Raw genomic sequence first — 57671 nt, forward strand, 5'->3', positions numbered from 1 at the left:
TGCTTCCATTGCGGCGATCCTGTACCGCAGCCACCGTTTCATGCTGAGATATTAGGTAAGTCGCGTGAGATGTGCTGTATGGGCTGTCAGCTAGCAGCGCAGAGTATCGTAGAGGCAGGTCTTGAACAATACTATCTTGACCGTTCGGAGATCAATCGTACAGCAAGCTTGCCCACTCAGTTAACGCGTCTTGAGGTATACGATCATGATGAAATAAAGTCGCAGTTCGTCTATGCGCAAGATGAACTGTCAGTTGCCGAGTTGTCTGTTAATAACTTGCGCTGTGCTGCCTGTACGTGGCTCATTGAGTCGCGTCTCGATGAGCTACAGGGTATCAGTAAGTGTCAGGTAAATCTGACCAATCAGCGTATGCGCGTCGTCTGGAATGAGGACATGCTGCCAATCAGTCGCATTCTGGCGGTCATTAATGAGATCGGCTACGAAGCCAAGCCTTACCGGCAAGATACTCATGAAGCCATGCTGGCACGTCATAACAACCAGATGCTCTTACGTCTCGGTATTGCGGCACTAGGCTCGATGCAGGCGATGATGTACGCTGTTGCGCTTTACTTTGGTGAATATAGTGACATGCTGATATTCCAGCGCGACTTTTTGCGTTGGGTATCGTTATTTGTGAGCACGCCTGTGTTCTTTTATGCGGGTATTCCGTTCTTTACCTCAGCGTGGTCGGCGATTCGGGCACGCCAAGTAAATATGGATGTACCCGTCAGTCTGGCGCTGATTATCACTTTTTTTGCCAGCCTCTATGCCACCGTTACTGGACAAGGGGAGACGTATTACGACTCAGTCAGTATGTTTATATTCTTTTTATTAGCAGGGCGTTATATCGAGCACAATGCACGTCTAAAAGCTGCCACTATGGCTAATGATTTGGTCGTGGTCGAGCCTGTATTGGTCCAAAAAGTGGCTGAAGACAAAACAGCGGCAGCGCGTATCTTGCAGCAGCTTAGGGGCAATAGCGCTCAGCAAGATGACAGTATCGAAAATGAGTCTCATGAGGTGGCAGTCTCTGCAACTGACGTGATGCCTAACTTTATGCAGAGGATGGATGCGAATGTCCATCAGCTCACATCAGATATTGCGCAAGAGTGGCAGCACTCTCGTAATCAAAAAAATGCAATCTCACAGTTAGAAGGTGATGTATCGTCAAAGCAAATGGTGACGGCTCACAGCTTGCAAGTGGGTGATGTTATTTTGGTTGAGGCAGGTTCTGAGATTATCAGTGACGGTATCTTGCTGAGCTCGACGGCAACCGTATCACAGAGCCTACTGACGGGCGAGGGTGACTTAATCATCAAGACCCAAGGCGATTACATTGTCGGTGGCGCACAAAACGATAGCCAACCGTTTGAGATGTTAGTCACAGCGCTACCACAGGACAGTCAGATAGGTCTCATCGATAGGCTAATGAACCGAGCGATGAGTGAAAAGCCCAAACTGGCACAGCAAGCGGATAAGCTGGCACGTTGGTTTGTCGCACGTATTTTAGTGTTATCAGTCTTGGTATTTGTCGGTTGGTATATCGTCGATCCAAGTCAGGCTATTTGGGCAACGGTCGCAGTATTGGTCGCCACCTGTCCTTGTGCCTTGTCCTTGGCGACGCCAATAGCGTTGACTGTTTCGACCAATCGCCTAGCCAGCTATGGTTTTTTGACGACGCGCGGACATACGCTACAGACACTAGCTGAAATCACTCATATTGCTTTTGATAAAACAGGAACGCTGACCTACGGTAAGCCAAACCTGTTACATATTGAACTGGTGGCACTAATAGATCAAACAGAAACGGATGATGGGTCATCAATAGCGCAAAAAGATAGGCTATTGGCAATTGCAGCAGCTTTAGAGGTGGGCAGTCGTCATCCGATTGCACACGCTCTGCTAACTGCTGCTTATCAATTACATCTACCAACGACGCGGGCTGTACAGCACTATCCGGCAGGCGGTGTGGAAGCAATGATTGATGGTATGAAATATCGCATCGGTCATGAAGGTTTCGCTTTGAACAGTGATATAAATAGTATTGAAAAAAACAATGATTTGACCATCGATTTACTAACTCATCGCGCGAGCTCAGCTGTTGTTTTGTCTTGCCAAAAAGCAAATACCAATGGCTGGCAGGCGCTGGCATGCTTTTATTTTAATGATAAAGTGCGAGATAGTGCTCAAACGATGCTTAATACTATAAAAGGGCTAGGTATCGAGTCTGTAATGCTAACAGGAGATCCAAGCCCGCAAGCGCTGACGATGGCTGATAGCTTAGGAATGCAGGCTGCCTATAATGGTCTATCTCCGACGGACAAGGTCAATCATATTCAGCAGCTGCAAGCCAAAGGCGCGGTCGTATTGATGGTTGGTGATGGCATCAATGATGCGCCAGTATTGGCAGCAGCAGACGTGTCCACCTCAATTGCTGGTGCGGCAGATCTGGCACAAGTATCTAGTGATAGTATTATCCTAAACGGTCAAATAGAGGCCATCACTGCTGCTAAACGTATTTCTGATAAAACAGAGCGCATCATTAAGCAAAATTTTCGCTGGGCGCTCGCTTACAACAGTATTGTCCTGATACCAGCGGCTTTAGGTTATGTACCACCATGGCTTGCTGCTATTGGTATGTCGCTTAGCTCATTGTTTGTCGTGTTAAATGCGCTGCGTCTGAAACGTGCCTAGTCACTTCAGAACGCACTGACGTTAAACGAGTGTGCTCTAGAATGCACTGACGTTAAGACAGTCTGCAACATTCAGCCATAAAAAAACCGCCTTCAACTATAAGTAGTTAAGGCGGTTTTTATACAGAGTTGCTATCAGACAGTGTATCGAATTAGTCTTGTAAATAGCTCAATAGACGCATGAATTCGATATACATCCAGACTAGAGTCGCAAGAATCCCAATACTGAATAACCATTCATAGTCTTCTGAGATACCCATTGCAACGCCGCGATCGATATTGTCAAAGTCTAATAATAGCGTAAAAGAAGCGATAACAATCACAAACAAGCTAAAGCCGATAGCGATAGCACCGCCTTCAAACAAGAACGGTAGTGTTGAACCAAATGCTAGAGAAAGCACCCATTGTGCGACGTATACAAGCATAATGGCAATAACGGCTGAGGTCACAATAGAGCGGAATTTTTCAGTGACCTTAACCAAACCTGAGCGATATAGGCCTAGCATGACTGCCGCTGTGACGAACGTTGCACACATTGCAGTTACTGGTACGGTCGGATACATTCTCATAAAAAATAATGAGATACCGCCCAAAAAGATACCTTCTAACAATGCGTAAGGCACCGCCAACGTCTTGGCTTTTTGTGGCTTAAAAGTGATAAAAAGGGCAAGAACAAACGCAGCAATCATGCTACCGAAGGCTGCCATGGTAATAAAACCTTGCGATAAACCTGCCATAAGCGCATAAAAGAAAAAGCCCACACCAGTAATAGCTGATAAACCAAGTAATAGGCTGGTCTTTTGAATAACACCCTTGACCGTCATTGGATTACCGCCGATCGCAAGTTCTGCGCGACTGACAATAGGATTGGCCATACATAAATCCTTAATAATAAAATATGAAAATAGAGATGTTAGCTACTTTAGCAAAACCGCCATTATTGTCAACTGTGTTTGCGTGACAGCCATGGTGACTGCTGTACTTGCTGACCGTTAGCGCCAGTTGCGCCTGTATCAGGCGACTATAGCATCAAGTGGTTGGTCAGATAATGAGCAAGACCGGGCGAGACTGAATAAGGCGTTTGATGCTTTTTATATGGGGTCAGTTACGACAGTTAACAACGATAATTGAGAAACATGCTAGTCTAAGCGCGCATTTATCGCTATCATTGCCCTGTACTTCACCGTTATACCGAGTCGTTTTATGGAAAACTCAGCGCAGTCAGCAAGATTGCCACACTTACATGAATCAGAGCTATTCCACGCTATCAAGAACCCTGCTTTTAGGCGCATTGGGCTGATGGGCCGCGCTGGTAAACGCAGCGTCACTCAAAGTCTGGTGCAGATCGCCCAAACCATCAATGACATGAATTTGACATTGATCATGGATGTACAAACTGCCAATTTGCCCACACTGGATCTTATAGACATAGAAAAAGTCAAAATCGTAAAGCGCGGCTTAATTGGTGAGATTTGCGACTTGGTTATTGTGGTCGGTGGTGACGGCTCGATACTACATGCTGCTGAAGCATTAGCACGTTACCGTGTGCCTGTATTGGGAGTTAACCGTGGTCGCTTAGGGTTTTTGGCAGATGTAAAGCCTGATGAAGCGGCGTTTAAACTGCGTCAGGTGTTGATGGGAGACTATCAGCTGGACCATCGGTTTTTGCTTACGATGGAAATACGAGAAGGGCGCAAAATAATTCATGAAGATATGGCGCTCAATGATATCGTGTTGCATGCTGGCAAGTCGGTACATATGATTGATTTTCAGATGAAAATCGACGGACATGATGTATATAGGCAGCATAGTGACGGGCTAATAGCAGCAACACCGACAGGCTCGACTGCTTATGCACTATCCGGTGGTGGTCCTATCATACATCCGAGTATGGATGCCATTTGTCTCGTGCCTATGCATCCTCATACCTTGTCTAGTCGTCCGATTGTGGTCAGCGGTAATAGTGAAGTCTGTATTCGTATCCATGAAGACAACCGTACGCAGCCAATGGTTAGTGCAGACGGCAAACCCAGTGTACCGCTCGAACAAGAGCAACGCTTACATATTCGTAAGCACCCTGACAAACTGACTTTGTTGCACCCACCTGGGTTTGATTTTTATGAAGCGTGCCGGACAAAGTTACACTGGAATGTCCACGCTGAAGAATTCAGTCTTGATGTCGATGATGATATTATGGACGATGAATAAGTCAGTCTTTTATGTAGAAGTATGATCCAAAAATCGCAGTGGAGTAGGCAAAATGGATAAACAAACAATACTAGCAAGTCTAACGCCTGAGGTAGTCGATAAATTCCGTATGGCGATTGAGCTGGGCAAATGGCCTGATGGTCGCAAAATTACTGCTGAGCAGCGCGACACTTGTATGCAAGCGGTAATGGTATGGGAGCATGAGCATCTACCGCCTGCTGAACGTACTGGCTATATCCACAAACCAGTAAAAGACAACGGTTCAGTGGTTGGTGCTGAATGTGATGTCGAGCATGAACATCATTATCCTAATATGCCGAACCCTAAAGGTGCCGTGCAGCCTGTCAAATTTCGTGATAAATAAGTTTTGTGATAAATAGACCTACAAATAGGGAGGTCTGTAATAGCCGTAAATACAGACATCACAAAAAAGCCACGCTCATTAGCGTGGCTTTTTTACTTTATAGTGTTCTAATCACAACACATGCTTAAATTGCAGTCGTATCGACACTAGGACGAACCGTTAGTGGGTTTTTCTGCATCAAAAATCCCTGCCAGCCCCAATGCAAAAAGTTACGAATGTTGGCGTGATCAGTACCATTAGGCGTTGCTTGCACTTTGGCATAGTGTTCGCCAAATAGTTTTAGCGTGTCCAGCTGGTTCAAACCGTGGTGCTTAGCAAAACCAAAAATTTTTGCACTACCTTCGTTTTCACCAGCTGCATTATGTACCATCCCATTCACAAATGGGGCAGGCGCATAGCGATAAAAATCATCAATAAAGCTGATGACATCATTGAATCCAATGGCTTTTTTGTTCAAACCATTAAGTAGTGCCGATATATCTGATTGGCGGATACTCATAAATAAATGACCTCAGAGCAGATTAAAAAAACAATATAATACTTATTGATACCCGAGAGCAGTTAGCAACTGAGCATCAAGTATTATAGATTAGCGATTGAAATAGTCTTCGTCATCGAATGAAGGCGAAAAGTTGCCTTGCTCAAGATGCTGCATTTGCGACTGTACAGAGCGCTCATGCTGAATACGTTGATAAATCTCTTCGCGATGTACGGCAATATCTTTTGGTGCGTTTACACCGATACGTACTTGATTGCCTTTGACGCCCAAAACCGTCACACTGACTTCATCGCCAATCATTAGCGTTTCGCCCACGCGGCGTGTCAAAATTAACATGCGTCACACTCCTTATGTCGCATCAACAAATTATTACTCATCAGATTACTTCTCAATTGCAGAACATTACCGTAGCACTAAGCAAGCAATGTATCAATAATTACAATGCTCGACATCGTGCTCATAACGGTAACGATAGGTAGATTCATTTAGCCCAAATGAAAGCCCCATTATAGGTGGCATAACAGATACTGTCACGGTTTTTTCACAAAACTATTAGGTAAGTGCTCATTTCAGCTAGGACAAAAAATAAAAATAGGACCTAAAGAGATCCTATTTTATTTGAGTATTATATCAATATATCAGTAGCACTGGACAAATTACCGACAATGCTCAGACGGTATTTTAACAGTTTTTGAGGGTTATAGCCCAGCGATTTTGCTTTCGCCGTCTTCACGGTCAAGACCAAATGCAGTATGCAGTGACTTGACAGCTTTTTCTAAGTGCTGGTCTTGAATCAGTACAGACACTTTGATTTCGCTGGTCGATATCATTTGGATATTGATGTTGTTTTCAGCCAATGTCTGGAACATGAGGCTAGCAACCCCTGCGTGTGAACGCATACCAACACCTACTAATGAGACTTTAACAACTTCGCTATTGCCTGAGATTTCTTTGGCACCAATCTCGTCTTTGACTTCTTCATTGAGCACTTTTAGGGTCTTGTCTAAGTCAGTGCGGTTGACAGTGAAGGTAAAGTCAGTGGTGCCATTGTCTGATAGATTTTGGACAATCATATCGATTTCGATATTGGCGCGACCAATGGGGCTCAAGATAGCAGAGGCGATACCAGGATGATCGGGCACACCGCGTACTAAGATTTTTGCTTCGTCTCGATTAAACGCGATACCTGAGATGATTGCCTGTTCCATATTGTCTCCTTCGTCTATCGTAATTAGGGTGCCCACATTGTCTTGAAATTCTTGGTCAAAGCTGCCGTCTGTGTTTTCATCAAAGCTAGACAGTACGCGTAGAGGTACACCGTACTTGCCAGCAAACTCTACTGAACGAATCTGTAGAATCTTTGAACCAAGGCTCGCCATCTCTAGCATTTCTTCAAAGGTAATTTTTTCAAGTTTTTTGGCTTTTGAGGTCACACGAGGATCAGTGGTATAGACGCCATCGACATCAGTATAGATCTGACACTCATCAGCACCCAAAGCTGCTGCAATCGCCACACCTGTCGTATCAGAGCCACCGCGTCCGAGTGTGGTCGCGTTGCCTGCTTCATCAATACCTTGAAAGCCTGCAACGATAACGATATTGCCAGCATCTAGTTGCTCGCGTATGTTTTTATCATCGATGCTTTCGATACGTGCTTTATTATGGGCGTTGTCAGTTTTGATAGCGACTTGACGACCAGTAAATGAGCGAGCACCAATACCAAGCTCTTTAATCGCCATAGCGAGTAGAGAGATAGAGACTTGCTCACCCGTTGAGACCATTTGGTCGTATTCACGGGCGTCAGGATTGTTGCTAATTTGGCGTGCTAAATCAATTAAGCGGTTGGTTTCGCCGCTCATAGCTGAAACCACAACGACCACTTGGTGACCATTGTCATGCCAGCGTTTGACTCGTTTGGCGACGTTTTTGATGCGGTCGATACTGCCCATCGAGGTGCCGCCGTATTTTTGTACTATTAACGCCATAAAAATCTACCTATTATTCAATAATGACTTTTTATGATCAGTGATGAGTGTCAATGTGAGACCTATCAATGCTTGTATACATAAAGCCAGATTATAAAAGTGATGCCCTAGGTTTTTGTTCATCTGGTTGTGTCTACTACCTTTAATGAACGAAAAACATGCCCAAACGTTGACCTTTATACCATATCTACAGCACAACTTTAAGTCTCAGTAACGCCTAGATATATGGCGATTGGTTATAGTGGTCATAACCAATCGCGTATTTGGTGCGTAGTAGAGTAAAGCTATGCGATAAATATAAGGTATATTATGACGCGCTATAGCAATATACTCGCTGGTCTAATATTCAGTAGCTTAGCTAAGCTGGGTTTCAATCCAAGCAGGTAGAGCGCTGATAACCGCTGCACTGTTGCCAGACTTCGGCGCGCCACCTTGGGCGTAGTCAGGCTTACCGCCGCCTTTACCACCAAGCTCACTCGCCAAATGACGTATGATATCACCAGCTTTTATCTTAGCAGTGACAGACTTCGCTACGCTCGCTGCTAATGCCAACTGATCGTCTTTATCACCGACGAGTACAATCACGCTATCAGGTAGTTTTGATTTGATATCGTCCATCAGCGTACGGATAGATTTACCATCGATGCCGCTTAGGGTGCTGATAAGAACTGGTGTACCTGCGATAGTCTGCACATCATCAAGTAAGTTAGCTGCTTGAGCACTGGCCATCTTTTGTTGCAGACGCTCTAGTTGTTTTTCAAGATCGCGCTGCTTATCTGCCATGGTGCGTACACGCTGCGCCACTTCAGGACGTTTTACTTTGAGCTGACTTGCCAATTCACCCAGTTGCTGCTCGCTTTGCTGCATGTTTTTGACCGCGTTCATGCCAGTAACGGCTTCAACTCGGCGAATACCAGCAGCGATACCTGATTCACTGATGATTTTTAGCACGCCGATATCGCCCGTGCGCTGCACATGTAAGCCGCCGCATAGTTCGATAGAGAACGGCTTGCGCTGACCATCTACGATACTGTCTGTACCCATGGTTAGGACTCGAACGTCACTACCGTATTTTTCGCCAAACAGTGCCATAGCGCCTTGGTTCATGGCCTCATCAATCGACATGTGCTCGATGCGTGCAGGGGTGTTGGCTTGGATTTGTTCATTGACGAGACGTTCTACTCGCGTAATTTCAGCGACACTGACAGGCTTGTCGTAGGCAAAATCAAAACGTAGTACTTCGCTTGAGACCAATGAGCCTTTTTGCGTAACCGCATCACCTAATACTTCTCTTAGCGCTGCATGTAATAGGTGAGTAGCAGAATGGTTTTTTGCACTAGCGGCACGGATGCTTGAGAGTACATGAGCGTCAGCCGTCTGCTTAGGGCTAATCTCACCCATAGTCACGACACCATAATGAATAATCGCCTGCCCAGACTTTTTGGTGTCTTGCACTTCAAAAACGCCTGATTCGGTACGAATTTCACCAAGCTCACCAACTTGACCGCCGCCTTCTGCATAGAATGGGGTGCGATCGAGTACGACAACGCCTTCCATGCCTTCTGTTAAGCTGTCTGCTGGGTTACCATCTTGGTAAAGTGCGTCAATAGTGACACCTTCTTCTTCAAGCTGCTCATAGCCGATAAATGTCGTTGGCGTTTCTACTTGGATGACGCTGCTGTAATCAACGTCGAATTTGCCAGCATCACGGGCACGCTCACGCTGCGCTTGCATATGCTCATCGAATTCTGCTTCGTCAATGACAATACCGCGCTCACGAGTGATATCGGCAGTCAAATCGAGTGGGAAGCCGTAAGTATCGTAAAGCTTAAAGGCAGCTTCACCAGATAGCGTATCGCCATCTTGTAAGCCTTCAAGTTCGCTGGCAAGCAAACGCAAACCTTGGGCTAATGTTTTAGCAAACTGTGCTTCTTCTTTTTGAATGGCACTTTCGATGGCAGTTTGTTTTTCTTTTAGATCTGGATAAGCGCTGCCCATTTCTGCGACGAGCGGCGCCACCATTTTGTAGAAAAACTCATTATCAGCGCCAAGTTTGTTGCCATGACGTACGGCACGGCGAATGACGCGGCGTAGGACATAGCCACGACCTTCATTGCTTGGCGTAACACCATCAGCAATCAAAAACGCTACGGCACGAATATGGTCGGCAATGACTTTTAGTGATGACTGCTGTTCATTATCAATCTCTAGGATTTCAGCCGCCGCATCCATCAAATGGACAAATAGGTCGATCTCATAGTTGCCATGGACGCCTTGCATGATGGCGCTAATACGCTCAAGTCCCATGCCTGTATCGACACTGGGTGCTGGTAGCGGTAATAGAGTGCCGTCTTTTTGACGATTAAACTGCATGAAGACACAGTTCCAAATCTCAATAAAGCGGTCGCCATCTTCTTCAGGAGTACCTGGCAAGCCGCCTTCGATATCGGCGCCGTGGTCATAAAAGACTTCGGTACAAGGACCACAAGGACCGGTATCACCCATGGTCCAAAAATTATCAGAAGCGTAAGGCGCGCCTTTGTTATCGCCAATACGAATGATGCGATCGCTTGGAATACCAATGTTTTTATTCCAAATCTCAAAGGCTTCATCATCGGTTTCATAAATGGTGACGTACAGACGATCCTTATCAATGGCTAGCCACTCTTTTGACGTCAAAAACTCCCAGATATACTCGATACCCGCTTGCTTGAAGTAATCGCCAAATGAGAAATTACCAAGCATTTCAAAGAACGTATGATGGCGGGCAGTGTAGCCGACATTATCTAGATCGTTATGCTTGCCGCCAGCACGGACGCACTTTTGAGAAGTTACAGCACGTGTGTAGTCACGTGGCTCCATACCCAAAAAGGTTTCTTTGAACTGATTCATACCGGCATTGGTAAATAGTAATGTCGGATCATTATGCGGAATCAAGCTAGACGATGAAACTTGGGTGTGCTGCTTGCTTATGAAAAAATCGATAAAGGCTTGGCGAATATCGGCTGAGCGAAATGGCTGGCTCACAGCGGCTCCTTACTGACGGATAGAATTGAGTAAATAACATAAAATAATTTTGCAAGCGATTTTAGCACAAACGCCCAAGCTCTTGGTACAAGAGTTATAACTGCTAGGTGATTGTGCCTCTGTAGTTTGCAGATTCATATAGTAAAGTTAGGGCGAGCTGGTCAGAATTGCGGCATCGGTCTCATCAAGCTTGTCTTTTATCAGTGGATCGGACTCAATGACCTGAACTGGCAAGTAGCGCAATTGCAGCTTGATAGGCAAGTATTTTGGGAAATTTTCTGCCATGTCTTTGGTAATCACATCCTCTATTTGCTGCACATCTTGTGAGCTTGGGCTGGTCTCACCGCGAATCACAGCACGAATGATCTGAAACTCGTTATTCTGATCAAACTGAGTGTTGGTCAGTACGTTGCCTTGATCGATAAAATGGTCATTAATGGCTTCTTTAACATTATTTTCAAAGGTTTGCTGCTTGGCATTGCTGTTGAGGTTTAGGGTCAGGTAAATACCTAAGCCGACCAGTAATAGCAGTGTGACGGCATTTCGGCGGAAAAATATCAAATAGGTGCCCGATTTATAATCATCATCTACCAAACGCCTGAACCCTAAAAACCACAGTACCATGGCATTGGTAAACTGAATAGCAATGATGTTGGTCAGTGCCAATAAGGCAGCACCAAACCCCATCTGTATCTCACCATTGGCAAATAAAATCCCACTAGCCGCCAATGGTGGCACCAAGGCTGTGGCTACAGCGACCCCAACAACGGCAACGGACAGGTGCGGAGACACCATCGCATATGCACCAGCCGTACCGCCGGCCAGTGCAATCATCAAATCCATAGACGTGGGCTGGGTGCGAGACAAAATCTCATTGGTTAATGGCTGACCTTGATGCAGTAGACCTACCATAAATCCGACCAAAATAACCAAAGACACGCCCGCTAACACGGTGAGTAAAGATTTACGCAACAGCGGCATACGGTAGTCAATGATTGCTAGGGCGACACCCGTAATCGGGCCTAGCATCATGGCGACCAACATCGCGCCGATAACCACCGCTGCCGAATTGGTCACCAAGCCATAACTGGCAATGATGGCTGAGAGGATGTTCATTACAAAGTACATTTTACTTGGTAGGGCATTGGCTTCGATGGTGACACGCACTTCAGGATAGTCTATCTTTTGATCGCTAAACTGCTCAGCCACAAACTGTTTATAAGATTCCAGCTTGGCTTCTTTTTTTTCTTGAATGGCTTCTTCTTCTGCGGTTTTTTCGTCGTCATCTATAGTCTTGTCTTTAGCCTCTGTAGATGTGGACGCTGTTTCTAGATTAGGAGTAGCCGCATCGTCAATAGCAGGGTCATTTTCATGGATACTATGATCAATCGAAATAGGTTCAACAGGTGGGCTGACGTGATTATTGGGTGCTTCAGGTTCAGAAACTGTTTCTAGATCTACTGGCTCTTTATCAGGTAGAGTTTGTAGGCCGTCAGTCTCGTCTTCTGATGAGTCGATGGCTGCCGTTTCTGACGTAGAGTCATCTGATTCAGCTTCAGCTGCTTCATGGTTATGTAACTCTGTATCCGGTGTCTCTACGGTCGCGATGACAACATCAGGCTCTGGTGACGTCATGACGATTTTTGGTTCAGAGAGTGGCTTTTCTTCACTGTCTTCCGTTGCATACTCCTGCTCAGTGGTCTGTTCTGGTTCAGGAGCGTCAGCGATCAAACTCTCAGATGTCTCTTTTGTCATATCAGATGAAATCTGAGAACCGGTGACTGGTTTTTTTTGTTGTGATGTATTATCAGAAGCGGTCATAGCGATTGGGCTTTATTAGTCAGATGAAATAAAACCATTATTGTAATGAAAAATTAGCGATAAGCTGTCTTTTTTTTGCAAAAGCAATGATCTAGATATTAGATTAAGAAAAAATAGAGACGTGCAGCAGGGGGTGCGGAATTTAAAGCAAAGGTAGGAGCGTATGATATAAACAGATTGTATATCTGGAAAGCATGATTATTAATGGAAATATTAAAATGACATTAAATCCCCTTATATTAACATGGGTTTTTCTGAAAGTCAGTTAATATGTATGTATCTGTCGTCTATATTAAATACTTACTTTTAGTAAGGATATAACGTATAAAGTAGTTATACCCACAAAAAAAGTAAGGATTAAATCATGAATTGGTCATTATTTGCTGTTATTTACATCATAGCAGGCACGGTCACCACAGGCGTTGTCATCATTGGTACGCTCATTATGGGGTTTGATGAGATCGCTCATATGCAAATAGCGATCGTAGTGGGCGCCTTGGCTTCTATTCCTGTAACGATGCTCTTTGCCAAAAAAATTGGCAGCATTACGGGTGATGAGGAGGGCTACGAGGCGTAGTTAATAAGACCTACGTTTTGTAAGTGAGAAGCTGTGCTAAAACGCTTTGATGCTAAGGCAGCTCTACAACAAAGTGATTCTATAAAGGTCGCTATATATAAGGCGACTATATGGAAAGTGATGTTATAAATAAGCAGAAAAAACAAGTAGGCATAAAAAAGACCTCACGATGGAGGTCTTTTTGTCATGATTTTTATGATAGATTGGGGTAGTCAATCAGACTTACTGAAGTTCGACAACCGCGCCATTTTCGACATTGGCATAAACCTCTAACACATCCCAGTTGGTCAAACGAACACAACCTGCTGATCCTTGGCGACTGATACCTTCAGGTACTGGTGAACCATGTAACCCATAAGAAGGCTTAGATAAGCCCATCCATACCACACCCACTGGATTGTTCGGTCCTGGTGCTATCATATGGACTTTCTTTTGAGCGCCTTCACCGACAGTTGACTTATACCAAGGCATTTTTACTTTGTTGATGATCTTAAACGACCCTTTTGGTGACGGTGTGGCATCACTACCGACGGTCGTTGGGTAGGTAGCAACTAGCTTGTCACCGTTGTATGCATAGAGTGTCTTATCTGCTTTGTTGGCAACGATACGGTTGATACGTTGGTTGAGCTTGCCACGGTTGTTCAGTACGGTGATCGTCTCACCAACTTTATACTCTTTATTCTTATTCAACTTATCGAGGTAGCGTACGTCCATATGGAAACGTTCGCCTAACATCTCTTTGATGTCTTGATAATACAAGCCTTTCATTTTTGACTTGGCTTCTGAACCAGAAGGGGTGGTTGCAAAATTGGTATTAAGGTCATCTTCAGTCAGGGTGTAAGTGACCAATACAGGTTTGGTTGCAGGAATATTTTTTACTAAGGCATCCCACGTTTTTTGGTCCATTTTACCTGTCTTTGGCAAGCCTCTCATCGCTTGAAAGTTGACCAAGGCTTTTTTGCTGTTCATGCCCCAACCGCCATCGATAGGACCAGGAGACGCATGGTTCCAATCAAGTAGTGCCTGTATTTTGATGGTCATTGCTGAGTTGACGTTCATGTTTGGTGACCAGACAGCACTATTCACTTGCTTAGCATAGTTTGATAAGTTTAGTGTGGTGTACCTTTTACCATCTTTGTCTTCAATGCTTTTGATGGTTGGATCATCACTGAAGTCTTGACGCTTTTCACTCTCTGGCAGCTCAAAAGCAAGTGGGTCAGATGAATTGATAGATGACAAATCGCTAGGAGCAGCAACAGCTTGGCCTTCAGTTATATCATCATCACGGTCAGCTTGCTCATCTTTACGTGTCAATTCTGCAGCGCTCATGTTATCTGCAGCCTTTGGCTCACTCTTTGAATCAATAAGCTGAGTCATACGGTCAGCTGGCAAGCGACTGTCTAACGAGCTGCTACGATTTTCTTGTACATCCAAGCTCACCTTTTGGGCAAGGCTCGGCATCGTATCTGATGTGCGTACTGGCAATGTGCGAGTAGCATCAGCAGGCGCAGCTAGCGCGGCAACGCTAGCACTTATGGTGGCAATAGATATAGCAGTAATAATAGGCTTTATTTTCATCATGTTGAATCACTTGTGGTTGCTACTAATGCGGCTATTATGCGCATAATTTGTCGCCATCGCAAACTTTTGACACATGTTTTTGTATTTAACGGTTGCCAAACGTCAGCTGCTGACGTATTCGCTACAGTTGGGTAATAATTTAACGAATATATGTATGGCATGGTGCACGCTTCTTACGCAAATGATCTGATACTAACCCTGTTTTTTGTTGCAGTAATAGTGACACTGATTGGCGCTATTAGGTGTTTACGTCTATAATGTAGGATTAAATTTTTGGTTAATAAACCGACTTTTAGCAAAAAGCAGTTTTTAGCAAAAAGCAATTTAATCCGCTATGTAGTTAATCCATAAGGTGCGATATGTCAGAAGACCAAACAATGAGTGCAGAAGAGTTTCAAAACCAATACTTTAACGATGAGTCTGAGGGCTTAGACGGTGAGATGGAGTATGATTTAGAGACTGGACTTCTTGGTGAGCACGATGAATTTGCCAACCTACAAGCAGAGCTGAATGAAGCGCGTGAGCAACTGGTAAGTATCCGCGACTTTATTCGTTTTTCGGTCACACAACTGCGTAACTATGATGTGGTCGTCGCGCAAGGCACTACAGATGAGTTTGCAGAAGCCTCAGCCATCGTATTGCATTCGCTATCGTTGGACTGGTCAGCCAATGAGCAGATTTTAGACTGCCGTTTGACCACGTCAGAGAAGCAGGCAGTACTTGGATTATTAGAAGAGCGTATCGCTGAACGTAAGCCATTGAGCTATTTGATTAACTTATCTTATTTCTGTGATTTGCCTTTTTATGTGGATGAGCGTGTCCTTATCCCTCGCTCGCCAATCGCAGAGTTGATTCGCCAGCAGTTCCATCCATACTTTGATGTGACTGAACTTGCCAAGCCTCTAGGCGTTAGTCCAAACGAGCAGTCAGCGGTGTTTTATGACCATGGTTTGGATGTGAAACAGTTGTCACAGCCTGAGCGTATCTTGGATCTGTGTACCGGTTCTGCTTGTATTGCGATTGCGCTTGCGACCCGTTTCGTCGATGCATTGGTTGATGCAGTCGATATCGATAAGGGCGCATTAGAAGTGGCCATGGTCAATGTCGATCATCATGACCTTGGACATCAAGTCAACGTAATTGAGTCAGATCTGTTTGCTAAGATACCTGCTGAGAACCAGTATGAGCTTATCGTCACCAATCCGCCATACGTCGATGCCGCTATCATGGCAGATTTGCCCCCTGAGTTTTTGTATGAGCCTGAGCACGCGCTAGCCGCGGGTCAAGATGGTTTGGACTTGGTGCATCGCATCTTGTTTGAAGCGCCAGATTATCTGAGTCCAGAAGGATTATTGATCTGTGAGGTGGGTGACAGCGAATGGGCACTAAAACAAGCTTATCCTGAAATCCAGTTCGATTGGTTAAAGTTCGCTCATGGCGGACATGGGGTGTTTGCTATCACTTATGATGAGCTGGTATCACATCGTCAACTGTTTGCCTCTTTTGTTCAACTATTGGACAGTATCCAATAGTCAGCCATTAGGTTGCATGGATATCGGTTGTATGAGTGAATGCGCTAAACAATAACAGCTGATATCCGTAACCGACATCTGTACTCGAGAATTATAAGCACTAATCATAAAAGATGGATCAAATAGTCATCAGTAACGTTTACTTGTTTAAGGATAATTATGGCAGGCAATAGTATTGGGCAGGTTTTTACGGTTACCACTTGCGGTGAGTCGCATGGCGCAGGCCTTATGGCGATTGTTGACGGTGTGCCACCAGGTTTGGCGTTATCTGCAGAAGATTTGCAAGTAGACTTGGATCGCCGCAAGCCAGGATCGTCTAAGTACTCAACCCAGCGCCGCGAGTCTGATGAAGTCGAAATCATCTCTGGTGTTTTCGAGGGCAAAACCACAGGGACGTCTATCGGTCTATTGATTCGTAATACCAATCAAAAATCAAAAGACTATAGCGATATCAAAGATACCTTCCGTCCTGGGCATGCTGATTATACTTATAGCATGAAATATGGCTTCCGTGATTATCGTGGCGGTGGTCGTTCATCCGCCCGTGAGACTTCCATGCGTGTGGCAGCGGGTGCTATTGCAAAGAAATACTTGCAGGAGCGCCTGGGCGTACAAATTCGTGGTCACGTGACCCAAATCGGTAGTGAGCACAGTAATGTCCTAGAGCCCAGCCAAATCGATTGGGCGTTCGTAAATAGCAATCCATTCTTTTGTGCTGATAAAGAAGCGATTGGCCGTTTTGAGACTCTGATTGATAGCCTGCGCCGCGAAGGGACCAGTTGCGGCGCCCGTCTTGAAGTTATCGCAAGCGGTGTACCCGTAGGTTTGGGCGAACCAGTGTTCGATCGTTTGGATGCCGATATCGCGCATGCGATGATGAGTATTAATGCGGTCAAAGGGGTTGAGATTGGTGATGGTATGGACGTGGCTGGGCAGTTCGGACATAGTGCTCGTGATGAGCTGACGCCAGATGGGTTTGCTGCCAATCATGCAGGTGGTATCTTGGGCGGTATCTCATCAGGGCAAGATATCCGTGTGAGTATTGCGCTAAAACCAACGTCTAGTATTACCACGGCTGGTAAGAGTATCAATACGCAAGGCGAGGCAGTCGATATGCTGACTAAAGGTCGCCATGACCCATGCGTTGGTGTACGTGCCACACCTATCGCAGAGGCGATGCTAGCGATTGTCGTACTCGATCACTATCTGCGTCACCGCGGTCAAAACGCGGACGTGAAACCACCAGTGCAAGCAATCACTTAGTATTTTTGTTGTAGAGTAATCAGCCCTTTATCGCTTTCAGTATCCAATTACTAGAGGTGATAAAGGGCTTTTTTATGGCTCGTTATAATATTGATTATATCTAAATATAATAAACGTTTTGAACTGTCAAAGTATTAGGCTGCCAATTGATACGTATCAATAGCCACACATTGTTGATGCCGAAAGATCAGTAATAACCGCTGACTGGGAATTGCTAACCAGTGCCCAAAATTAATGCTACTCAGCCCTTGGTTCGATAATATCTCTATACAATGATAACGGCTATGACCTACTAAATTTCTAATAGTAAGGCTGTCAGTGAGTAATTTTGCCATTTGCTATCTTCTCCTAATTTGCTTTACGAATTTGGCTGTTCAACAGCCTATAGCGCTATCGTAAAGTAAAGAGATAAAAGTCATATGCAGTCATGATGGAAAGTTGATGAACTGCCGTACATGTTTATTTTTAAGCCAATGGCAGGGTGATGCTAACGATAACGCCATAACGTTGCTTTTGATGGGTGCTGAGTTTACTAGCACTAGCTTTACTCTTGTCGGCATGGGTGTTGTTAATAGTGACTTGACCACCATGATGTTCGATGACTTGTTTTACCAAAGTCAGTCCAAGCCCCGTACCTTTTTTGAGCGTACTACCAGCGTTAGTAGCCGGTTTTGATTCAGCGGTTTGGTAAGAGGGTTGGCTCTGATGCGATAAGCTAAAATAACGCTCGAAAGCCTTTGCGATAGCGTATTCAGGCAGCAGCTTGCCATCATTAAATATATCGATAGTTACCGTCCGCGCTGTACTATACAAAGAAATCTCAACAATGCTGTCAGCAAAATGAATGGCATTATCTAGTACGTTCTGTAGCACTTGTATCAACCAAAACTCATCAGCGAACACGCTAGTAGACGCTAAGATATCTGCTGGCAAGTCTATGTTGTTGGTCACTTGCTCATTATCAATATAGATATCAATAGGTTTAAGGTTCTGCTGCTGCTGTTTAGCTGTATTGTCTTTTATCAGGCTCTGCAATAATGGCAGTAGGGACGTTGGCTGACGATTGAGCTTAAAGGTAGGCTGCTCCACTTTAGCAAGTAATAGCAGTCGATCGATAAGCTGCTGCATTTTTATACTTTGTTCACCTATCGTTTCGATAAGCATCTGCCGATCATCATGATCAAGGGCATTTCCATCCATGCCATCATCCTCTAATAGCTCACCACTGGCGCGTATCGCAGTCAGCGGGCTTTTAAGCTCGTGCGTCAACGTATGCACATAGTCAGTGACGTAAGCACGATTCTCCAAGCGATGTTTCATGGACTCGATTGTGTCTGTCAGGCTGTTTAGTTCATGACCGAGATAAAAATAGGGCTTTTTGGTGTCTTCTGCCAGTGCGCTAGTATATTGGGTGACTAAGGTGATGCTTTGTTTGAGCCACCATGCTACTAGCCCTGCTAGAATAAGGGCTGCGATGCTCATAAATAGCGCGGTGATTAGCATGCGATTACGCGTATCGTCTAAGTAGGGCAATATGCTAGCGACAGGCTTGCCGACACTGACCACGCCCATAATGTCACCAGATGCGTTTTTTATGGGTTGTGCCACATACATGACCGAACCATCACGCTGTTGGTAATTTTTTAGTGTACTTCTTGCGCCGTACTGACCTCTTAGTGTGAGATAGACATCGTTCCAGCGACCGTAGTTCTGTCCTTCGTTATTATCAGGTTTGGGGAGCGAATCGTAAATAACCTTGCCGCTACTGTCTGTCACATATACTCGAAAGCTGGTATGGTTCTTGGTCTGGTAGACAGGGCCCAGACTGCCGTTAGTCGTTGACATACCAACAAACGCAGCATCAAGCTGCGCCTGATAAGCCGCTTCATAGAGCTGACCTGTAGATAGAGGCACCTGTAGACTGGCCGCAAGTAATTTACTGGTATCTAGTAGTGTATCTTCGATGACTTGCTGTGCAGTGGGCTTGACGTAGCCAAATAATTGAGTAAAGACGACCACACCGCAGACAATGAGTACCAAAGCGACCGCCAACCAAATCCTAAAGAATATACTCAGATTGAGCAGTCGTTTGCGTTTAGGAACTTGCTGCGCTGTACCTATAGGGTGCAGTTTGGCATACCAATTGCTTTGATCATCGTTGATGTTGTGATCGCGATTGATGTCACTATTACTATCACTACGGTTATCGGCTTTGTGATTCATAGGTTCAAAGCCATTATCAAGCAGGACATAGTGCGTAACCCAGTCCGCGATGTGTGTGAATCACATCGATACTCGCATCGACGGTCGCCAACTGCTTACGAATCGACTTAACATGACTGTCTATGGTTCGCGCCAAGCGATGATCGGGATAGTCGCTTACTGCATTAAGCAGTTGCTCACGACTAAAGACTTGGTTCGGTGCTTGTAATAATGACAGTAAGATTTTGCGCTCGGTGTTACTAAGCTCAAGCTTTTGTCCTTGCCATCTCAATGAGTAATTAAGCGGCTGATAGTGCCAAACACCAGATTGATTCTCGAACGTCAGTGCCTGCCCAGATAGGTTACTTGAGGGTGTGTTTTCAACTTTGTCATTAGTTGTATAAGATTCAGACTGCTGAACCAGTAACTGCTCACGTCGCCAAATAGCTTTTAAGCGTGCGACTAGTTCACGTGGACTAAAGGGCTTGGCACAATAGTCATCACCGCCCATCTCCAACCCCAAAATACGATCGACCTCATCGCTACGAGCAGTCAAAAAAACGATAGGTAAATCTTTTAGCGTATCGATATCAGTTGCATGGCGTATTTGTTGGCACAGACTCAGACCATCACCATCTGGCAGACCGACATCCATAATAATCGCCGATAGGTCGCGAGCCTTATCACTGTGCAGCATGGGTAACACACTACTGGCATTATCTAACCATGTCATATCCCAGCCTTCACGCTTGCAAGTCACTTTGAGTGACATGGCAATAGCAGGATCATCTTCTACTAGTAAAATATGGGTCATAGTCTCTACATCGTCTTATAAGCTTATTAAATTATCGTAGCACAAAAGCGTATATTGCTATTGCTGCCATGAGTCAAATGATGTGAAAAGTTAATGGAAAAGGGAGGTGCTAAGTAAACCGTTTATGACGTTACTCCCTTAATGCATTTAATAAAAAAGGTCAGCTCAATGAACCAGCTGACCTTGGTAATACAAACTAAGCATGATTATCTATCAATAAACTAAGCGAAAATCTATTTAAGACCTTTGCAGTTGGCATAGTAGCTCACCGTAGCGGGCCAATCTGAAAAAATGCCTTGGACACCGACGTCCTGCGCTAGTACGTCAATATAATTCATCATATCACCATCATTGTTGATAGCATCACCAAGACCGCTATAGTACCAATCGCCACCATCGGTTAATGGTCCTGAACGCTCTATCGACCAGGTAATGATTTTTAGACCATTGGCTTTGGCTTGTTTTGCGTATTCTGATGGTTGCATATTTCCCTTATCATCAGTAGTGACTAATAGCCAAAGTGCTGGGGCAATGGTGTTGATACCACGTGCTTTGATATCAGCCAATGAGTGCTTCCAAGTGGTTGCGTCATTTTTATCAAATGTTTTATCCTCAGCGGTCTCATTACTGTCATCAATAAGATAGACGGCATTAGCCCCATAAGCGGGCTCATTTTTGATCCAGTAATCAAGATCTTCTATATTAAATGACTGGGCAAATACATCGCTTGCAGGTACATCTGCTGCCTTATAAGTATCTATCAGCTGTTGACGGTAGTCGTTCAAACGATAGCCATTAAACGGCATGGTTACGGCGGGTGCTTTTAGCTCAGGTGTGTGCTTCATACCCAGCTTGCGAGCCAACGCGATATGCTCTTTCAAGGTTAACACTTTGCCGTTTTGCGAGTATAAGTCCGTTCGCCAAGGCGCGGTTGCATTCATATAGTCACTAATACTGGTTGCTTTTTTATTGGCAGCATCCATCTTACCCGTCAAGGCTTTAAACTCAGCACCGCTAATATCTGAGGTTCGGCACTCGATACTGCCGGCATTGGTAAGTTTGCCTTTAGCATCTAAGATGGGCGGTACGGTACATTGGTTGGCTAGCGGCGTGGTCAAAATATTAGTAGTGGTGTGCAAATCGTTTTGGGCATGACGACAGACAAGCTCCCCATCATTGGTAAACGCCACATCACATTCCAAGATGCCAGCACCCATTTGCGCTGACGCCACATAGCTATCATAGGTATGTTCAGGCAGTTGTAATGGCGCACCTCGATGGGCAATAGAGAAGTCAGTCTTACTTGGCAGTTGCCCTCTGCACGCCTGTAACTCTTCTTTTAGTGGTCCCTCGTCCATATCATTGATCAGATAAAACGGACGTACCCCATAAGTATACGCGAGAGGTGAAGACGACTGTGGTTGCAGTTGTGCAGTTGATGAAGATGCTTTTGATGTGAGCATTGAGTGGCTATCGGCAGTGCAACCTACTATCAATAATGAGCTGATCAGCGTTAAAGGTAAGGCGAGATTAATCTTATTAACCTTGGCCGGCGTCTGCTTACTCAGCTCAAGCGCTGATTTATTAGAAATTGTCATGTAAAATGTTCCTGCAAAATTATAAAAATCCCATCAGCTATCTTTATGGGAATTAAAAAATTAACGTTTTGCTAAAAAGCACTGAAGGCCATCTTCTTGTAAGAACTTAACCGTGTAAGAATTTAGCATTAATGCGGACACTATTGTAAGCACATGTACTAAAGAATAGACAGTTAACAGTATTCAAGCTTGATAGTATTGAAACTATCGGTCTTAAGATCATACGTGTCTTTTTATAGGGTTCACATTTTTGCTATGGTCTGTTTCATGCTGCACTATTGACCATACTCTCAAACTAACAGATGATATTGACCATATAATGACACACACATTATTTTGGCAAACAACATAGAAATGCTTAAGGCATATCTCACTACATTATTAAGGATAACTATGAGTAACTATTTAGACGCAGTTGTCGTTGAGCACAATCCCTCTCAAAAAAAGATAGATCGCGCAGTGATTTGGCTACATGGCCTAGGTGCTAGCGGTCATGATTTTGAGCCAGTGGTACCGCAGCTTGGGTTGGCTGATGATATGGCAGTACGTTTTATCTTCCCACATGCACCTAAACGCCCGGTCACGGTAAACGGCGGCATGGTGATGCCAGCATGGTACGACATCATAGAGATGAGTCTGGAGCGTAAAGTAGATGTGGCTCAAATTGAAGAGTCTGCTCAGCAGATACAAGATTTGATCAGTCGTGAGATAGAGCGTGGTGTGTTACCAGAGCATATCGTTATTGCAGGGTTTTCGCAGGGCGGGGCAGTGGCATATCACGTAGCACTCGGCTATCCAGAACGTTTGGCTGGCTTGATGACGCTTTCTACCTACTTAGCAACCAACGACAATATCGAGTATAGTGCTGCCAACAAAGACATGCCCATTTTGATTGAGCATGGTTCACATGATCCAGTCGTGCCTGTCATCCTAGGTGAGCAAGCACAGCAGTTACTATTAGCAAAGGACTATAATGTGTCTTACAATACGTATCCGATGGCACATCAAGTCTGTATGCTGCAGATCCAAAATATTGGTCAGTGGTTAAATACTGTTTTGGCGTAAATTATTAAGCTGTAACGTAATGTAATGCAAGTCTACTATAGGTTGAAAACTTGCCTGATATTCCTATATAATAAGCGACCTTATTGGGGATGTTCTGGCTTCGACGCTGGTGATGAAACTCAATGATGCATGTCGAGAGTGTATGTCCTCTCGTTAATCAAACATATATTGTTATAGTCGCAAACGACGAAACTTACGCTCTAGCAGCATAAACCCTGCTTACTTAGTTGCTGATCACCTACAGTTGGTTAACTAAGTTGAAGCGTCCGCATGTAGGCTCGCCACAAGGGATTGTCTCAATCGCTTGGGTTCAAAAGTAGAGAATCGTCCAATCCATCCTGACTGTCGGATCGGTGCGGATTAAATTTAAAGACAGAAACTAAACATGTAGATTCATGAGCGTAATGCTGGCGGACGCGGGTTCAACTCCCGCCATCTCCACCAAACATTGATAAAGGGCTGACCGTCATAGACTGTTAGCCCTTTATTTTTGGCGTTTTTTGGGTTTTAAGTTCTATCTTGTCCTATGGCGCTCCATATAGAATGTTGGTATTACTAGTGGTACCAAATATTATAAACCTGCTCAATATCAACAAAAATAGTTCGACCCTCCCACGCTATCCTATCATCAAATCGCATAGTTTCTGGTCTAATAAATCCTGTTAGTTGTGCCATCCTAATCAACGAAATCTCTATCTTATGTGATGAGATTTGCGCTCTAATACGCCCATTCAAAACTTCTGAGTCTAAAAAATATATTGCAGAAAGTGAATTTATAGGTAAAGTAGAGACTCAACAGGTCATATTTTAAGGATTAGAGATGATTATCGAACTACAAGGAAGTAGGTTGACACAAGCGATCCTAGAACGCAGCGATACTGGTGTATGGTGTGCTGTGAGCAATGTTAATGACGATCATGCGATGGCAACTGTCGATAATGGGTATTACGAATTATTGGTCACTATCGTATCTTTTGAACAAGATAAGTTTGTCTGCGATCAAGGCAATTTATGGCGCTATGCTGTACCGATTAAAAAAGTTGAGCTTACTCAGGATGAAGTAGGGCTGTAAGCAGTTATTGTCTAAAACAGTTGGACCTTGTGGGTCTGAGCATCAGCATTTATAGTCATTCAACGATGCGCTTGGACTATTATAGTCGCTTCTTTAACGGTTAATTGTATGTCATGATCTTTATGTAGAATAACAATGGCACGCATAAAACAGTTAGGACATCGGAACTCTAAGATATATTCAGGTGACTGCTCCTATTATCCCAATTGTTTAACTGAACGATCATATTCATCGTAGGAGTTATCATTATGGATAAGGGAGTTGTAGGAAGCGAGTTGACCCGTTCAATGCTTAAGAATGGTCACCAAGAAGTATGGTGTGCAGTGAGCGACATAAGCGATGAAGATGCGTTAGATGACCAAGCGGATAACGATTTTACAGCTTGTATTGTAAATTTTGAAGAGGGACAGTTTTATTGTAATGCTGATAGGACGTGGCTTTATGCTGTGCCAATCGAGATAAGTGAACTGACACAAGATGAAGCTGGTTTCTGAGTAATAGACATAAGTCAGATAGTTGTTGATGAGAGTCATTTGTAGTGATATATTTTCGATTATATTGCGCAACTATTGAGGGTGTTATGATGAAATTGTGGTCAGCATATATTGTATCGTTATTACTGATGGCACCCGCCATGCAGGCGAATGCTCAGAATAAGCCATGCTCTGGTAAAATGGGCGGTGTGTCTCATTGCGAAGGTGGCAAGTTCGTGTGTAAGAATGGCAAAATTAGCCAGTCGAAGAGAGTATGTAATGGCTAATAACGCAAACATATTTCGACATTGTCTGTTACCTTTGTAATTAAAAAAGTAGCTATAGCGCCCGGCTCAAAAGTATGTCGCATCATACTTAATTTTGATGACATTATAAGTTGAGCACTCGTTTACTGTCTTTGCTCATGACTACTAAATATCAAAAATCCGATCACTTAAGGTGGTCGGATTTTCTGTTTTACTATTATTTGTTGAAAGCGTTAACAGCAGGGGGGCTTATAAATCTCTGTTAGAGAAGTCATAAATAAAAGGCGTGATTTTAATAATCTAGCACTAGATGCTTGGTAGTAGGCTTTTGTTATCTAATCAGCTCATAATATTCGCTTGTCATCATCCATAATTCTGATTATTCTTAGTTGTGGCCTAATTTTAGCATCAGAAGATGTACTCATAAGAGTAAGGTGACATTAAAACAACTACAGGGAATGTACTATGTTAGGAAAAATGATGTATCAGCCATTGCTGATCAGCGGTCTTATCGAACACGCCGCGCGCTACCATGGCGATACGGCGGTTTTGTCCAAAGAAGTAGATGGTCAGATGACTCATACCAATTGGCAGAGTATTTCGGATAACTCAAAACGACTGGCTAATGCCTTATCTGCCCTTGGACTCAAGTCTTCAGAGCGCCTTGCCACACTAGCGTGGAATAACCATCGTCATCTAGAGGCGTGGTATGCCATTTCAGGCAGTGGGATGGTTTGTCATACCATCAATCCACGCTTATTCCCTGAGCAGCTAAGCTACATTATCAATGATGCTGATGATCGTGTACTTTTCTTTGATGTCACCTTTTTGCCACTCATTATGGCAATTAAAGAAGATATCAAAGGTATTGAACACTTTATTTGTCTAAGTGATCGAGATGATGATGTTGTCGCAAAGCTACCGAATGTATTATTCTTTGACGAATTACTAGCAGATCACTCTCCTGACTTTGAGTGGCCTCAGTTCGATGAGTCTACTGCCAGCTCGTTGTGCTACACATCAGGTACGACAGGCAACCCTAAAGGGATATTGTATACCCATCGATCGTCTGTACTTCATGCGATGGCGCTGTGTATGCCTGATGTCTCAGCGCTATCTGCTCAAGATGTCTTGCTACCTGTAGTACCTATGTTCCATGTGAATGCGTGGGGCACTCCTTATGCTGCTGCATTAACTGGTTGCTCCTTGATGCTTCCAGGTCCCAATCTTGATGGCGACAGCCTAGTTTCTCTCATTGACGATTATCACGTGACTGTCGCTTTGGGCGTCCCAACAATTTGGCAAAGTCTATTGACCGCTGCTAAAGCCAGAGGAAGTAAGCTAGACAGCATGACACGTACTATCGTTGGCGGGGCTGCCTGTCCACCATCAGTAATCAAAACCTTTAGAGAAGATTTTAACTGCGATGCGGTACATGGCTGGGGTATGACGGAGACCAGTCCACTTGGCACAATGAATCAAATCAAAGCTAAGCATAAATCACTGAGCAAGGATGAGATTAACGAGTTACGTAATTCTCAAGGTCGTCCGCCTTATGGCGTACAGTTACGCCTCATAGATACTGACGAGCCGCTCAAAAGAGTGAAAGAAGATGGCATCTCTCAAGGTCGCCTACAAATCAAAGGTCACTGGATTATCAACGACTACTATACGGAAAACCCTGATGCGATAACGGAAGATGGCTGGTTCGACACCGGTGATATTGCAACCATTGATGCTGATGGCTATATGAATATTCGTGACCGATCAAAAGACTTGATCAAATCTGGTGGGGAGTGGATATCTTCAGTAGAACTTGAAAACATTGCAGTGGCACATCCACAGATAAAAATGGCAGCCGCAATTGCTGCAAAACACAAAAAATGGGGCGAGCGTCCAGTACTAATTGTAGTTAAAGAAGAAAATGTAGAGCTCGACGAGGCACAAGTGCTGAGTTTTTATGAAGACAAGATTGCTAGCTGGCAAATACCTGACAAAGTTATTTTTACAGAAAGTATTTTGCTTAATGGCGCTGGAAAAATGGTGAAAAAAGACTTACGTGACGACTATGGTGATGCACTACTAGAGATGTGATAGTGGTCTCTTATACCATGATATCAGCATAACTTTAAAAGTCTCAAGTATGACATGACATAGGTTTTGCTGAGCGTAGTGGTGCAAGTGAGAATATTTGAAACGCTTTTTGAATATCTTGGCTTGTGCCACGACTCTAGTTATTATGGCAATTGCGCATGGAGTATTGATATATAGAGCTTTTGAATAAAGTTCTATGTAGCAGGACAGTATAGAACGCCAGATACAAAAAAGCCCCTGATATCAGGGGCTTTAGCTGTTCTATAAGATAGTATAGGACTATGTAATGGTACCCGGAGCCGGAACGATTATTGATAGCTAAGGTATTGATTTTATTATAATAGTAAATATGAGGATTTTTCAGTGTACATGGTAGTGTACATAAAATTTAAGTTTCGTATTTCAGCTATCTAAGCTAATTGAGACTATTATACTCTTTATCAATCATTTGCTGAAGATACTCCTTACTACTTAAACTATATTCATCCGCTAATTTTTTTAGCTTATTCATATGGCGTCTCGTCAAGAAATACTCTTGGGCGGTCTCAGCATCTTTTTTGTCACGAAATTTTTTTTGACTCCAAGCGTTGCGCATTTTATTCAACACGTCCTTTTTGAAAAGGCTCATCTTATAAGAACGACTGTTTCTATGTTTAAGAGTGTCTAGTGCGTCTAGAGATGCGCAAATTTGCACATAGTAAGTGCTCAGATCATTACACAAAAATAATGGGTTCTGGATAAGATATCCATGTGTGCCTAAGTAGCTATGCGCCCATAAAATTTGTTTTTCATTTTTACTATCCAACCACTCTAGGTCTTGTGGCATAGTCCGTATATTATTATATATACCTTTAGCTTTGTTTATAAAGTCTCTTTTCCATTCAACCTTATAGTCAAAAAGTTTAGCTTTATCTCTATGTGGCAAACGTATGTTTGTTAGATCAAAGCATGTGATTAAGTTGCTTTGGAAGTCAGCAGAGTAATTTTTCCATTGAAATGAATCTTTATTGTAATAATAAGAGTAATGATCAAACCATAATGCTGCTCTCAAATCATCTTGTAGCCAAACTATAGACTCATCAGGTAACACATTAGCTTTAGAAAAAATAGCAAGTGATTCTCTATAACTTTCTGTTAACTCAAGGCTATTACAGGCAGTGTTTAGATACTCTAAATCGTTAGGAAGGTCCACGTTATATCCATCTGAAATCAATTCGTTTAACGTAATATTAACCTGCCTCTGAGTTAATTTTAACTTTATATTCTTTTCTGGATTAAGCTTAATCACATCATTAGTATCAGTCATTTTACATCTTCTCTTCAATATTTTAAGTAATATTTTACTAACGATACCATAATTTAACAATAATATTTAAATAAATTTATAATAATAATATAGTAATAATTTAATAAATAAATTTTAGCTAAACCCTCGATACTACTAGTGTAGGGTAGTATATTAGCGTTAGTATGTTAAATAAAGAAAATTAAATAATAAATATAAAGAATATTTGTTCAGGTGTTTTTATTATCATCTGCCGCCTATCACAGATATGCTTGTGAATTCTTCTATATGCACTAAAGCTTTTGTTTATAATTTCTAGTGCCTTGATTACGAAAAATATCAGTTAAATGCATGATTCGAATAACACCTTGATACACGGTATATTTCACACAAATAGGATCGACTATACCGCTAGTATTCACATGCTCCACTAGCAGGTTATTTATATTATTATATGTAGCAGCGTCACTACGCTGACTATCTTCACACTAAACCACCAGTAGTCAGAATAAAAAAATATGGTGTAGCTCTACTATGTGCAAGACAAACCACATAGGAGAAACATCATGAAATACAGTAACCATAATCAAAATTTTCTAATGACTAAAGTCCATCAATTAGTCATCAATATTATCTCCAGTCGAGCTAAATCAGACTCTATTATTTCTGACTCGTTCATTAATGAGCTGAACAACTTGTATCAACCATTCATGTATTGTTATGAGCCTGATACTGAGCTGGTTTACTCGATGCCCATCAACGCTTTTTTTATTAGTACGCAGCTTATTGTCGGTGATCAATATCCTAATGAAGTGATTTGGGATAATAGCAACGTAGCTGAGCTGATCGATAGATTACGTTGCTATAAAAGAGAGATTAATCGTGAGAAATGTGTTTTAAAATATGAAGAAGGGAAAAATAAGGAGTCGTTAGGTCAGTACATCACTCAATTATTCAATCATCATGCACGGCTGATATTTGTTCGTGTCGATCTCAAATACGCTAAAGATTGTAGCCACTTGATTACTATCGAAGACTTTCACGACCATATAAAAAAGCTATGTCAGATGATAAGAAATGAAGACACTTGCTTTAGATGCTTACAAGGTTATGCATGGGCGCTTGAGCAGGGAGGCATCGAGGGCGGATTACATTGTCATTTGTTGCTGATATATGACGGTAATAAGAGACAAAATGATTGGTATATCGCAAAAGAGGTTGGTGAAAAGTGGAAGGTCATTACTGGTGGTCTAGGCGAGTGCTATAGTTATCACGATAAAGAGACTAAGCAGGGTTATGAGCGAAACGGTAAATTAGGTATCGGTATGATTCATCGTAATGAACCTCAAGAGGTTGAAAATGCTTTAGATTCAGCTTTATACCTAACAAAGCCAAGCAAGGAAGATCAGCACTTAAAAGTATGGCTCCCAAACATGAACACCTTTGCACATGGTCGATACCGCACATCCGACCGCCGAGGACTACCGCCCATATCAAAATAATTTCAGATATATACTATTACCACGAGATGGAGCATAGCCTACCAGTGCATGCTTTCATCCTGTGACAAGGTCTGCTTCTAGCAGGCCTTTTTTATGCGCAAAATTTAGGAGTATATATGAAAACCCTATGTCCTAGCTGTCAGTCATCTTTGGTCTACGAGATGACTGATGGTAGTCAAATCAATCTTATTGATCAGCTGTTATCCCCTGCGGTATTAGTCAGCCTTGGCGTTAGTCTTTGCAAAGCATTTAAAGTACATCCTGCTATAGGTGTGGTTGCAGGAACAACGGTAGCAGCGCTTATTGAGATCACTCAGTCTCATCAAGCGCTGCCAATGCTGGTCAATAAGCAATATCGCTGTGATGACTGCTCGCATGTCTTCACCACCTTTCACTCATTCACTTAAACTCAATTTAATCATAATACAAAAGGAAAATTATCATGGCACATTTAATCGAGAGTATGGCATACGTTGGCGACACTCCTTGGCATGGCCTTGGCAGTGAGCTATCCCCTAAACAGCCGCTTGAGGTATGGGCGCGTGAGGCAGGTATGGATTGGCGTATTGAATCATCAGACGTCAATTTCATGGCTGAGAACGATCGAGGGCATAATCTTATCTTGCCCTTTGCTGAGCAAAAGGTCTTGTATCGCTCAGATACCTTTGATCCGTTATCCGTAGTCAGTCAGCGCTATCAAGAAGTGCAACCTGAAGAGATCCTAGAGTTCTATCGTGATCTCACTGAGCAATCGCACTTTGAGCTTGAAACAGCAGGTGTGCTAAAGGGTGGCCGTAAGCTGTGGGCGCTTGCTCGTACAGGTCAATCAGCGTCTTTACGTGGCGGTGATGTCAGTCACGGCTATTTATTGCTCGCTACCGCTTGTGATGGCACGCTTGCAACCACGGCGCAGTTTACTAATATTCGTGTGGTGTGTAATAACACGCTCGCGGTAAGCCTCGCTGATGGTAGCGGCGGTGTGGTGAAAGTACCGCACTCTACCTCGTTTGATGCTGACAAGGTTAAGCAGCAATTGGGCGTGTCCGTTAATCAGTGGGATGAGCATATCTATGAGATGAAGCAATTGTCTGAGCGCCGTGTTACGCAAGCAGAAGCCGCTAATTACTTGAGCCGTGTGTTTAACGATCAAGACAATGACATCATCTTGTTTAACAGCGCTAAGAAAGAAAAAGACGCAGTTCCTAATGCCAAAGCGATGAATAAGGTGATGACTATGTTTAACGGTCAAGGACGCGGAGCGGATCTCGATGCTGCCAAAGATACCGCTTATGGTTTGCTTTGTAGTATCACTGAGTACGTGGATCATGAACGCCGTGCGATGAACACCGACAATCGCTTAAATTCCGCTTGGTTTGGCGCTGGCGCTAAGCTTAAGCAAAAAGGCTTAGAAGAGTCACTACGTATGCTGGCCTAACTGTCTTATCACCACACATTAAACCACGCTTAAAAGCGTGGTTTTTTTATGCCGTTTACTCAGATCATTAGTTATCAACGTATCAACAATTAATTTAATAAGGAATCTATCATGGAAACTATCGCATTAAACACAACTATTCAGCCAAGTCGTCGTAAGCGTAAAGCGATGCAATCTAAGCACACAAAGTCGACTGCTACTATTAATGTTAAGACTAACGGGCTTAGCCCTAGTGAAGAGAAACCTAAGCAAACTACATCATCTCAGCCCAAACGCTTAATTAACACCAAAGACTTAAGCCGTGAAGAGTGGTTAGCCGTTCGCAAACAAGGCATAGGCAGTAGTGACGCTGCTGCTGCTTGCGGTATTCATCCATATTTGTCGATGCTTGAGCTATGGATGATTAAGACCGGACGCATGAGCTCAGACTTAGATGAAAGCATAGAAGGCTATGCGCCGCTGTATTGGGGCAATACTTTAGAGCCGATGGTGGCTAAATACTATCAAGAAAAGACAGGAAACAAAGTACGGCGCGTCAATGCTATATTGCAGCACCCCGATCCTGACAAAGCCTTTATGCTTGCCAATCTTGACTACGCGGTGACAGGCAGTGATGAGGTGCAGATACTGGAATGCAAAACCACTGGTGAGCATGGCGCGAAATTATGGCGAGATGGCGTACCGCTATACGTGACCTGCCAAGTGCAACATCAACTAGCCGTTACAGGTAAACAAGCCGCTCATATCTGTGTCCTGCTTTGCGGACACGAGGCCAAGATCTATAAGGTTGAGCGTGATGAGCGTTTGATTGCATCAATTATTGAGCATGAGCGTTTGTTCTGGCAGTACGTGGAGACGGACACACCACCCACGCCTGATCACTCTGAGTCAGCCGCTCGTGCGCTTAAGCTGCTTTATCCTGAGCCTAAGCCTACAAGCAAGATAGACTTTAAGAATGATGAGGGCGCGAACAAGCTGTATGAGCAATTATTAAGCTATCGCGACTATATGGATGAGCTACAAGAGCGTCATGACACCGTCAAGCATCAACTGCAAAGCCTCATTAAAGATCATGAGGTGGCGGTCTTTGACAAGGGCGCGATCTCATGGAAGCGTAGTAAGGATAGCGTGAGCTTAGACAGCAAGGCGGTGATCAAAGCGCATCCTGAGCTGATGGATAAGTTTAGTAAAACTCGCCAAGGCAGTCGTCGCTTTGTGGTGTTAAATGATTAAGCACAAATCGAAGCAGTTAATACATTAACCAAAGACAAACGCATAAACGCCCACCTTCACAGGTGGGCTTTTTTATGTCTTATAAATTAATAAAAGGAACACCACTATGATTAAAGGTCTAACCATAACTCCGCCCGTACTCGGTCGTATCAGCATTGGACGCGTCATCAATAAAGAAGGCAAACGCCTCCCTGCTAAGGACGATCAATTCACTATTACCAGCCAAGTGCAGAATAAGGACGGCTGGGTCAATCATCCACTCGATGCCAAACTGCGTAAAGGTAATGACAGTAAGCTGCGACAAATACCCGTTCGTATGCTGTTTAATGATCCTGATCTAAACCTACGTGCTCAGTACACGCTATTTGATCGGCAGACAGGCAGACCATTATGCGTGGGAGATGGCGAACACTGTCAGCGCCGTACCAACAATGGCGTGGAGCAACTGCCTTGTCCGTCGCCTGATCGTTGTCCACTCGCGCAAGGCGGCGCTTGTAAACCCTACGGTCGTTTGTACGTCAATCTATCAGAGGATGATGAGCTAGGTACGTTTATCTTTCGTACGACGGGCTTTAATAGTATTCGTACGCTTGCAGCAAGGCTGCGCTACTTTGCCGCCGTGTCCGGTAACAAGCTGTCATGTTTACCACTGCAATTAACACTAAGAGGTAAAAGCACCACGCAAAGCTATCGCACACCCATTTACTTCGTAGATCTCACGCTACGTGATGAGGTGACGCTTAAAGATGCGGTACAACAGGCTAAGGCGATTGATCATGAGCTGAGCGAACACGGCTTTGACCAAAGTGCGTTAGAGCAAGCGGCTAAACAGGGTTACGCCAATTCATGCTTTGAGGTCGATGATGAAGCAAGTGAGCTGATGGAAGAGCTTTATCCAGATGAAGCCGGTCTCACGAGTCAGCCGCAAGTTCAGAAACAAAAACAAGTGCCCAATGGCTTAGATACCCACAACGTGACCAGCATTGAGCAAAGACTACGAGAGAGCGTGACGACTGTAAGCTAGCACACCGCAAGTACACGGCATAAAAGGGAGCTGATCTGTCAGCTCCTTTTTTTTATGGGTTTCACTAACGCTTACGGATGCTATGGGATGGCATAAAAAAATATGGGACTCGGTAAGTATATGAGAGATACCGCTCTCATTCACTTACGAAGGAGATAATCATGGAAAACCTAAATTCAGCACAACCAGTCATTGAACAATGCAATCATATTCCGCAGCTGCTTAGCATCAAGGATGTGATTCATTACACAGGGCTTAGTCGCTCAACGATTTATGAGATGATCAATGAAGCGTCTGACCGCTACGACCCTACTTTCCCAAAAAAGGTACAAGTTACTCAGTCTAGGGTAGTGTGGGTAGCAAGTGAGATCGCGGAGTGGATTAATAGTAAGATTGAGGCAAGATTAGCATAAAACTAGTGAACCGCCTTGACTCTAACGAGTAGGGCGGTTTGTTCTTTTATTTTTAAAATAGTGTATGACTTATACAAAAGCGACTATAAAATACGTTACCCAGTACCTCATGAGTGCGCTGAGATGAAATTGGTAATATATTCGTTTACAATTTTTGGTTGCTCCAGTGCCACTGAATGACCAGCGTTAGAAACGACAAACATTTCGCTATCAGCTACTGCTTTGGCTATATTTTCAGACAGCGAGACTTCATAAGCATGATCTTGCTCGCCTGCTAGTACCAATAGTGGGACCTTACAGTCTTTAAGCTCGTCTAATACACCTTTTCGATGAATGACACCATGAGCGCTACGTGAAATATCTGGCCCTAGTGCCGTCATAAAGTCACGCCAACGTTCGCGCTCATTCGAACGAGACTCGTCTGCTAGGTAATCATCACCAAACATGATGTACATCAGTGTATCGATGAATGGTTCAGTACCATTTGCTTCTACACCATCGATAAGCGGTGAGAACTCTGCTAGCTTATATTCAAGCTCTCCGCTAGATCCAAGTACTATGCATCCTTTTAGTAAGTCTGGGCGACGAGCTGCTAACCGCAGAGCAATAAAGCCGCCCATGGAGTTTCCAGCAAAAAAGCAAGGGGCTAGATCAAGCGTCTCAATTAAAGCTGCGGCATCATCAGTCAAAGTATCCATATCGACACTTTTTAACTCCGTACGAGCGCTTTTTCCTTGGTCTCTATGGTCATAGGTCACCACTCTAATGTGCTTAGAAAGTTCTTCTATTTGGTGAACAAACATTTCTCTATCGAAAAATAGTGAATGGCTTAGCACCAAAGTTGGAGCATCCTTGGGGCCTTGTTCATCATAAAAAAGCGTAGTTCCATTAACGTTGGTTGTTGGCATAGTCTTCATCCTTGTAGTAAACACCATTAATTCAAATAGATAGCATCACATGAAATTAATAATAGCATAGGAAAACTTTAAATGACTATCGTTAATGCATTTATGACTATACTTCAATGCGTAACGATATGACACTTTCTATCAAACCATATTTCATTCCGCTAACTACCAAAAATAATCAGCACCTCACTAAACCCTCACGACAACCATCGTCGTCTACCCTTTATTTGCTCTTGAATTTTCAAGCACGCTATCTCTACAATCAAAGGCATCTCTGATCACGTAAATACTCGTGATTGGTTATGCTTTTTTTTATGCCATCCACCTACTGAGACAGCCATGTATGCTCTTGTTGATTGCAATAGCTTCTATGCCAACTGTGAGAAGCTCTTTCGCCCTGATCTAAGAGGTAAGGCAGTGGTCGTACTGTCTAACAATGATGGCTGCGTGGTCGCTCGCTCCAGTGAGGCAAAACAGCTCGGTATCAAGATGGGTGTGCCGTACTTTCAGGTTAAAGACTTCTGCGAGAAGAACGACGTTACCGTATTTAGTTCAAACTACACTTTATATGCTGATATGTCTCACAGAGTCATGAGCACCCTTGAGAAACTGTGTCCTACCGTTGAAGTCTATTCTATCGATGAGGCTTTTTTATATTTAGCCGATTATCCGACTGCCATGACTGATCTTGATAGCTATGGGCGTAAGCTCAAAAGCATCGTTGAGCAGTACACCGGCATTCCAGTATGTGTGGGTATGGGTAGTACTAAGACCATGGCGAAGCTTGCCAATTATGCTGCTAAAAAGCACCCCGCTACTAAAGGCGTCTGCGTGCTAGATAATCTTCGATGGATCAGACGTATCATGCAGATCACCGATGTTGGTGAGGTATGGGGCGTGGGTCGTCGTTACAAGGTCAGACTCAATAAGATGGGTATTCATACGGTTTATCAGCTCGCCGTCTGTGAGCCTGCGAAAATAAGACAGCACTTCGGTGTGGTACTCGAGCGCACCTGCTTAGAGCTTAATGGTCAAAGCTGTCTTGGTATTGAGGCGGTAGAGGCTAAGAAGCAGATTATCTCTTCTCGCTCTTTCTCCACTCGCATTAGCTGCCCCGATGAGCTGAGTCAAGCAGTCTGTAGTCATGCGGCAAAAGCGGCCAGCAAACTACGTAAACAAGACAGCGTCTGTCATTACTTAAGCGTCTTTGCTAAGAATAGCCCGTTTAGTCAGACAGAGAGTTATACCTCTATATCTGGTCAATGTCAGTTTATAACCCCGACCGCTGATACTAGAGTGATGGTAGCCGCTGCTCGGCAGATACTGACTCAGATCTTTAAAAAAGATGTTCGCTACGCCAAAGCGGGCGTCATGCTCTTTGATATCTGCCCGCATGATGAGGTACAGCCTGACTTGTTTGCACAGAGTAATAGTGACAACAAAACAAGTGAACAAAGCACATCAAAGAGCGCAGAGGTCATCGCGGTAATGGATCAGCTGAATAAAAGGTATGGCCAAAACAGTAATCAGCAAGCAGCAGTGTTTATCGCAAGCGAAGGAGTTAAGAATAAGCAAAAATGGCAGATGAGCCGAGACATGCTATCGCCGTGCTATACCACAAACATCAACCAAATACCCAAAGTAGATTAAACCAGAGGTGGACTCAATGACGGTTAAGATAATAGGAAGGCTCACCGATGAAGGTGAGACGGTATTGCTATCTTTATACAGCGATAGAGTCAAAGCAGGCTTTCCAAGTCCAGCAACAGACTATGTGCAAAACCGCATTGATCTAAACACACTGCTTATTCATAGCCCGACAACGACTTACTTAGTGGAAGTTGAAGGCGATAGCATGATCGATATGGGTATCTATCCCAATGATATTCTAATTGTGGATCGCTCATTGAGCGCTAGGAACAAAGACATTGTGATTGCACTAGTCGATGACGGCTTTACCGCCAAGCAGCTGATACTCGGTGAGCATATTATCTTGCGAGCCCATAACGAAAATTATGCAGATATCGTGGTGAAAGGATCGCTTGAGCTGTTTGGGGTGGTGGTGAGTAGTGTTAGGCGGTTTAAGCGGTGAGATTATTCAAACAGTAATATGACTAACAAAGCCACTCTAGTATTTAATAATAGGAAACTTTAATGAATCTGAGCTTTATATTTTTTAATCGACCATAATTTTAAAAAGTTAGTATAGTGTGGGTAGCAAGTGAGATTGCCGAGTGGATTGAGAGCAAGATAGCTGCTCGCTCAATATAACTGAGCGTCATAACCGCTTTACGTAAAGGTAAAGCGGTTATTTTTTTGTGTTTTACCTAACAGTGAACACAGCTGTTTAATCGTAGTATGAGTGCTTTGATCGAGTACAGGCTTTGAAAATAAAGGCTCATAGCTTTTTGGCAGAGCAGGATTATCTGACAATTGCGGGTGTAATGCGCTTTTGCATTTTTGCGCAGTATGGGGAATATTTTGCCCCAGTACGCTCAGCAACATACCTTCTAAGCATAGCGGCGTTGAATATAAGATGGTAATTCCCGAATCTTTAGCTGCTTTAATATCTTGTTGCCTAACAGGGACATCACTATCCATCAAGATGAACTTTTGATCGTAACCAACATGACGGCTCTTTTTAACAGTGTCTTTAATAATATCGTGCGGTGACCCGCCACTTGAAAAATCCAGAGTGATTTTACTACCAGAGCACCTTTCATGATAAATACCTTTCATATGACTCAAAAATGCCTTGTCATGTTCACCTTCTCCCATTACAAGTAAGGTGGTTTTGTTGACTGACCTAGGTTTACGCTTTGCCATAATCTAGCCCCTTATAGATTTGGTATCGCGTCAAACGCGCCAGCCATATACTTGGCGTAAAGGTTATCGTCATTACGAACGCCTTCCATCTCATCTAATCGCCAAGCTTCTGAAGCCTGCTCATATTTTTCGACCAAATATATTTGATGCTTATTCAATAGATTAAATACCTCTGGGGTATGGCAACTAAAAATAAGCTGAGCATTATGAGGGTTATGATGCAATGAGCGAAACAAATCAAAAATGGCAGGTAACAGCAGTGGGTGTAGGTCGTTATCAAGCTCATCAATAATGGCTACACCACCGTTTTTGAGAACAGGTAGTATTAGCCCAAGCAAGCTATAGGCTGATTGCGTACCATTAGACTCTTCATAAATCATAAGCTCAAATGAGTCATCACCGACTTTATGCACACCAAAAGGAAGCAGTATCTCTTGCTGCTTACCCTCGTTTACCGTCATCACGCTTTTTATATTAATCTCGTCTATGCCTGTATCAAACTGACAAAGTAGCTTTTCAGCGGTTTGTTTTAAGTCGTCATCCTTAGCAAACAACTCAGTCATCTCAGGTATAGACTGGCTAAGACTGCCAAGCCTACCCATTGAGACGACATTGGTTTTATAGCCTTCAAACATCTCAATGATTGCTTCTGCCAGTGGCTCATCAAGCAAATTGGCATAACTGATTAAGGAGGCATTTTTTTTCACGTCATCTGCAAGTGATGGGATAACAAAGCTGCGATGCTTATAAACCATCTCATCACCATCATAGTGACGGCTGAAAACGTAGCTAAATAAGCGACTGGTCTTTTTATATAGAGCTTCATTGATTACGCGGCTTTGGATAAGCGTTAGCTCGTAGCGATACTCCTCATAAACACCATCAGCATTTTTGAGTAAAAAACCCATCTCAAATTCAGAGGTATTGTTTTGGTTTAGCGCAAAGGGGCTATACGGGATACTGTCTTCTGAATCAAGGCTGCTGGTAGAGCCACAGATAAACCAGCGCAAGAACGATATTGCTTTTAGCAGCTGTGTCTTACCAGAGCCATTCGCACCTAAAACGGCAGTGACTTTATTGAGCCGATACTGGTCATGCGCGGTATCGATGTAAAAGTCATAGTTAGACTCAGTTGGTTGCTTACCCAGCGTAAACGATATTTCCGTTGATTCTGGGTAAGAGTAGAAATTATCAAAACGAATATAAGTGATCATAGTCAGCCGTTTTTAACGATATTTTGTGGTTTATAGGCTACGATAGCATAAATAACGTTTTAGTATCTAGCTATATAGGATGTGTTACTCTAATAAAGGCATTAAAAAACTGCCTTCTACATAAGTAAAAGGCAGCCTGTGAGTATGTAATTACATTAGCAGTATGCTGAAAAAATACTTTCAACTGCTTTCCTATCTATAAAAATTGACCAAAGTAGCTATCTACCCAGTCTTTTAAACTTGATGCCCCACTTGCAGTATAAAAAGTGTCATCGGGAACATCTCGCGCTTTTACTAAATGAGCTTGGTTAGGGATATGATCAGCTAGATAAAAATAGATATTACTGTCTTTGTCGTATTGTACAAGGTTGCCATTTGATTCAGTTGCAATTGTGGCTAACCTTAAAAACTTTTCATTAGGGCTAGTGTGACTAGCTTTACATTTGTCCATATAATCAGCTTCAAAGCTACCAAGCCCAAAAATAGTTTCACTAACTAAAAAAACATTGTTATAGGGGAGTAGATCTTTATTGCTATCCATAGAGTAAGAATCAATAATAGAGCCAAACCACTGATATAGCTCAAGATGTAATTGATTTATACTATTTATCTCTACTTGAATAGAGCTACCTATCTTTGTAAGAAAGCCTGTACCATGATCAGGCATCTCGAAGAACCTAAACTCACCTTGCTCAGAATAAAGCTTAGTAACCACTGAGTTTTTAAATAATGAATAATCATATATTGCATCATCAGGTAGTGATTCGAAGTATTCACTAGCTGGTAGTATTTTAGTCTCTTGAATATGCTCTAAAAAGTACTGTGAGCTATTTTGGTATGATAAAAATATACTGTTCATTTTCCATCCTATTAGCTTTTAAGACCACCTAAAAATATCAGTACGCCAACTACCATCATGACTAGACCAACAGGTGGAACAACCACCATAGCCGCCAGACCAAAGAAAAGTAATACAAACCCAAAAGACTTTTTTCCAATGAAAAAAGAAACTACTATTACTGCTAGTACGGCTAAGATTAAACCCAACTTTCAGCCCCTTTTAGTAGTTGATAAGGTTTCTAATTTCTCTAGCTAACGCTTGTCCTGAGTACTTCATGGTTAGATCATTTATAATGGCGCTTTTTTTAGAATTGCACGAACGGCAAAGTACTTGAAGATTGGTTATTGCGTTCGTACCATGTGCTTTTTGGGGTACAATATGGTCGATCGTTACAGTTCCCTCAGATCTACTCAGTGTTTGTCTACATCCTCGGCAGCTATGTATGTCACCTGGATTAGATTTAAAATAAATGTCACGGTAGTTACTACCAGCTGAGTTATTAACTACCTTTTGTACACCAGAAAAAAATTTGCCTATCATCGAGATTTGCTCCTTAAAGGGTATAAATAGCTGACTTATGTTTTTTCTATTGTAACAGTATTGTAATAAAAAAACTATATTTACAAGACTTTTGTTGCTAGAACATATCATTCTTTAAATTTGGACATGATCAAGTATTATTCTAAAGTTATAGTAAAAATATAATCAGGTGATAGACTGATCTATTTGTTTCACGATTTAATAAATAGTCTTTCGACCACTGCCAATCATTATAGCTATCCTTTACTACCGTATACGACAAGTGCTGTAATTCTATGAAAAATATAACCAACCACCAGCTCAAATATTTTGCTTGGGAAATTACTAAGCAGCGGAGCAGCTCCGATGACGCGCGTATTGCGCAGTCGCTATTCGATGCTCAGGTTGACGTAAACCCACACCAGATCGAAGCCGCTTTATTTGCGCTTGGTAACCCTTTAAGCCGAGGTGTTGTCTTAGCGGACGAAGTAGGTTTAGGTAAAACTATTGAAGCGGCTTTAGTGCTTTGCCAATACTGGGCAGAGTATCGCAGACATTTATTGATTGTTTGTCCAGCATCGTTGCGTAAGCAATGGGCGTTAGAGCTGCAAGATAAATTTAACTTACCCGTACAGGTGTTAGATGCTACCACTTGGAGGAAGCTACGCGAAGACGGTGTCTATAATCCTTTTGAAAATAAAAAGATTACGGTTATCTCGTATCCGTTTGCTACTCGTATGGAGCATGAGCTGGCAAAGATACCTTGGGACATGGTTGTTATTGACGAGGCACATCGATTGCGTAATGCTCATCGTCCTAGTAACAAAACAGGCAATAGCTTCAAGAAATCTTTAGTTGCGCGCAGTAAACTACTCTTAACAGCAACGCCTTTGCAAAACTCATTAATGGAGCTATATGGACTGAGCACTATTATCGATGAGCACCTTTTTGGAGATGATAAAGCGTTTCGCCGTCAATACGTCAATCAAGATAACTTGCCAGCACTAAAGCGTCGCTTAGATCAATTTGTGCATCGTACGCTACGTAAAGACGTTTTGGAGTATATCCCTTATACCAAGCGTCATGCTTTGACTGTACCTTTTACGCCGAGTGATATAGAGCAACGTTTGTATGACCAAATCAATAGCTATTTACAGCGCGAGTTTAGCTATGCCTTTCCTGTACAACAGCGTCATCTCATTACTATCGTTTTGCGTAAACTGCTTGCTTCATCTACAGCTGCGGTTATCGCAACATTAGAGTCAATACGTACTCGCTTGCAAGCTCTTTTAGACAATCAAACCATTGATGCTGAATGGATAGAGCATTTTATTGCTGATGAAGATATAGATGAAGAGCTTATCGAAGAGGATGAGGACGAGTATAGCGAATATGAAAATCGCGGCGTTGATGCAGATTTGCTTAAATCTGAGATTAAAGAGGTCGATCATTATCTTGCTTTAGCTCATGAAATTGATGAAGACCGTAAGTCTTATGCGCTATTGACAGCATTGGAGCGCGGCTTTGCTCGTATGTTTGAAATGGGTGCACCAAAAAAGGCCGTGATATTTACTGAGTCACGCCGTACGCAAACCTATCTTTTAGAGTTTTTGCAGTCTCATGGTTTTGATGGCAAGGTAGTTGCTTTTAACGGTAGTAATAATAGCCCAGTCAATACAGGTATTTATCATAGGTGGTTAGCTAAACATGTCGGCAGTGATAGAGTAACAGGCTCATCCTCAATAGACAGACGTACAGCGTTGATCGATTACTTCAGAGATGACGCTGAGATTATGATTGCTACTGAAGCGGCAGCAGAAGGGGTTAACTTACAGTTTTGCTCTTTAGTCGTGAATTATGATTTACCATGGAATCCACAAAGAGTGGAGCAGCGTATTGGTCGCTGTCATCGCTATGGCCAGGCCTTTGATGTTGTCGTAGTGAACTTTATTAATGAGCGCAACGCTGCTGATAAGCGAGTGATGGAGCTGCTTAGTGAAAAGTTTGATCTATTTGAAGGTGTATTTGGCGCATCGAACGAGATACTAGGGTCGATAGAGAGTGGTATTAATTTTGAGAAGCGTATTCTTGAGATCTACGATAAATGCCGTACAAATCAAGAGATAGAAGCAAGCTTTAATCAGCTTCAGTCTGAGCTTGAAGCCCAGATTAATCAAAAAATGCTACAGACTCGCGACTTACTACTTAAGCACTTTGATGCAGATATACACGAATTGCTGAAGATCCATAAGCAGCGAGCTGAAGAACAGCTTGATCGTATCAGTAACTTTTTTTGGACGATTAGCCGAGCACTACTCACGCCCTATGCTGACTTTCATCCTAATCAGTTAAACTTTACGCTGCATAAATCACCTACAGTAGATATAAAGGTTGGTAGCTATCAGCTAATCCGTAAAGGTGAGTCTGTACCAGATAACACCTATATATACCGTCTCACGCATCCACTTGGTGAGTATGTGCTAAACAAAGCAAAGCATTTGCCGACCGAGACTGCGCAGATAAACTTTGATTATAGCAATTATGATAAAAAAGTATCCAGCCTTGAGCCATTAGTAGGGCAGTCAGGGTGGCTATCGCTAAGCTTATTATCATTAGATTCATTTGCGAAAGAAGAGCATTTGATACTGACAGGAATGACTGACAATGATACCGTCTTAGATACTGATATCTGTGAACGCATTTTACGTTTAGATGGAATAGTGGCTGAAGATACAATAACGACAGCTATTCCGAAACTGTTCACTGATACAATCGAGTTTCAGCATGAAAACAAGCTGAGCGAGGCGCTTGATAATAATCAGGTGTTTTTTAAACGTGAGCAAGAAAAGATTGAGCAGTGGGCAGATGATCATATGGCATCGGCTGAATCAGCACTTGATGATATTAAGCTCAAAATACGTAGTCTAAAGCGAGAATCGCGCCAAGCCAGTACTATCGATGAGCAAAAGCAAAAGCAGGAACAACTCAAAAAGGCAGAACGTGAGCAGCGTAAACTTCGTCAAAATATCTTTGATGTGACTGATGAGATTGAGGACAGACGCGATACCTTAATAGAAAACCTAGAGCAGATGATGCACAAAAAAAGCCAGTTTGAAACGTTTTATCACATCCGCTGGCAGATATGCTGAAACCGTTTTTCACTAGCACGGTTTATATTTTTTAAGTTATCAAAACCCTGATCTGCTATAATATTTGGTTAATTTTTACTCTCTTAGAGCTAGCTTGGTGTGAAGCACTAAAACCAAGCTGGCTCATTTTGTCATGGACACTATGACAAAATACTGCGCTAGCAACATAGAAACATAGAAACATTGAAGGATGACTCATGAGCCAATACGCTAATCTCAATCAAAAACTAAAAAACATCTTTCAAATTGATCGCCCTGATCTTGATTTTGGTATCTATCGCATCTTGAATGCTCGTCGTCGTGAGATTAGCGATTATTTAGATAATCGTCTGAAAACCAAGGTAGAGACCTATTTAGCAGACGCAAAAAGCGATGTACATGACAGTCAGCTAGAGAGCATAACCAATCAGATCAAAGAAGAGTTTGGTAAGCGTGCCTTTGATGAGGCAGGTAACTTAGTCAACGATGCCGCTATCGAAAGCTCACTTGGACAGCAGTACCAAGAGCTACGTGATCATAGCGACAACAGTTTTGATCAAGCGCAAGTGTTTAGTCATCTATATACCTTTTTTAGTCGCTATTATGATGAGGGCGACTTTATCAGTCAGCGCCGTTATAAAGGCGACACCTATGCCATTCCTTACTCTGGCGAAGAGGTGATGCTGCATTGGGCGAATAAAGACCAGTACTATACCAAGTCAGGTGAGATGTTTAGCAACTACCGTATTCGCTTCAATTCGATAGGTGAGTCAGACAAATCCGTCTTATTCCGTTTGTTATCTGCTGATACGGCGAAGGATAATCAAAAAGACAATGATAAAAACCGTCGCTTCGTTATTCTCTCTAAGCCAAAGACGGTAACTCGTACCGATGAAGAAGGCGAGGAATATGAGGAAACCGTACATCCTATAGAGCTTAATGACGCTGGTGACGAGCTGACCGTTTGGTTTGAATACGCGGTTATGGACAGTAAGGCTAAGCAAGATAAGCTCAATACAGAAGCTCATGGCGATATATTGGCAAATACCAAAGTCGATACAGCATGGGCTACCTTACTCAAACATCCAGCACCAACTGAAAAACAGGCTGATCGTGACTTACTGCGTAAGCATTTAGACACCTATACGCAAAAGAACACGGCCGATTATTTCATTCATAAAGACTTGGGTAAATTCTTAAATAACGAGCTGGACTTCTATATCAAAAATGAAGTCATGCATTTAGACGATGTGGTTAATAGCTCAGGCTTTATAGAGATAGAGCGCCAGCTTGCGCTGATTAAATGCTTACGTAAAATTGGTCGTGAGTTGATTGATTTCCTAGCATCGCTTGAAAACTTCCAGAAGAAGCTATGGCTGAAGAAAAAGTTTGTGGTATCGAGTCATTACTGCATTACTTTGGATCGTGTCGATGAAGACTTATATGATGATATTGCCAATAATCCTGAGCAGTGGCAGCAGTGGGAAGACTTGGGGCTAAAAGTAGAAGATGATTCTGTCTCAGATTGGGGTAAGGTTGCTTATTTGGAGTCGCATTCTTATCTGATGGTAGATACCAGTTTGTATGATACTAGCTTTAAGGCAAAGCTGGTTAATACGATTAATGATCTTGATGAACAGACTGATGGTTTGATTATTCATGGTGATAACTTTCAAGCTCTAAATTTATTGCAGGAAAAATACCAAGAAAAAATCCAATGTGTATATATTGACCCACCATATAATGCGCCTAATAGTGAGATTGCTTATAAAAATAACTTTAAACACTCTTCATTTCTATCTTTAATTGACAGTAGGCTTGAGCTATCAAAAAACCTGATAAATAAGACAGGGGCTCATGTTGTAGCAATTGATAAGCATGAAGTAAATGGTGTCAATAGGCTAATAACTGAGCATTTCCCAAATAATAATAATACTGTTGTATCTGTTGAACATAATAGAAAAGGTGTAATGGGAGATTTTTTTTCATACACTAATGAATATGCTATTTTTTCGATTTCAGAATATAGAAAAGGTTTGAATAAGGTTCAACGAGATCCCAAGGATTTTGAGTATTCTAATTTCAGGAACTGGGGAGGTGAGTCTTTAAGAACTGATGCAGCTAATTGCTTTTATGCAGTATATGTGAAAGATAGCGAAGTTATTGGTTTCGGAGATGTTTGGTTTGATGAGTCCAGGCATCCAGAAGGAGCAAACGTTCAGCAGGCTGATGGCTCTATAGCTGTTTATCCGATAGATAGTTCAGGAATTGAAAGAAAGTGGAGATATGAAAGAGGTACTGTTGAAGGTATTATCAATAAGCTAAAAGTGGATATAGATAAGAAGACTGGTGTAATCCAAATTAAATTAGCTAAGACAGATGATCAGTTTAAAACAGTATGGTATGGACCGAAATATAATGCAGGAGATAATGGTACTAGGCTGTCTAAAAGAAATATGGGTCTTGACTTGAGTCAGTTTGATTACCCTAAATCTGTCTTTAATACTAAAGATGCAGTTTATGCGGTAAGTGATAGTGACGATATTGTCTTAGATTATTTTGCAGGGTCTGGTACCACAGCTCAGTCTATTATAACTCTGAACCGAGAACAAAATTTAGAGGATCCAAATTATTTAGATAGAAAATATATTCTTGTTGACCAAGGTGAATATTTTGACACTGTACTTAAGCCACGTATTCAAAAGGTAATATATAGTGCCGAATGGAAAGATGGTCAGCCGTTATTACCTAAAAAAATAGAAGATGAAGCTAATCCGTATCAAGGCATTGGCCATTGTCTAAAGGTTGTCAAGCTTGAAAGCTATGAAGATACGCTCAATAACTTGGAGCTGAACCGTAGTCAAGCCCAAGAAGACTTGTTTGGTGACCTAACACCTGCTCAACAAGACGACTATCTCATGCACTATATTCTCGATATCGAGAGCAAGAACTCGCTACTTAATGTAGCTGATTTTGCCAATCCTTTTGATTATCAGCTCAAGATAACTGCCGATAGCGCTGGTGCTTATACGGTACAAAATATTGATCTTATTGATACCTTTAACTATCTCATAGGGCTAAAGGTTAGAAATATAGACTATCAGCTAAGACAGGGGTACGTGCAGGTGGTTGGGCATCTGCGGACAGGTGAGTTTGTGACTGTGTTCTGGCGCGATGTTGAAAAGGTTAATTACGAGACATTAGATAAAATAATGAATAAGCTATCTATCAACCCGAAGGACGAAGAATATAAGTATATTTACGTCAATGGTGATCACAATATTAATAGTAAATTGATCAAAAAAGCTGATGGCAGTAGTGAAATTAAAGTCCGCTCAATAGAGCAGGTATTCCTTGAGCGCATGTTTGCAGAGTAAGTTATGGCTAATAGCAGTAAAACAAAAAGCAAAAAAATAAACTTTCATGAGCAGCTGGTATTGACGCAGTGGCTATGGTCAAAGTTTAACCCGAGCAGTATCGAAGGGATGCAGGTGCTTTTAGACTCACCTGAATACCAAGGTATAGAGCATGAAGGTGACAATGCAGGTCAAACCAAGTTTTTTACTGAGCTGACTAGTAGAGACTTAGTTGGTAAGCAGGCTTTAGATATCGACACGTTAAGGCGCTATGATAGAAATATTGTGCGTCACTGGCTACAGATCAGTGAGGCTCGTAATGAGAAGGAAAACAGTGAACTAAATCCTAAGTACTTTCAGTATTTATCACTGCTATTTACTGAGTACTATTTAGATCACTATTTTAACCACACGGATCAGATGCTAGCTGAGCTTAACGATACGCTTGCCGCCTACAACACGGATAAAAACGACAGCGAAACCCTTCAGCCCTACGTCGCTGAAGATCTAAACAAAGTAGCGTATTGGAGCGCTACAGGTAGCGGTAAGACGCTCTTGATGCATGTCAATATTTTGCAGTATCAATACTATATCGAGCAAGCGGATTATACCGATAAGATTGAGCAAATCATCCTACTGACACCCAATGAGGGTTTGAGTCGGCAGCATTTAGAAGACTTTGCGTTATCTGGCATCGATGCCATGATATTTAATAAATATAGATCTCGCGACCAATTCTTAAGTTATGTGCAAATTATTGATATCAATAAACTCGCTGATCGAGATGGTGATAAGACAGTAGCGGCTGAGTCTTTAGAAGGTCAAAACCTTGTACTGATTGATGAAGGTCATCGCGGTACTAGCAGTGGTGGCGTGTGGATGGGCTACCGTGATACTTTGACCAAAAACGGCTTTAGCTTTGAGTACTCAGCAACTTTTGGGCAAGCGATTAATAAGTCCAACAACGTCATTAAGCAAGAAGAAGACGAGCAAAAAAGCAAAGCGAAAATGCTATATGGTACTAGAGCCTTAACCAAGCTTGATAGCGCGCAGCTAAAGTCACTAGCACTGGACGAGCTTGAAAAGCAAAAGGCACGCCGTGAAGCACTGCGTGAAGTCTATGCCAAAAACATCTTATTTGATTACTCTTATAAATACTTTTACCAGGATGGCTATGGTAAAGAAGTCAATATCCTTAATATGAAAGAAGGCGAAAGCCGTGACAGTCAGCAGCTCTACTTAACCGCCTGCTTACTGAGCTTTTATCAACAGCAGTACCTGTATGCTCATAATGTAGCTCGTCTTAAACCCTTCAAAATCGAAAATCCACTTTGGGTATTTGTCGGTAACAAGGTCAACGATGACGATTCAGATATTTTGACCATCGTTAAATTTTTGGCAGACTTTTTGGATAGTCGTTCTAAGGCTAAAACAATAAGCTGGCTTCATGACTTTATAACCAATACTTCACGTCTGGTCGATAACAAGGGCAATAACATCTTCCTTAATCGCTTTACTGCTTTACACGGCAAAAAGGCAGAAGTTATTTATCAAGATATCCTTAGCCTGTTCTTTAATGCCAGTAGTAATGAACGCTTAAACGTCATTCGCATCACTCAAAATACCGGTGAGCTGCGCTTGCAAGTGGGTGAAAATGAGCCATTCGGAGTAATAAACGTAGGTGATGAAAAAGGACTATTCGATCAGTGCGAAAAACTGATAGAGAGCCATTATCTAAATGCGCGTACGGATGCATTTAACCCATCGCTATTTGACACTATTAACGATGACAACAGCAAAACCAATCTACTTATCGGCTCACGTAAGTTTACTGAAGGCTGGAGCAGTTGGCGTGTCTCTACCATGGGTCTGCTGAACATGGGCAAAGGGGAAGGCTCGCAAATTATTCAGCTGTTTGGTCGTGGCGTACGTCTAAAGGGGGAGGATTACTCCCTTAAACGCACTCCGCACAACATATATAGCCGAGGTGAGTATCAAGACTTGCATCTTGATCTATTGCAAACCATCAATATCTTTGGCTTGCATGCTGACTATATGGAACAATTCCGTGAATACCTAAATGATGAAGGGATCGTTCTAAATCAGGATCTAGTGACGCTAGACTTTAAGACCAATCGTATCAAAGCGCCGCATCGGCTCAAAACTTTGACGCTTAAAGACGGTTACAAAGACAATCAGCCAAACGGCTTCAAAGCGCAAATGAAGCTATCGCTGTTTGAGATACCTAAACAGTATCAGGGTAAAATCAAAAAGCCTTTTGTCGTGCTTGACTTATACCCACGTTTGCAGGCTTATCATACCGATAAACGCAAACGCAACGACGACCTACAAGATAAGCGCCAAGAGCAAGAGATATCACCGAGTATCATGCCATTCTTTGATTTTGATTGGCTGTATTTGCAGCTACAAAAGTACAAGATGCAGCGCGGCTATACCAATATTCGTATTGATCTTAAAGATCTACGCGCATTTTGCTGTAAACCAATAAAAAATACCCATGACGATTGGTATAAGCTACTAGTAGATAGCGAAAAGCTCACCCAAGATGTGAGCGGTATTCGCTTTCAACAAAGCGTTCTGCTAGAGCTACTACAAGCCTACATGGACAGATTTTATAAGACCATGAAAAACGCGTACGAAGGTCAGTACTACGAAGTGACTGAGTTTGAAGTAGGCGATGATGATTTGCCCGTACATATGTGTGACAAATACGTGTTTACATCAAAAGAAGGTCAGAATAGCGAAGCCCAAGAATACTTTGAGCGCCTTGATAAGCTACAAGAGATTGTCAACAAAGGGCAACTGGATAAGGTCAAATGGGAAGATGGTAGCCTGCGTACCGTCGTATTTGATAAGCATCTGTACTATCCTTTGTTTAGTAAAAATGATGACAGTTTACCGTTTACGTGGTCGCCTGCTGTTTTTGATTATGATAGGAAGGGCGAGAGCAGTGAGGTCAAGTTTGTTGATGATTTGCAGCAGTATATCAATTCAGCTAAACAAATCGATGTGCTAAAGGATTATCACGTCTATTTATTACGTAATCCTGATAACCGTTACAAAGGATTAGGTTTTGCATTGGCAGGTAATTTTTATCCAGACTTCTTGTTATGGCTTATACATAAAGAGACAGGACAGCAGTATCTAACATTGATTGATCCTAAAGGTATTCGTAACATGAGTACCGATGATGCTAAGATTAATCTGTATAAGCAGATTAAAGAGCTTGAGAGCCAGTTAGACAATGATCTTGTACTCAATAGCTTTATCTTAACCCCCACACCGCTAAGAGAGCTTATCAATAACTCACTTAGCGAAAACGAGCTAAAAGAGCGTAATGTATTATTTATGGTAGGCAATCAGACAGCTTATTTGGATGATATGTTTAGTGGGATATTGGGTTAAATAATGTCATTATGTAGTCAGGTAAGTCTGGTTATAAGTTTCTCATTGATGATTAGGATTTGATGTGACTAAAAAGTTAGTGTTGGTTGCTGGCGCACCTGGCAGCGGTAAAACATATATCGGTAAACAAATTGCTAAAAAGACCAAAAGCACCTATTTGGATAAGGATACTATTTCAAGGTTTTCAACTGAACTTCTTTTAACCAGTATGGGTTCAAATATAAACGATAGAGAAAGCTCTATATATTTGGATAATATTAAAGATATTGAATATAAAACGCTTATAAAGACCGCCATAGAAAACCTTGAGGCGGTGGATATAGTCATCTGCTCAGCGCCTTTTATTGGACAAATACAAAATCAAGAATGGCTTGATGATTTGGTTTTTGATTTAGAAGTTATTGATGCAGCCTTAGTGGTTATTTGGGTGAAAGTAGATATACCGACCGCAAAAGAACGCATATTGTCTCGTGGCGCCAATAGGGATATGTGGAAGCTTTCTAATTGGGCAGAGTACAGTAGGACAACGCCACACAGTGACATTAACTCAAGCTATCCAATTCAGATCATAGATAATAGCAACACATTACAGGCGCCATTAGAAGAACAGATAAACCAATTTATTAAGGACTCACTTCAATGAATAAAAAGATATTACTAATAAGTGGTACACCCGCATCTGGCAAAGATACGTTAACCAACTTATTGTGCCAAAAAGACAAAAGATTTACTCACTTTAAGAAGCACAAGATGGGCGAGTCTGGTCGTATTGATGACACATATATTTTTGTAGATAAAGAGACATTTAATTCAATGGCAGATAATGAAGAGTTTATACAATATCATTATCGTTATGAAAGAGGGTATGCGGTTGCTTTTTCTCAATTACAAGTGTGCTGGTCTAAGGGCTTGATTCCTGTAATTCATGTTGGTAAGTATGAAAATATAGCCGCATTTTATAATCAACAAGATGTTGAAATTTGCAGTTTACTTTTATTGGTAGATAAAGAGACAACGAAAGAACGTTTAGCGCTTCGTCATCCTGGCGATGAAAAACAGATTGCTGAACGCTTACAGTCATATAATGAAGAGCGAAAAGAGTTAGCTGAACTCATTAATAGCGGTGATTCTCTACTGTTTGACTATATTATTAACAACTCTAACAGTCCTGATAAAACACTTAAAGCTATCAAAAAGATTTGTTTTTAGAGTTGCGTTTATGGATAATTACCAGGTCATAAAACGCATACGTTTTAGTGAAGACGATATAAAGCATATTATCGAATCAACAATACCCATCAGAATTGATACGGCTATAGGTAAAGATAATGTTGTTTTTAAAGATGTGAATTTTAGTGGGCTTGAAATAATTAAGTCCAAGTTTAAATCAAGCTTGTCATTCATTAACTGTGTGTTTGAATCGCCTGTAATACTTAACAAAGTATCTTCCGAAAGTGAAATTAGTTTTAATAAATGTATATTTGATAAGGGCGTATTGCTTTTCAACTGTAATTCAAACCATATCAGCTTTTCAGGATGCTCTTTAGGTAGCCATATTACCTTTGACTCTACCGAATGCCAAAAAATAAGTATTTACAAAGTAGAGTGTTCAGCAATTTATGTACTATCAAGTATACGGTCAACTAAGATCAAGGAGATCGAACTTAGCGAAGCTGTAGTAAATGATGTTATAAAAATTGAAGAAATACACAACGCTCATCGAATCTCTTTTGATTCAATAAATGCCAGTGTGATTCGTTACGATTCAATGCTATTGACAACATCATCAGAAATAAAGATGTCTAACATTAATTGTGATGACTTGAGGTTTGAAAATAGCAAACTAGAAGTTAATAGTCATATTCAAGTCTTACAGTCACAGATCAAAAACCTTTTATATCGTAATATGGTTTTTAATAGAGGTTGTAAGGTATTGATAGAGAGTAATCTTATTGAAGGTAAGCTGTTTATTCAACAGTCTGTCTACAATAACTGCTCTATTGATTTTTCTACCAGTGACATCACTCATCTGAGCTTAGACCCTGAGCTACTAAAATTTTTATATGATAGTAATAAAATCACACCAATTATGTCAACAGACATGCCCCTCGAACGTCAGATTGAAACCTTAAAAAAATTAAAAAGTAAATTCTCTGGAGACAGTCTTTATGAAAGTGAGGATATTGTATTCTTTTTTATGAAGAATAAGGAGTATAGTTATTTTTTAAAAAGTCCTGAAAACAGTATTTCTAAGCTAAAGTATTTGTTTTTTTATATATTTGGTAGGTATTGTTTTGGATGGGGCGTAAAATTAAAGCAACCATTAATAACATCGATGGCGGTCATTATTATTTTTTCGATGATATATTATTTTATATATGATATGTCGTCTTTTGTTAATAAAATTAATTTTTTACAAGTGGATTATACTGGTAGCTTTGGAGCGGTTTTAATGTCCACAGTTACCTTTTTTGGACAGTATACGGATATAGAAACGGAGCTGGCTTTGAATGCTATACTACATATCACTGAATTTATTTTAGGAGTTCTATATATTACTTTGCTTGTTGGTATATTGATTAGGAAGTTAGTACGATGATTAAAAAGATTATTTTTGATTATGGTGGCGTTATTTCGTATGGTAGTCGTACAGATGCTTTAGCGGGCATATTAAAACTCGATCAGATACAAAGAGAGGCACTAGAGAAAAGGTTAAAACATCCTGACATTAAAAAAGCGGCAGTAGGCGCTTATAATAAGGAATTTGTCTCTACTGAGATAGCGAAAGTATTGACTGATATTACATATAACGATATATGCTATGCAATATATCTTGCGTCACAACCTGAATCTAAGATGATAGATTTAGTGATAAAAATAAAAGAAGACTATGAAATCTATCTCGTATCAAACAGTATTCCAGAGTATAGTGAGTATATTCTAGATCATTGTAATCATTTATTTGATGGTATTTATTTATCAGATAAATATCATGCTAGAAAGCCTACAGATTTGTTTGAGAAGATCATATCTATAGATGAGTCGTTCTTTTCAAACTCTATCTATATCGATGACGTAAGAGCTAATCTTCATCTTCCTCAGACTTACGGGGCTATTCCTATAGAGTTTATATCTTATAGTAATTTAATAGAAAATTTGACCGAATTATCAATTATAGAATAATTTCTTATAATCGCTATTTCAAAACCTTGGCTAGTTTTAATATTGAAAACATAGTATTCTTACTAAAAAAAGACTGTGTAACAGCCTTTTTAGCTAATATTATATCTCTCAATTTATTTAAAAGTCAGGTGCTTAAGCCTTATTCTTCAATAGGGCTAACACCTGATCCTCTCCCAATTCAGCGATTAACGCTTGCAGCTGGGAGCTAGAATCAGCGTCGTCTTTGGCATCGGCTCTAAACTTAGCGGTATCTCTGCCTTCTCGTAATGCGTCTAAACAGTCCGCCCAGTTTTGCATCATCTCACTACGATCATCAATGTACTCAAATCGACCATAGGCGGTTCCATTGGGATCTTTAGTCGTATGACCCAATGCCATCTCAACAAGCACAAGCGGGTACTTTAGCTGCTCTTGTAGGATAGTCTTCGCTGTCGCGCGAAAACCATGTGCGCAGTGAATGTCTTTATAGCCCAAATCCTTTAACCGCTTATTCGCTGTCGCATCAGAGATGATCTGATGCTTTTTTGCCGTCTCACTGTAGAAGACGAACTTAGTATGACCATTGATTTTCTGCTGCGCGCGTAAGATAGCCACTGCCTGACGGGGTAGGGGCACGATCATGTCCTTGACCATGTTTACCTTGCCTTGTCCTTTTAGTGGCTTTAATGTCCACCTGCCAGCGTCTAGATCGACGTCAGCCCAGCGCATACGCCTGAGATCACCATTACGCACAAACAATAATGCCAATAGCCTAAGGGAGTTTATCGTGTTTGGATCACCTTCTATTGTTTCAATATCCCGCAGTAGCTTAGCAAGCTCTTTGGGCGTAGTAATCGCAGGACGATGACCATAGCTCGATTTAGCCAATTGGCTTTTGATTAATGCCGCAGGATTACTACTACAAAACCCGCGAGCGCCAGCATAGACAAACACATCACTAGCGATACCTGCACAGCGCTCAGCCTTGTCTGTGGGCTTGCCAGCTTTGTTTAATGAATTAGCTTGAATGTCTAACAGTACTTCAAGCATTCTAGGCGAGCTGATCTCGCTGATCGGCTCATCGCCAATGTATGAGCATATTAGCTCCAACCGACCTTTCTTACGAATGAGGGTATTACTCTTCTGAGTCTTATCTAGACTGTCAAAGTACTCCCAAGCAAAATGATTAAAGCTGTTATTAGTATTGCTTAACAGTGTTTTCTTTTCTTCTTCACGATAGTCTTTTGGGTCAATATTACGGCTAAGCAGTTCTTCATAGTCACGCCACATCTCACAGGCACGCGCAAACGACACACTTGGGTAGACACCCAGTGAGATACGTTTGTTTTTAGATAAGGTAGGGGACTTATAGCGATAAAGCCAAGACTTAGTACCATTGGGTCTGACCATCAAATATAGCATCGGATGGTGTTTAACAGAGACCAAATATTCTTTATCTTCGGCCTTGTGACTGCTGATGCTGCGATCAGAGCTGATTGGCTTGCGTGTTCCCATGACTGCCACCCAATGTACATTTAAAAGTCAGTGTACATAGTAGTGTACATCAGATGCATGGATTGGGATAGATAGAGCAGGACAGTATAGAACGCCAGATACAGCAAAGCCCCTGATATCAGGGGCTTTAGATGTTCTATAAGATAGTATAGGACTATGTAATGGTACCCGGAGCCGGACTTGAACCGGCACGCTATTGCTAGCGAGGGATTTTAAATCCCTTGTGTCTACCAATTTCACCACCCGGGCAAAACTTGTGTTATCTAATATGTAAACCAGCTGATAGACCATCTGGTTACTAGATAAGTGGTCGCTATTATAATCGGTTGGGATAATAATGCAAGCCAAAATTAACGTAAAGTTAATAGATAATTGGAGGCTGGAGTCGGAATCGAACCGGCGTTAACGGAGTTGCAGTCCGCTGCATGACCACTCTGCCATCCAGCCAATCAAGGTGGACTATATTAGCAAAAATATGCCAAATTACAAGTCATTTTTCATGCAAACAAAGGTTATTTTTGATTAATATGGATTTAGCCTTTATTTTCAATTGGTTGAGTTGCTATTGATTTAGTTGTAATTAGATAATAAAAGGACAAAGGAGTGTTAAACACCAAATATTAACCTGATGAGCGATCTCTTTATTATTACCTTTATCTCTTTTAATATTATTTAGACCTGTGAATAGTAAGTCACTCTATTATTGCGTAAAAACCCAGCCAATCCAAGACCATAGCGTTCAGCGACACGTACGGCGGTACTGGTCGGCGCTGACATACCCACGAGCCAAGGAATGTGGCTTCGAACAGACTTCTGTACCAATTCAATCGATAGGCGTGAGGTCATGAGTACGCAATCAACCGCTACTTTTTGTCGCAATTGCCAACCGATTAATTTATCGAGCGCATTGTGGCGTCCCACATCCTCAAACAAGTATAACTGCCCATTGTATATCGTTGCTGCTGCGTGCACAGCGCCTGTTAGTTGATGTGTGTGCTGTGCAGCATCCACTTGCTGACGTAATGCCAATAGATAGTCAAGGCTTGGTACAGTCGCCTTAGAGCCATGGATGTTTGCTTGTGAGTAGTGGCTCAAGTCGGGCAATGCCTGTGTCAGGCCAGTGATACCGCACATACCGCAGCCTGTACGCCCCGCTAGTTGCCGCTTCTGAGCTTGGATACGTTGATGGCAACGCTGGCTTAAGACCAGCTCTACGACATAGATATCGTAATCTTGAAGTTGTTGTAAGCTTTGCTCAAATGATGATGGTTCGAAATTCTCGTCTCTTGAAGCCTGAGCAAACTTTTGGTAGCTATCAATATCCGTAAGATGAGTCACTTCCCAGTCGAGTAACTCATGACTGTGCTGAATTAATCCCTCACTAAATAAGAAGCCAACAGCCAAGTACTCTAGTTGGTAAGGGCTGGCCATTAGTACTGCATAATGAATCCCATTGATGATAATTGAAACCGCTGCTTCTATGGCTAAACTGGTGGTATGAGATTCGATATAAGCTTGAGAGGTATCGTTCCCATTATCAAGTCGATCATTATCTAATGAGTAATAATGCTTATGCGCTAAGTGATTGCGAGCAAGCAGCATCTCAGACGCTGCAGTATCTTCAGATAAATCTGTCGTAACCACATTAGTTTTACTTATCATATCGGTGGTGCTAGGTGACTCATTTTGCTCAACGCTATCTTCAGTTATCATAGTCATTTACGCAGGCTCAGCTATTCGAGCACCTGCATTGACGCGCTCCAAAATAACGGTCGTCGACTTGTACGCTGGAATATGAGAGTCTGGCGCATGTGTGTCTAAATCGAATAGGTCATTACATTCAGGATAGTAAGCGGCAACGGCGTTAGAGGCAATGTCCATCTCCGTTAATATCAGTGGACCTAGTATGCGTGGTTGTCCTGAACGGTCTTTGGTACGTTGGCGAGTCACCATGACGTTATCACCTTTTTGCCAACCTAAGCGGCTGATTTCATCTGGATGCATAAACAACACATCGCGGCGATTGGTTTGGCGATAGCGGTCTTTAAACCCGAATATCATGGTATTAAATTGATCGTGACTACGGACGCTGGTCAATTGCCAAACCTTTTGCGTTACGTTTTGCGTTGTATTCTCGTCATCAATGCCCTGCGCATCTTTCATTTGGGCTGCAACGTACGTAATAGGGTATTGCGGTACTTCAAACTGAGCTTTGCCGCTTTCGGTATTCCATACACGATGGCGAGCCGCGTGATACAAATGAAAGCCACGCTCAGAGGTGCGAATGCGCTGATTAAAGTCTTCAAATCCATTAATAGCTTGAGCGATATAGTCTCGAATAAGGTTAAAATCTTCACTCATGGCAAGCCAAGGAATAGACGAGTCAGCACCGAGCACATGAATCGCCATGTCTGCCACAATTTGTGCTTCAGATTTTAAAATGTCGCTCACAGGTTTTAGCTTGCCTTGAGTTGGAACGATTTGGCACATTGAGTCTTCGATCGTGGCAAACTGCTCACCTTTTGTCGTTGTAATGCGCTCAGTACGACCTAGACAAGGTAAAATTATATTATTTGCACCCGGATATAACATCGTCTCATTAAGCTTAGTGCCGACAAATATATTGAGCTGAGTGGTGGTTAATGCTTGTTGAATAGCGCTCGTATCAGGGGCTGCCACAGCATAATTACCGCCCATACCCATAAAGACTTTTAATTTACCTTCGATAAGTGCTTTGGCGCCTGTGACGA

Annotated in this window: 44 protein-coding genes, 2 tRNA genes, 1 other RNA gene and 1 pseudogene (2 of these 48 only partly in view); 26 read left to right on the plus strand and 22 right to left on the minus strand. The window is 42.2% G+C overall.

Going from position 1 to position 57671, the window contains the following annotated elements:
• Positions 1-2694, plus strand: partial view of a heavy metal translocating P-type ATPase gene (locus NJD71_RS01245; protein ID WP_319050110.1) — the 3' portion only. Its footprint begins 96 nt before the window's first position; only the last 2694 of its 2790 coding nucleotides appear in the window; its start codon lies off the left edge, out of view; its stop codon occupies positions 2692-2694.
• A 151-nt stretch (positions 2695-2845) separates the two neighbouring features.
• On the opposite strand, the gene NJD71_RS01250 is transcribed toward NJD71_RS01245, so the two are convergent.
• The gene (locus tag NJD71_RS01250) at positions 2846-3568 is read right to left on the minus strand and encodes a Bax inhibitor-1/YccA family protein (protein WP_058024171.1); all 723 of its coding nucleotides are present in this window, start codon (positions 3566-3568) and stop codon (positions 2846-2848) included.
• 328 nt (positions 3569-3896) lie between these two features.
• Here NJD71_RS01250 and NJD71_RS01255 point away from each other — a divergent pair, with 328 nt between their 5' ends.
• Positions 3897-4901 carry an NAD(+) kinase gene (locus NJD71_RS01255; protein ID WP_319050111.1) on the plus strand — a complete coding sequence of 335 codons (1005 nt, stop codon included), beginning with the start codon at positions 3897-3899 and terminating at the stop codon, positions 4899-4901.
• A gap of 52 nt (positions 4902-4953) precedes the next feature.
• Positions 4954-5265 (plus strand): YeaC family protein, encoded by a 312-nt coding sequence (locus tag NJD71_RS01260; RefSeq protein WP_319050112.1) that lies wholly within the window; start codon positions 4954-4956, stop codon positions 5263-5265.
• 124 nt (positions 5266-5389) lie between these two features.
• On the opposite strand, the gene NJD71_RS01265 is transcribed toward NJD71_RS01260, so the two are convergent.
• From NJD71_RS01265 to NJD71_RS01285, 5 genes and pseudogenes are all read right to left on the minus strand, one after another.
• Positions 5390-5764 carry a HopJ type III effector protein gene (locus NJD71_RS01265; RefSeq protein ID WP_319050113.1) on the minus strand — a complete coding sequence of 125 codons (375 nt, stop codon included), beginning with the start codon at positions 5762-5764 and terminating at the stop codon, positions 5390-5392.
• A gap of 168 nt (positions 5765-5932) precedes the next feature.
• A pseudogene (gene csrA, locus NJD71_RS01270) lies at positions 5933-6100 on the minus strand (carbon storage regulator CsrA); the annotation flags it as partial.
• A gap of 362 nt (positions 6101-6462) precedes the next feature.
• Positions 6463-7749 carry an aspartate kinase gene (locus tag NJD71_RS01275; protein ID WP_319050114.1) on the minus strand — a complete coding sequence of 429 codons (1287 nt, stop codon included), beginning with the start codon at positions 7747-7749 and terminating at the stop codon, positions 6463-6465.
• Positions 7750-8103: 354 nt separating this feature from the next.
• Positions 8104-10776: an alanine--tRNA ligase gene (gene alaS / locus NJD71_RS01280; RefSeq protein ID WP_319050115.1), complete on the minus strand. Its 2673-nt coding sequence runs from the start codon at positions 10774-10776 to the stop codon at positions 8104-8106.
• Positions 10777-10923: 147 nt separating this feature from the next.
• On the minus strand, positions 10924-12531 hold the full coding sequence (locus NJD71_RS01285) for a DUF389 domain-containing protein (RefSeq protein WP_319050116.1): 1608 nt from the start codon (positions 12529-12531) through the stop codon (positions 10924-10926).
• A gap of 430 nt (positions 12532-12961) precedes the next feature.
• Here NJD71_RS01285 and NJD71_RS01290 point away from each other — a divergent pair, with 430 nt between their 5' ends.
• Complete coding sequence (locus tag NJD71_RS01290; RefSeq protein ID WP_319050117.1) at positions 12962-13174, plus strand: hypothetical protein; 213 nt, start codon at positions 12962-12964, stop codon at positions 13172-13174.
• Between the two features lie 222 nt (positions 13175-13396).
• Here NJD71_RS01290 and NJD71_RS01295 read toward each other — a convergent pair whose 3' ends face one another.
• Positions 13397-14755: a L,D-transpeptidase family protein gene (locus NJD71_RS01295; protein WP_319050118.1), complete on the minus strand. Its 1359-nt coding sequence runs from the start codon at positions 14753-14755 to the stop codon at positions 13397-13399.
• A 359-nt stretch (positions 14756-15114) separates the two neighbouring features.
• Here NJD71_RS01295 and prmB point away from each other — a divergent pair, with 359 nt between their 5' ends.
• Positions 15115-16287, plus strand: coding sequence for a 50S ribosomal protein L3 N(5)-glutamine methyltransferase (prmB, locus tag NJD71_RS01300; RefSeq protein WP_319050120.1), 1173 nt, complete (start codon positions 15115-15117; stop codon positions 16285-16287).
• 159 nt (positions 16288-16446) lie between these two features.
• Complete coding sequence (aroC, locus tag NJD71_RS01305; RefSeq protein ID WP_319050121.1) at positions 16447-17550, plus strand: chorismate synthase; 1104 nt, start codon at positions 16447-16449, stop codon at positions 17548-17550.
• Positions 17551-17684: 134 nt separating this feature from the next.
• Here the strand turns inward: aroC and NJD71_RS01310 are convergent, their stop codons facing one another.
• From NJD71_RS01310 to NJD71_RS01325, 4 genes are all read right to left on the minus strand, one after another.
• Complete coding sequence (locus NJD71_RS01310) at positions 17685-17885, minus strand: hypothetical protein (RefSeq protein WP_319050122.1); 201 nt, start codon at positions 17883-17885, stop codon at positions 17685-17687.
• Between the two features lie 130 nt (positions 17886-18015).
• Positions 18016-19773: a two-component system sensor histidine kinase CreC gene (gene creC, locus NJD71_RS01315; RefSeq protein ID WP_319050123.1), complete on the minus strand. Its 1758-nt coding sequence runs from the start codon at positions 19771-19773 to the stop codon at positions 18016-18018.
• Between the two features lie 16 nt (positions 19774-19789).
• A complete protein-coding gene (locus NJD71_RS01320; protein ID WP_319050124.1) occupies positions 19790-20566 on the minus strand; it encodes a response regulator in 777 nt (258 codons plus the stop codon).
• 233 nt (positions 20567-20799) lie between these two features.
• On the minus strand, positions 20800-22164 hold the full coding sequence (locus NJD71_RS01325) for a glycerophosphodiester phosphodiesterase family protein (protein ID WP_319050125.1): 1365 nt from the start codon (positions 22162-22164) through the stop codon (positions 20800-20802).
• A gap of 393 nt (positions 22165-22557) precedes the next feature.
• Here NJD71_RS01325 and NJD71_RS01330 point away from each other — a divergent pair, with 393 nt between their 5' ends.
• The 5 genes from NJD71_RS01330 (at position 22558) to NJD71_RS01350 (ending at position 27134) form a co-directional block, all read left to right on the plus strand.
• Positions 22558-23229 (plus strand): alpha/beta hydrolase, encoded by a 672-nt coding sequence (locus NJD71_RS01330; protein ID WP_319050126.1) that lies wholly within the window; start codon positions 22558-22560, stop codon positions 23227-23229.
• A gap of 85 nt (positions 23230-23314) precedes the next feature.
• Positions 23315-23673: a transfer-messenger RNA gene (gene ssrA, locus NJD71_RS01335) on the plus strand.
• Between the two features lie 376 nt (positions 23674-24049).
• Positions 24050-24301, plus strand: coding sequence for a hypothetical protein (locus NJD71_RS01340; RefSeq protein ID WP_319050127.1), 252 nt, complete (start codon positions 24050-24052; stop codon positions 24299-24301).
• Positions 24302-24549: 248 nt separating this feature from the next.
• Positions 24550-24795: a hypothetical protein gene (locus tag NJD71_RS01345; RefSeq protein WP_319050129.1), complete on the plus strand. Its 246-nt coding sequence runs from the start codon at positions 24550-24552 to the stop codon at positions 24793-24795.
• Positions 24796-25505: 710 nt separating this feature from the next.
• Complete coding sequence (locus NJD71_RS01350) at positions 25506-27134, plus strand: long-chain fatty acid--CoA ligase (RefSeq protein WP_319050130.1); 1629 nt, start codon at positions 25506-25508, stop codon at positions 27132-27134.
• A 415-nt stretch (positions 27135-27549) separates the two neighbouring features.
• Here NJD71_RS01350 and NJD71_RS01355 read toward each other — a convergent pair whose 3' ends face one another.
• Positions 27550-28440, minus strand: a complete 891-nt coding sequence (locus NJD71_RS01355; RefSeq protein WP_319050131.1) for a hypothetical protein — start codon at positions 28438-28440, stop codon at positions 27550-27552.
• 545 nt (positions 28441-28985) lie between these two features.
• Between NJD71_RS01355 and NJD71_RS01360 the strand changes: the two genes are divergently transcribed.
• From NJD71_RS01360 to NJD71_RS01385, 6 genes are all read left to right on the plus strand, one after another.
• The gene (locus NJD71_RS01360; protein ID WP_319050132.1) at positions 28986-29921 is read left to right on the plus strand and encodes a YagK/YfjJ domain-containing protein; all 936 of its coding nucleotides are present in this window, start codon (positions 28986-28988) and stop codon (positions 29919-29921) included.
• Positions 29922-30037: 116 nt separating this feature from the next.
• Entirely contained in the window at positions 30038-30328 is a 291-nt protein-coding gene (locus NJD71_RS01365) for a hypothetical protein (protein WP_319050133.1), read from the plus strand.
• 35 nt (positions 30329-30363) lie between these two features.
• Positions 30364-31356: a DUF932 domain-containing protein gene (locus NJD71_RS01370; protein WP_201558740.1), complete on the plus strand. Its 993-nt coding sequence runs from the start codon at positions 30364-30366 to the stop codon at positions 31354-31356.
• A gap of 168 nt (positions 31357-31524) precedes the next feature.
• Positions 31525-32589, plus strand: coding sequence for a YqaJ viral recombinase family nuclease (locus NJD71_RS01375; RefSeq protein ID WP_442967635.1), 1065 nt, complete (start codon positions 31525-31527; stop codon positions 32587-32589).
• Between the two features lie 106 nt (positions 32590-32695).
• Positions 32696-33613 (plus strand): recombination directionality factor, encoded by a 918-nt coding sequence (locus NJD71_RS01380; protein WP_319050135.1) that lies wholly within the window; start codon positions 32696-32698, stop codon positions 33611-33613.
• A 161-nt stretch (positions 33614-33774) separates the two neighbouring features.
• On the plus strand, positions 33775-34026 hold the full coding sequence (locus NJD71_RS01385; RefSeq protein ID WP_319050136.1) for a helix-turn-helix transcriptional regulator: 252 nt from the start codon (positions 33775-33777) through the stop codon (positions 34024-34026).
• Positions 34027-34133: 107 nt separating this feature from the next.
• Here the strand turns inward: NJD71_RS01385 and NJD71_RS01390 are convergent, their stop codons facing one another.
• A complete protein-coding gene (locus NJD71_RS01390) occupies positions 34134-34934 on the minus strand; it encodes an alpha/beta fold hydrolase (protein ID WP_319050137.1) in 801 nt (266 codons plus the stop codon).
• Between the two features lie 339 nt (positions 34935-35273).
• Here NJD71_RS01390 and NJD71_RS01395 point away from each other — a divergent pair, with 339 nt between their 5' ends.
• Both NJD71_RS01395 and NJD71_RS01400 read left to right on the plus strand, forming a co-directional pair.
• Positions 35274-36584, plus strand: a complete 1311-nt coding sequence (locus NJD71_RS01395) for a Y-family DNA polymerase (protein WP_319050138.1) — start codon at positions 35274-35276, stop codon at positions 36582-36584.
• Between the two features lie 16 nt (positions 36585-36600).
• Positions 36601-37026, plus strand: coding sequence for a LexA family protein (locus NJD71_RS01400; protein ID WP_025645154.1), 426 nt, complete (start codon positions 36601-36603; stop codon positions 37024-37026).
• Between the two features lie 197 nt (positions 37027-37223).
• Here NJD71_RS01400 and NJD71_RS01405 read toward each other — a convergent pair whose 3' ends face one another.
• The 4 genes from NJD71_RS01405 to NJD71_RS01420 form a co-directional block, all read right to left on the minus strand.
• On the minus strand, positions 37224-37760 hold the full coding sequence (locus NJD71_RS01405; protein ID WP_319050139.1) for a hypothetical protein: 537 nt from the start codon (positions 37758-37760) through the stop codon (positions 37224-37226).
• A gap of 11 nt (positions 37761-37771) precedes the next feature.
• Positions 37772-38974: an AAA family ATPase gene (locus NJD71_RS01410; RefSeq protein ID WP_319050140.1), complete on the minus strand. Its 1203-nt coding sequence runs from the start codon at positions 38972-38974 to the stop codon at positions 37772-37774.
• A 196-nt stretch (positions 38975-39170) separates the two neighbouring features.
• Positions 39171-39833, minus strand: coding sequence for a hypothetical protein (locus NJD71_RS01415; protein WP_319050141.1), 663 nt, complete (start codon positions 39831-39833; stop codon positions 39171-39173).
• 201 nt (positions 39834-40034) lie between these two features.
• On the minus strand, positions 40035-40466 hold the full coding sequence (locus NJD71_RS01420; protein ID WP_319050142.1) for an HNH endonuclease: 432 nt from the start codon (positions 40464-40466) through the stop codon (positions 40035-40037).
• A gap of 164 nt (positions 40467-40630) precedes the next feature.
• On the opposite strand from NJD71_RS01420, the gene NJD71_RS01425 reads away from it, so the two are divergent.
• The 7 genes from NJD71_RS01425 (at position 40631) to NJD71_RS01455 (ending at position 53427) form a co-directional block, all read left to right on the plus strand.
• A complete protein-coding gene (locus tag NJD71_RS01425; RefSeq protein WP_319050143.1) occupies positions 40631-43483 on the plus strand; it encodes an SNF2-related protein in 2853 nt (950 codons plus the stop codon).
• Positions 43484-43680: 197 nt separating this feature from the next.
• The gene (locus tag NJD71_RS01430; RefSeq protein ID WP_319050144.1) at positions 43681-46839 is read left to right on the plus strand and encodes a DNA methyltransferase; all 3159 of its coding nucleotides are present in this window, start codon (positions 43681-43683) and stop codon (positions 46837-46839) included.
• Positions 46840-46842: 3 nt separating this feature from the next.
• A complete protein-coding gene (locus NJD71_RS01435) occupies positions 46843-50244 on the plus strand; it encodes a DEAD/DEAH box helicase family protein (RefSeq protein ID WP_319050145.1) in 3402 nt (1133 codons plus the stop codon).
• A 64-nt stretch (positions 50245-50308) separates the two neighbouring features.
• On the plus strand, positions 50309-50887 hold the full coding sequence (locus NJD71_RS01440; protein WP_319050146.1) for an AAA family ATPase: 579 nt from the start codon (positions 50309-50311) through the stop codon (positions 50885-50887).
• Positions 50884-51453, plus strand: coding sequence for a hypothetical protein (locus NJD71_RS01445; RefSeq protein ID WP_319050147.1), 570 nt, complete (start codon positions 50884-50886; stop codon positions 51451-51453). Before NJD71_RS01440 ends, NJD71_RS01445 begins: the two co-directional genes overlap by 4 nt.
• Positions 51454-51463: 10 nt before the next feature.
• Positions 51464-52843, plus strand: a complete 1380-nt coding sequence (locus NJD71_RS01450) for a hypothetical protein (RefSeq protein ID WP_319050148.1) — start codon at positions 51464-51466, stop codon at positions 52841-52843.
• A complete protein-coding gene (locus NJD71_RS01455; RefSeq protein WP_319050149.1) occupies positions 52840-53427 on the plus strand; it encodes a hypothetical protein in 588 nt (195 codons plus the stop codon). Before NJD71_RS01450 ends, NJD71_RS01455 begins: the two co-directional genes overlap by 4 nt.
• 132 nt (positions 53428-53559) lie before the next feature.
• Here the strand turns inward: NJD71_RS01455 and NJD71_RS01460 are convergent, their stop codons facing one another.
• The 5 genes from NJD71_RS01460 to NJD71_RS01480 all read right to left on the minus strand — a co-directional run.
• On the minus strand, positions 53560-54921 hold the full coding sequence (locus tag NJD71_RS01460; protein WP_319050150.1) for a tyrosine-type recombinase/integrase: 1362 nt from the start codon (positions 54919-54921) through the stop codon (positions 53560-53562).
• Between the two features lie 162 nt (positions 54922-55083).
• Positions 55084-55170 (minus strand) — tRNA-Leu (locus tag NJD71_RS01465).
• Between the two features lie 124 nt (positions 55171-55294).
• Positions 55295-55368, minus strand: a tRNA-Cys gene (locus tag NJD71_RS01470).
• A gap of 225 nt (positions 55369-55593) precedes the next feature.
• Positions 55594-56583 (minus strand): formate dehydrogenase accessory sulfurtransferase FdhD, encoded by a 990-nt coding sequence (fdhD, locus tag NJD71_RS01475; RefSeq protein WP_442967636.1) that lies wholly within the window; start codon positions 56581-56583, stop codon positions 55594-55596.
• A gap of 57 nt (positions 56584-56640) precedes the next feature.
• A protein-coding gene (locus NJD71_RS01480; protein ID WP_319050152.1) for an FdhF/YdeP family oxidoreductase crosses the window boundary here: on the minus strand, positions 56641-57671 show its final stretch. Its footprint extends 1300 nt past the window's final position; 1031 of the gene's 2331 nt are visible here — the last part of the coding sequence; its start codon lies beyond the right edge, outside the window; the stop codon is at positions 56641-56643.

It is taken from the genome of Psychrobacter sp. PP-21 (assembly GCF_033790785.1).
Taxonomy (GTDB): Bacteria; Pseudomonadota; Gammaproteobacteria; order Pseudomonadales; family Moraxellaceae; genus Psychrobacter.

Excerpts from the sequence above, each read along its gene's own strand:
- NJD71_RS01450 (WP_319050148.1), top strand. The coding sequence starts at position 51,464 with ATGGATAATTACCAGGTCATAAAACGCATACGTTTTAGTGAAGACGAT.
- NJD71_RS01290 (WP_319050117.1), top strand. The coding sequence starts at position 12,962 with ATGAATTGGTCATTATTTGCTGTTATTTACATCATAGCAGGCACGGTC.
- NJD71_RS01390 (WP_319050137.1), bottom strand. The coding sequence starts at position 34,934 with ATGCCAACAACCAACGTTAATGGAACTACGCTTTTTTATGATGAACAA.
- NJD71_RS01375 (WP_442967635.1), top strand. The coding sequence starts at position 31,525 with ATGCAATCTAAGCACACAAAGTCGACTGCTACTATTAATGTTAAGACT.
- NJD71_RS01350 (WP_319050130.1), top strand. The coding sequence starts at position 25,506 with ATGTTAGGAAAAATGATGTATCAGCCATTGCTGATCAGCGGTCTTATC.
- NJD71_RS01435 (WP_319050145.1), top strand. The coding sequence starts at position 46,843 with ATGGCTAATAGCAGTAAAACAAAAAGCAAAAAAATAAACTTTCATGAG.
- NJD71_RS01365 (WP_319050133.1), top strand. The coding sequence starts at position 30,038 with ATGAAAACCCTATGTCCTAGCTGTCAGTCATCTTTGGTCTACGAGATG.
- NJD71_RS01325 (WP_319050125.1), bottom strand. The coding sequence starts at position 22,164 with ATGACAATTTCTAATAAATCAGCGCTTGAGCTGAGTAAGCAGACGCCG.
- NJD71_RS01370 (WP_201558740.1), top strand. The coding sequence starts at position 30,364 with ATGGCACATTTAATCGAGAGTATGGCATACGTTGGCGACACTCCTTGG.
- NJD71_RS01320 (WP_319050124.1), bottom strand. The coding sequence starts at position 20,566 with ATGACCCATATTTTACTAGTAGAAGATGATCCTGCTATTGCCATGTCA.
- NJD71_RS01285 (WP_319050116.1), bottom strand. The coding sequence starts at position 12,531 with ATGACAAAAGAGACATCTGAGAGTTTGATCGCTGACGCTCCTGAACCA.
- NJD71_RS01395 (WP_319050138.1), top strand. The coding sequence starts at position 35,274 with ATGTATGCTCTTGTTGATTGCAATAGCTTCTATGCCAACTGTGAGAAG.
- NJD71_RS01310 (WP_319050122.1), bottom strand. The coding sequence starts at position 17,885 with ATGGCAAAATTACTCACTGACAGCCTTACTATTAGAAATTTAGTAGGT.
- NJD71_RS01250 (WP_058024171.1), bottom strand. The coding sequence starts at position 3,568 with ATGGCCAATCCTATTGTCAGTCGCGCAGAACTTGCGATCGGCGGTAAT.
- NJD71_RS01415 (WP_319050141.1), bottom strand. The coding sequence starts at position 39,833 with ATGAACAGTATATTTTTATCATACCAAAATAGCTCACAGTACTTTTTA.
- NJD71_RS01430 (WP_319050144.1), top strand. The coding sequence starts at position 43,681 with ATGAGCCAATACGCTAATCTCAATCAAAAACTAAAAAACATCTTTCAA.
- NJD71_RS01425 (WP_319050143.1), top strand. The coding sequence starts at position 40,631 with ATGAAAAATATAACCAACCACCAGCTCAAATATTTTGCTTGGGAAATT.
- NJD71_RS01295 (WP_319050118.1), bottom strand. The coding sequence starts at position 14,755 with ATGATGAAAATAAAGCCTATTATTACTGCTATATCTATTGCCACCATA.
- NJD71_RS01400 (WP_025645154.1), top strand. The coding sequence starts at position 36,601 with ATGACGGTTAAGATAATAGGAAGGCTCACCGATGAAGGTGAGACGGTA.
- NJD71_RS01330 (WP_319050126.1), top strand. The coding sequence starts at position 22,558 with ATGAGTAACTATTTAGACGCAGTTGTCGTTGAGCACAATCCCTCTCAA.
- NJD71_RS01265 (WP_319050113.1), bottom strand. The coding sequence starts at position 5,764 with ATGAGTATCCGCCAATCAGATATATCGGCACTACTTAATGGTTTGAAC.
- NJD71_RS01405 (WP_319050139.1), bottom strand. The coding sequence starts at position 37,760 with ATGGCAAAGCGTAAACCTAGGTCAGTCAACAAAACCACCTTACTTGTA.
- NJD71_RS01410 (WP_319050140.1), bottom strand. The coding sequence starts at position 38,974 with ATGATCACTTATATTCGTTTTGATAATTTCTACTCTTACCCAGAATCA.
- NJD71_RS01455 (WP_319050149.1), top strand. The coding sequence starts at position 52,840 with ATGATTAAAAAGATTATTTTTGATTATGGTGGCGTTATTTCGTATGGT.
- aroC (WP_319050121.1), top strand. The coding sequence starts at position 16,447 with ATGGCAGGCAATAGTATTGGGCAGGTTTTTACGGTTACCACTTGCGGT.
- NJD71_RS01355 (WP_319050131.1), bottom strand. The coding sequence starts at position 28,440 with ATGACTGATACTAATGATGTGATTAAGCTTAATCCAGAAAAGAATATA.
- NJD71_RS01360 (WP_319050132.1), top strand. The coding sequence starts at position 28,986 with ATGAAATACAGTAACCATAATCAAAATTTTCTAATGACTAAAGTCCAT.
- NJD71_RS01340 (WP_319050127.1), top strand. The coding sequence starts at position 24,050 with ATGATTATCGAACTACAAGGAAGTAGGTTGACACAAGCGATCCTAGAA.
- NJD71_RS01275 (WP_319050114.1), bottom strand. The coding sequence starts at position 7,749 with ATGGCGTTAATAGTACAAAAATACGGCGGCACCTCGATGGGCAGTATC.
- fdhD (WP_442967636.1), bottom strand. The coding sequence starts at position 56,583 with ATGATAAGTAAAACTAATGTGGTTACGACAGATTTATCTGAAGATACT.
- NJD71_RS01420 (WP_319050142.1), bottom strand. The coding sequence starts at position 40,466 with ATGATATGTTCTAGCAACAAAAGTCTTGTAAATATAGTTTTTTTATTA.
- NJD71_RS01345 (WP_319050129.1), top strand. The coding sequence starts at position 24,550 with ATGGATAAGGGAGTTGTAGGAAGCGAGTTGACCCGTTCAATGCTTAAG.
- prmB (WP_319050120.1), top strand. The coding sequence starts at position 15,115 with ATGTCAGAAGACCAAACAATGAGTGCAGAAGAGTTTCAAAACCAATAC.
- NJD71_RS01380 (WP_319050135.1), top strand. The coding sequence starts at position 32,696 with ATGATTAAAGGTCTAACCATAACTCCGCCCGTACTCGGTCGTATCAGC.
- NJD71_RS01445 (WP_319050147.1), top strand. The coding sequence starts at position 50,884 with ATGAATAAAAAGATATTACTAATAAGTGGTACACCCGCATCTGGCAAA.
- NJD71_RS01255 (WP_319050111.1), top strand. The coding sequence starts at position 3,897 with ATGGAAAACTCAGCGCAGTCAGCAAGATTGCCACACTTACATGAATCA.
- NJD71_RS01460 (WP_319050150.1), bottom strand. The coding sequence starts at position 54,921 with ATGGGAACACGCAAGCCAATCAGCTCTGATCGCAGCATCAGCAGTCAC.
- NJD71_RS01260 (WP_319050112.1), top strand. The coding sequence starts at position 4,954 with ATGGATAAACAAACAATACTAGCAAGTCTAACGCCTGAGGTAGTCGAT.
- NJD71_RS01385 (WP_319050136.1), top strand. The coding sequence starts at position 33,775 with ATGGAAAACCTAAATTCAGCACAACCAGTCATTGAACAATGCAATCAT.
- creC (WP_319050123.1), bottom strand. The coding sequence starts at position 19,773 with ATGAATCACAAAGCCGATAACCGTAGTGATAGTAATAGTGACATCAAT.